General features: G+C 66.6%; 52 protein-coding genes, 4 tRNA genes and 1 pseudogene (1 of these 57 running past the window's edge). 28 read left to right on the plus strand and 29 right to left on the minus strand.

The window, feature by feature from the left end; all coding sequences use genetic code 11:
• Positions 1-135, minus strand: a pseudogene (locus tag V6D40_RS09085) (nucleoside deaminase); the annotation flags it as partial.
• Positions 104-592 (minus strand): tRNA adenosine deaminase-associated protein, encoded by a 489-nt coding sequence (locus V6D40_RS09090; RefSeq protein WP_334290045.1) that lies wholly within the window; start codon positions 590-592, stop codon positions 104-106. The pseudogene V6D40_RS09085 and the gene V6D40_RS09090, both read right to left, overlap by 32 nt.
• Positions 593-622: 30 nt before the next feature.
• Here V6D40_RS09090 and V6D40_RS09095 point away from each other — a divergent pair, with 30 nt between their 5' ends.
• Positions 623-1,639 (plus strand): prephenate dehydrogenase, encoded by a 1,017-nt coding sequence (locus V6D40_RS09095; protein WP_334290046.1) that lies wholly within the window; start codon positions 623-625, stop codon positions 1,637-1,639.
• Here V6D40_RS09095 and V6D40_RS09100 read toward each other — a convergent pair.
• From V6D40_RS09100 to V6D40_RS09110, 3 genes are all read right to left on the minus strand, one after another.
• Positions 1,636-4,077, minus strand: a complete 2,442-nt coding sequence (locus tag V6D40_RS09100) for a hypothetical protein (RefSeq protein ID WP_334290047.1) — start codon at positions 4,075-4,077, stop codon at positions 1,636-1,638. The genes V6D40_RS09095 and V6D40_RS09100 overlap by 4 nt on opposite strands.
• 114 nt (positions 4,078-4,191) lie before the next feature.
• Entirely contained in the window at positions 4,192-5,553 is a 1,362-nt protein-coding gene (gene mgtE, locus V6D40_RS09105; protein ID WP_334290048.1) for a magnesium transporter, read from the minus strand.
• Positions 5,554-5,611: 58 nt separating this feature from the next.
• Positions 5,612-5,687, minus strand: a tRNA-Arg gene (locus V6D40_RS09110).
• Between the two features lie 199 nt (positions 5,688-5,886).
• Here V6D40_RS09110 and V6D40_RS09115 point away from each other — a divergent pair.
• On the plus strand, positions 5,887-8,187 hold the full coding sequence (locus V6D40_RS09115) for a hypothetical protein (protein ID WP_334290049.1): 2,301 nt from the start codon (positions 5,887-5,889) through the stop codon (positions 8,185-8,187).
• Between the two features lie 48 nt (positions 8,188-8,235).
• Here V6D40_RS09115 and V6D40_RS09120 read toward each other — a convergent pair.
• Positions 8,236-8,308 (minus strand) — tRNA-Arg (locus V6D40_RS09120).
• A 1-nt stretch (position 8,309) separates the two neighbouring features.
• Positions 8,310-8,400, minus strand: a tRNA-Ser gene (locus V6D40_RS09125).
• Between the two features lie 73 nt (positions 8,401-8,473).
• On the opposite strand from V6D40_RS09125, the gene V6D40_RS09130 reads away from it, so the two are divergent.
• On the plus strand, positions 8,474-8,989 hold the full coding sequence (locus V6D40_RS09130; RefSeq protein WP_334290050.1) for a hypothetical protein: 516 nt from the start codon (positions 8,474-8,476) through the stop codon (positions 8,987-8,989).
• A gap of 15 nt (positions 8,990-9,004) precedes the next feature.
• On the opposite strand, the gene V6D40_RS09135 is transcribed toward V6D40_RS09130, so the two are convergent.
• Positions 9,005-9,092, minus strand: a tRNA-Ser gene (locus V6D40_RS09135).
• 38 nt (positions 9,093-9,130) lie between these two features.
• Between V6D40_RS09135 and V6D40_RS09140 the strand changes: the two genes are divergently transcribed.
• Positions 9,131-10,102 (plus strand): NAD(P)H-quinone oxidoreductase, encoded by a 972-nt coding sequence (locus V6D40_RS09140; RefSeq protein WP_334290051.1) that lies wholly within the window; start codon positions 9,131-9,133, stop codon positions 10,100-10,102.
• On the opposite strand, the gene V6D40_RS09145 is transcribed toward V6D40_RS09140, so the two are convergent.
• Complete coding sequence (locus tag V6D40_RS09145; RefSeq protein ID WP_334290052.1) at positions 10,099-11,319, minus strand: aminotransferase class V-fold PLP-dependent enzyme; 1,221 nt, start codon at positions 11,317-11,319, stop codon at positions 10,099-10,101. The genes V6D40_RS09140 and V6D40_RS09145 overlap by 4 nt on opposite strands.
• 185 nt (positions 11,320-11,504) lie before the next feature.
• Here V6D40_RS09145 and wzm point away from each other — a divergent pair, with 185 nt between their 5' ends.
• Genes wzm through glfT1 form a run of 3 tightly spaced genes read left to right on the plus strand, consistent with a single transcriptional unit; the run spans position 11,505 to position 14,095 of the window.
• A complete protein-coding gene (gene wzm, locus V6D40_RS09150; RefSeq protein ID WP_334290112.1) occupies positions 11,505-12,353 on the plus strand; it encodes a galactan export ABC transporter permease subunit Wzm/RfbD in 849 nt (282 codons plus the stop codon).
• Between the two features lie 9 nt (positions 12,354-12,362).
• Positions 12,363-13,163 carry a galactan export ABC transporter ATP-binding subunit Wzt/RfbE gene (gene wzt / locus V6D40_RS09155; protein ID WP_334290053.1) on the plus strand — a complete coding sequence of 267 codons (801 nt, stop codon included), beginning with the start codon at positions 12,363-12,365 and terminating at the stop codon, positions 13,161-13,163.
• A gap of 26 nt (positions 13,164-13,189) precedes the next feature.
• On the plus strand, positions 13,190-14,095 hold the full coding sequence (glfT1, locus tag V6D40_RS09160; protein WP_334290054.1) for a galactofuranosyltransferase GlfT1: 906 nt from the start codon (positions 13,190-13,192) through the stop codon (positions 14,093-14,095).
• On the opposite strand, the gene V6D40_RS09165 is transcribed toward glfT1, so the two are convergent.
• From V6D40_RS09165 to V6D40_RS09175, 3 genes are read right to left on the minus strand one after another with little or no spacing between them, the layout of a single operon-like run.
• Positions 14,037-14,525 carry a GtrA family protein gene (locus V6D40_RS09165; RefSeq protein ID WP_334290055.1) on the minus strand — a complete coding sequence of 163 codons (489 nt, stop codon included), beginning with the start codon at positions 14,523-14,525 and terminating at the stop codon, positions 14,037-14,039. The two genes, glfT1 and V6D40_RS09165, sit on opposite strands and share 59 nt — an antisense overlap.
• 11 nt (positions 14,526-14,536) lie before the next feature.
• Positions 14,537-15,403 carry a hypothetical protein gene (locus V6D40_RS09170; RefSeq protein ID WP_334290056.1) on the minus strand — a complete coding sequence of 289 codons (867 nt, stop codon included), beginning with the start codon at positions 15,401-15,403 and terminating at the stop codon, positions 14,537-14,539.
• Positions 15,404-15,417: 14 nt separating this feature from the next.
• Positions 15,418-15,840, minus strand: a complete 423-nt coding sequence (locus tag V6D40_RS09175; RefSeq protein ID WP_334290057.1) for a hypothetical protein — start codon at positions 15,838-15,840, stop codon at positions 15,418-15,420.
• Positions 15,841-15,871: 31 nt separating this feature from the next.
• Here V6D40_RS09175 and V6D40_RS09180 point away from each other — a divergent pair, with 31 nt between their 5' ends.
• The 3 genes from V6D40_RS09180 to V6D40_RS09190 all read left to right on the plus strand — a co-directional run bounded on the left by V6D40_RS09180 (position 15,872) and on the right by V6D40_RS09190 (position 18,306).
• On the plus strand, positions 15,872-16,042 hold the full coding sequence (locus tag V6D40_RS09180; RefSeq protein WP_334290114.1) for a hypothetical protein: 171 nt from the start codon (positions 15,872-15,874) through the stop codon (positions 16,040-16,042).
• 74 nt (positions 16,043-16,116) lie between these two features.
• Positions 16,117-17,532, plus strand: a complete 1,416-nt coding sequence (locus tag V6D40_RS09185) for an FAD-binding oxidoreductase (RefSeq protein ID WP_334290058.1) — start codon at positions 16,117-16,119, stop codon at positions 17,530-17,532.
• Positions 17,533-17,541: 9 nt separating this feature from the next.
• Positions 17,542-18,306, plus strand: coding sequence for a decaprenylphospho-beta-D-erythro-pentofuranosid-2-ulose 2-reductase (locus tag V6D40_RS09190; protein ID WP_334290059.1), 765 nt, complete (start codon positions 17,542-17,544; stop codon positions 18,304-18,306).
• Between the two features lie 127 nt (positions 18,307-18,433).
• Here the strand turns inward: V6D40_RS09190 and V6D40_RS09195 are convergent, their stop codons facing one another.
• Both V6D40_RS09195 and V6D40_RS09200 read right to left on the minus strand, forming a co-directional pair.
• Positions 18,434-19,810 carry an FtsX-like permease family protein gene (locus V6D40_RS09195; protein WP_334290060.1) on the minus strand — a complete coding sequence of 459 codons (1,377 nt, stop codon included), beginning with the start codon at positions 19,808-19,810 and terminating at the stop codon, positions 18,434-18,436.
• A complete protein-coding gene (locus V6D40_RS09200) occupies positions 19,807-20,472 on the minus strand; it encodes an ABC transporter ATP-binding protein (RefSeq protein ID WP_334290061.1) in 666 nt (221 codons plus the stop codon). The genes V6D40_RS09195 and V6D40_RS09200 overlap by 4 nt, the downstream gene beginning before the upstream one ends.
• A gap of 92 nt (positions 20,473-20,564) precedes the next feature.
• Between V6D40_RS09200 and V6D40_RS09205 the strand changes: the two genes are divergently transcribed.
• The 8 genes from V6D40_RS09205 to V6D40_RS09240 all read left to right on the plus strand — a co-directional run bounded on the left by V6D40_RS09205 (position 20,565) and on the right by V6D40_RS09240 (position 31,163).
• Entirely contained in the window at positions 20,565-21,242 is a 678-nt protein-coding gene (locus V6D40_RS09205; RefSeq protein ID WP_334290062.1) for a sensor histidine kinase, read from the plus strand.
• On the plus strand, positions 21,239-21,883 hold the full coding sequence (locus V6D40_RS09210; protein WP_070843762.1) for a response regulator transcription factor: 645 nt from the start codon (positions 21,239-21,241) through the stop codon (positions 21,881-21,883). Before V6D40_RS09205 ends, V6D40_RS09210 begins: the two co-directional genes overlap by 4 nt.
• Before the next feature lie 85 nt (positions 21,884-21,968).
• Positions 21,969-22,145 (plus strand): hypothetical protein, encoded by a 177-nt coding sequence (locus V6D40_RS09215; protein WP_334290063.1) that lies wholly within the window; start codon positions 21,969-21,971, stop codon positions 22,143-22,145.
• Between the two features lie 69 nt (positions 22,146-22,214).
• Positions 22,215-24,131 carry a galactan 5-O-arabinofuranosyltransferase gene (locus V6D40_RS09220; RefSeq protein WP_334290064.1) on the plus strand — a complete coding sequence of 639 codons (1,917 nt, stop codon included), beginning with the start codon at positions 22,215-22,217 and terminating at the stop codon, positions 24,129-24,131.
• Positions 24,132-24,266: 135 nt separating this feature from the next.
• Positions 24,267-27,533, plus strand: coding sequence for an arabinosyltransferase domain-containing protein (locus V6D40_RS09225; RefSeq protein ID WP_442891912.1), 3,267 nt, complete (start codon positions 24,267-24,269; stop codon positions 27,531-27,533).
• A 6-nt stretch (positions 27,534-27,539) separates the two neighbouring features.
• Positions 27,540-28,418 (plus strand): cutinase family protein, encoded by an 879-nt coding sequence (locus V6D40_RS09230; RefSeq protein WP_334290066.1) that lies wholly within the window; start codon positions 27,540-27,542, stop codon positions 28,416-28,418.
• 31 nt (positions 28,419-28,449) lie between these two features.
• The gene (locus tag V6D40_RS09235) at positions 28,450-30,357 is read left to right on the plus strand and encodes a M13 family metallopeptidase (RefSeq protein ID WP_334290067.1); all 1,908 of its coding nucleotides are present in this window, start codon (positions 28,450-28,452) and stop codon (positions 30,355-30,357) included.
• A complete protein-coding gene (locus tag V6D40_RS09240; RefSeq protein ID WP_334290068.1) occupies positions 30,321-31,163 on the plus strand; it encodes an alpha/beta hydrolase in 843 nt (280 codons plus the stop codon). The genes V6D40_RS09235 and V6D40_RS09240 overlap by 37 nt, the downstream gene beginning before the upstream one ends.
• Here V6D40_RS09240 and V6D40_RS09245 read toward each other — a convergent pair.
• The 3 genes from V6D40_RS09245 to V6D40_RS09255 are packed head-to-tail and all read right to left on the minus strand — an operon-like array spanning position 31,120 to position 32,885.
• On the minus strand, positions 31,120-31,848 hold the full coding sequence (locus V6D40_RS09245; RefSeq protein WP_334290069.1) for a hypothetical protein: 729 nt from the start codon (positions 31,846-31,848) through the stop codon (positions 31,120-31,122). The genes V6D40_RS09240 and V6D40_RS09245 overlap by 44 nt on opposite strands.
• The gene (locus tag V6D40_RS09250; protein ID WP_334290070.1) at positions 31,845-32,597 is read right to left on the minus strand and encodes a VOC family protein; all 753 of its coding nucleotides are present in this window, start codon (positions 32,595-32,597) and stop codon (positions 31,845-31,847) included. The genes V6D40_RS09245 and V6D40_RS09250 overlap by 4 nt, the downstream gene beginning before the upstream one ends.
• A complete protein-coding gene (locus tag V6D40_RS09255) occupies positions 32,598-32,885 on the minus strand; it encodes an RNA-binding S4 domain-containing protein (protein ID WP_334290071.1) in 288 nt (95 codons plus the stop codon). It abuts the gene before it with no gap.
• Between the two features lie 76 nt (positions 32,886-32,961).
• Here V6D40_RS09255 and V6D40_RS09260 point away from each other — a divergent pair, with 76 nt between their 5' ends.
• On the plus strand, positions 32,962-34,065 hold the full coding sequence (locus V6D40_RS09260) for a CapA family protein (RefSeq protein ID WP_334290072.1): 1,104 nt from the start codon (positions 32,962-32,964) through the stop codon (positions 34,063-34,065).
• Here the strand turns inward: V6D40_RS09260 and V6D40_RS09265 are convergent.
• From V6D40_RS09265 to V6D40_RS09275, 3 genes are read right to left on the minus strand one after another with little or no spacing between them, the layout of a single operon-like run.
• The gene (locus tag V6D40_RS09265; protein WP_334290073.1) at positions 34,062-34,724 is read right to left on the minus strand and encodes a LysE family translocator; all 663 of its coding nucleotides are present in this window, start codon (positions 34,722-34,724) and stop codon (positions 34,062-34,064) included. The two genes, V6D40_RS09260 and V6D40_RS09265, sit on opposite strands and share 4 nt — an antisense overlap.
• Positions 34,725-34,734: 10 nt before the next feature.
• On the minus strand, positions 34,735-35,442 hold the full coding sequence (locus tag V6D40_RS09270; protein ID WP_334290074.1) for an SDR family oxidoreductase: 708 nt from the start codon (positions 35,440-35,442) through the stop codon (positions 34,735-34,737).
• Positions 35,443-35,453: 11 nt separating this feature from the next.
• Positions 35,454-36,107 (minus strand): alpha-ketoglutarate-dependent dioxygenase AlkB, encoded by a 654-nt coding sequence (locus V6D40_RS09275; protein ID WP_334290075.1) that lies wholly within the window; start codon positions 36,105-36,107, stop codon positions 35,454-35,456.
• A gap of 66 nt (positions 36,108-36,173) precedes the next feature.
• On the opposite strand from V6D40_RS09275, the gene V6D40_RS09280 reads away from it, so the two are divergent.
• The gene (locus V6D40_RS09280; RefSeq protein WP_334290076.1) at positions 36,174-36,872 is read left to right on the plus strand and encodes a hypothetical protein; all 699 of its coding nucleotides are present in this window, start codon (positions 36,174-36,176) and stop codon (positions 36,870-36,872) included.
• Here the strand turns inward: V6D40_RS09280 and thpR are convergent.
• Positions 36,869-37,435 carry an RNA 2',3'-cyclic phosphodiesterase gene (thpR, locus tag V6D40_RS09285; RefSeq protein ID WP_334290077.1) on the minus strand — a complete coding sequence of 189 codons (567 nt, stop codon included), beginning with the start codon at positions 37,433-37,435 and terminating at the stop codon, positions 36,869-36,871. The two genes, V6D40_RS09280 and thpR, sit on opposite strands and share 4 nt — an antisense overlap.
• A 25-nt stretch (positions 37,436-37,460) precedes the next feature.
• Between thpR and V6D40_RS09290 the strand changes: the two genes are divergently transcribed.
• The 3 genes from V6D40_RS09290 to V6D40_RS09300 are packed head-to-tail and all read left to right on the plus strand — an operon-like array spanning position 37,461 to position 42,195.
• Positions 37,461-39,719 (plus strand): ATP-dependent helicase C-terminal domain-containing protein, encoded by a 2,259-nt coding sequence (locus V6D40_RS09290; protein WP_334290078.1) that lies wholly within the window; start codon positions 37,461-37,463, stop codon positions 39,717-39,719.
• A gap of 6 nt (positions 39,720-39,725) precedes the next feature.
• Positions 39,726-41,171, plus strand: coding sequence for an amino acid permease (locus V6D40_RS09295; protein ID WP_334290079.1), 1,446 nt, complete (start codon positions 39,726-39,728; stop codon positions 41,169-41,171).
• A gap of 4 nt (positions 41,172-41,175) precedes the next feature.
• The gene (locus tag V6D40_RS09300) at positions 41,176-42,195 is read left to right on the plus strand and encodes an AbrB family transcriptional regulator (RefSeq protein WP_334290080.1); all 1,020 of its coding nucleotides are present in this window, start codon (positions 41,176-41,178) and stop codon (positions 42,193-42,195) included.
• On the opposite strand, the gene V6D40_RS09305 is transcribed toward V6D40_RS09300, so the two are convergent.
• Positions 42,192-43,865 carry a DUF885 domain-containing protein gene (locus V6D40_RS09305; protein WP_334290081.1) on the minus strand — a complete coding sequence of 558 codons (1,674 nt, stop codon included), beginning with the start codon at positions 43,863-43,865 and terminating at the stop codon, positions 42,192-42,194. The two genes, V6D40_RS09300 and V6D40_RS09305, sit on opposite strands and share 4 nt — an antisense overlap.
• A 119-nt stretch (positions 43,866-43,984) precedes the next feature.
• Between V6D40_RS09305 and V6D40_RS09310 the strand changes: the two genes are divergently transcribed.
• On the plus strand, positions 43,985-45,055 hold the full coding sequence (locus V6D40_RS09310) for an ROK family transcriptional regulator (protein WP_334290082.1): 1,071 nt from the start codon (positions 43,985-43,987) through the stop codon (positions 45,053-45,055).
• On the opposite strand, the gene V6D40_RS09315 is transcribed toward V6D40_RS09310, so the two are convergent.
• A complete protein-coding gene (locus tag V6D40_RS09315; RefSeq protein ID WP_334290083.1) occupies positions 45,011-45,535 on the minus strand; it encodes a gamma carbonic anhydrase family protein in 525 nt (174 codons plus the stop codon). The two genes, V6D40_RS09310 and V6D40_RS09315, sit on opposite strands and share 45 nt — an antisense overlap.
• Positions 45,536-45,658: 123 nt before the next feature.
• Between V6D40_RS09315 and V6D40_RS09320 the strand changes: the two genes are divergently transcribed.
• The gene (locus V6D40_RS09320; protein WP_334290084.1) at positions 45,659-46,972 is read left to right on the plus strand and encodes a dicarboxylate/amino acid:cation symporter; all 1,314 of its coding nucleotides are present in this window, start codon (positions 45,659-45,661) and stop codon (positions 46,970-46,972) included.
• Here the strand turns inward: V6D40_RS09320 and V6D40_RS09325 are convergent.
• Genes V6D40_RS09325 through amn form a run of 4 tightly spaced genes read right to left on the minus strand, consistent with a single transcriptional unit; the run spans position 46,962 to position 51,292 of the window.
• Positions 46,962-47,882, minus strand: coding sequence for a hypothetical protein (locus V6D40_RS09325; RefSeq protein ID WP_334290085.1), 921 nt, complete (start codon positions 47,880-47,882; stop codon positions 46,962-46,964). The two genes, V6D40_RS09320 and V6D40_RS09325, sit on opposite strands and share 11 nt — an antisense overlap.
• A complete protein-coding gene (locus tag V6D40_RS09330) occupies positions 47,791-48,966 on the minus strand; it encodes a glycosyltransferase 87 family protein (RefSeq protein WP_334290086.1) in 1,176 nt (391 codons plus the stop codon). Before V6D40_RS09330 ends, V6D40_RS09325 begins: the two co-directional genes overlap by 92 nt.
• A 2-nt stretch (positions 48,967-48,968) precedes the next feature.
• Positions 48,969-49,919 (minus strand): Sir2 family NAD-dependent protein deacetylase, encoded by a 951-nt coding sequence (locus tag V6D40_RS09335; RefSeq protein ID WP_334290087.1) that lies wholly within the window; start codon positions 49,917-49,919, stop codon positions 48,969-48,971.
• Positions 49,919-51,292, minus strand: a complete 1,374-nt coding sequence (gene amn, locus V6D40_RS09340; RefSeq protein ID WP_334290088.1) for an AMP nucleosidase — start codon at positions 51,290-51,292, stop codon at positions 49,919-49,921. Before amn ends, V6D40_RS09335 begins: the two co-directional genes overlap by 1 nt.
• Here amn and V6D40_RS09345 point away from each other — a divergent pair.
• Positions 51,291-52,064, plus strand: a complete 774-nt coding sequence (locus V6D40_RS09345; RefSeq protein ID WP_334290089.1) for a hypothetical protein — start codon at positions 51,291-51,293, stop codon at positions 52,062-52,064. The genes amn and V6D40_RS09345 overlap by 2 nt on opposite strands.
• Here V6D40_RS09345 and V6D40_RS09350 read toward each other — a convergent pair.
• A complete protein-coding gene (locus tag V6D40_RS09350; RefSeq protein WP_334290090.1) occupies positions 52,061-52,660 on the minus strand; it encodes a TetR/AcrR family transcriptional regulator in 600 nt (199 codons plus the stop codon). The genes V6D40_RS09345 and V6D40_RS09350 overlap by 4 nt on opposite strands.
• 33 nt (positions 52,661-52,693) lie before the next feature.
• On the opposite strand from V6D40_RS09350, the gene V6D40_RS09355 reads away from it, so the two are divergent.
• On the plus strand, positions 52,694-54,025 hold the full coding sequence (locus tag V6D40_RS09355; RefSeq protein ID WP_334290091.1) for a M20/M25/M40 family metallo-hydrolase: 1,332 nt from the start codon (positions 52,694-52,696) through the stop codon (positions 54,023-54,025).
• Positions 54,026-54,059: 34 nt separating this feature from the next.
• Positions 54,060-54,671: a hypothetical protein gene (locus V6D40_RS09360; RefSeq protein WP_334290092.1), complete on the plus strand. Its 612-nt coding sequence runs from the start codon at positions 54,060-54,062 to the stop codon at positions 54,669-54,671.
• 4 nt (positions 54,672-54,675) lie between these two features.
• Here the strand turns inward: V6D40_RS09360 and V6D40_RS09365 are convergent, their stop codons facing one another.
• Positions 54,676-55,397 carry the 3' portion of an alpha-amylase family glycosyl hydrolase gene (locus V6D40_RS09365; protein WP_334290093.1) on the minus strand. It continues 466 nt past the right edge of the window, so 722 of the gene's 1,188 nt are visible here — the last part of the coding sequence; its start codon lies beyond the right edge, outside the window; it ends in the stop codon at positions 54,676-54,678.

Raw genomic sequence — 55,397 nt, forward strand, 5'->3', positions numbered from 1 at the left:
CTCCCCCAGCACCTCCCCACCCGGACCGAAGACGACCGCGCCCACCGGCACATCCCCCGGCGGAGTCCTTTGCGCAACCGCAATCGCGCGGCGCATGCGCGCTTCAGCGTCGCGTAACGGCTTCGATGAACTCATCCAAAAACCCGAGGTCCTCCGCGATCGTCTCGGCCAGCTCGTGCGGGCCGGGATCGCTGTCGAGCAGGATGCTCAAGCGCTCCTCCGACAAGCCCAAGTCGCCGAAGATAGCGAAGTCGCCGTCGGCCCACGCGTCCACGTCGTCCAGCTCGTCGGGGTCGATGTCGGGGACGTCAACGCCCGCCTCGTCGAGGATGTCCGCGGCGAAGTCGTCGTCGACGGCCATGGTGGCGTCGGAAAGCAAAAGCCTCACCTTGCTGGGGCCCGGACGAACCACCACCAGATAGTCCTCCTCGACGTTGAGCAGCGCGAACGCCGCACCTTCGCTGCGCAGCTGGCGCACCGCGCGGACGGAGGTGCCAAGGTCGGTGAAATCGTCGCGGAAGGTGCGCACCACCCAACCGGCGTCGGTGCGCGCGACGGTGACCGCGTACCCGTCCTCGAAATCGTGGCTCATGGGGCCCAAGCGTAGTTAAACTCGGGCAGCATGAGGCAAAGTGGTGTTTTACGTCCAGTCTGCGTTGTCGGCAACGGCCTGATCGGCGGGTCGCTGATGCGGGACTTGGCGGCGGAGGGCGCCGAAGTGTTCGGGCACACGCAGTCCAACGCCGGTGCGAGGCAGGCGCTTGCCGACGGCTTCGATATGTCCACCAACCTCCCCGAAGTACTTTCGCGCGCCGAGGAGCTCGGGGCGTTAATCGTGGTCGCCGTCCCGTTCGACGCTGTCGGAGGCGTCCTGGACGCGGTGGCGCAGTACGCGCCGAGCTGCGGCGTGACCGACGTAGTGTCGGTGAAGGGGCCGGTGTACGAGCTGGTGCGCGAGCGCGGGATGGAGGCGCGCTACGTCGGCGGCCACCCGATGGCCGGCACCGAGTCCTCCGGGTGGGCTGCCTCCCACACGGGCCTGTTCACCCGCGCGGCGTGGGTGGTGACGTACGACTATGCGCTTGAGGTAGATCGCGTGCCCGAGATGTGGGCGGAGATGTTCGGTCAGGTGTGCCGCATGGCGGCGCTGGTTGGCGCGGAGGCGGTGCCGGTGTCGGCCGCGAAGCACGACGAAGCGGTCGCGCGCGTGTCCCACCTGCCGCACGTGCTGGCCGAGGCGCTGTCGGTTGTCGGCGACCGCGGCCACACGCTGGCGCAATCGCTCGCCGCCGGGTCGTTCAAGGGTGCGACGCGCGTAGCTGGCACGCAGCCGTCGCTGGTGCGCAACATGTGCGAGACCAACGCCGCGTCGCTGGTGCCGGTGCTCGACGAGTACATCGAGATCCTGCAGCGCGCCCGCGGCGAGCTCGCCTCAGGCGAGCCGTCGATGGAGTGGCTTGCGGAGTCCGGCTTCCGCGCTCACGAGCGCATGGCCGCCCGCTCCGGCGCGCGCCGCGAGTCGGTGTCGCCGGTGGCAATTTCGTCGCGCCCCGTCATGCGCCTGCACCCCGGCGCCCCGGGGTGGGTTAGGCAGCTGCAGCAGATCGAGTCGCTGGGCGGCCGCGTCGAGGTGTTTTAAGCTTCCCGACGCCGCCCCATCGCCACATACGCCCCACCAATAATCAGCGCCAAAATACCGAGCGAGATCACCGTCTGCATCGGGGTGCCGGTATCGGCGAGATCGTCGTCGCGGTCGTCGGAGCTCGAGTTCGAGGTCGAGCGGACCACGGTGCTGCCCTTCGCGTTCGTCACCGTGGTGCGCGAGCCCCCGGAGCCGGCGACGCTGGTCGTGCGGCCGGTGGAGACCTTGCCGTTGAGCGTGGTCGCGCGCGCACCGGTGGTCTCGGTCGTGGTGGTGCTGGTGGTCTTGGTGCCGCCCTTGGCCATGCCCGCGCCGAGCGCCGCCGGACCAGCCAGCGCAGCAACCAGCGGCTGCACTTCTTCGATCACGTCGAGGATCTGCTGCGGCGTGGACTTGGTCGAGGTGGTCGACGTCGACGCCTTCGGCAGCACGATCTCCGCACCGTCCGACTCGCGCGAGATCGATTTCTGCGCGGTGCGGTAGCCGTTCGGCGCGGTGCGCACGCCGAGGGTCACCTCCTTGCCGTTGCCCACGTTGCCCGGGATGAAGACGTACACCAGACCGTTCTCGTCTGTCTCGCCGCGGACCTCGACGTCAAGGCCGTGCACGCTGTAGACCTGCGCGTACTGCACCGGGTCGCCACCGTCGGTCTTGACGGTGATGCCGATCGTCGCGTCAGCGTACTTGGGCTTTTCGTTGCCGGACGCTGGCGCGCTATCGATGGTGATGTCCAGAGATTCCTGGTCTGCCCCAATCTCCCAGGTGCCGCCGCGGTTGCCCTCGATCTCCACGTAGAACTTGCCCTCGGTTACAGGCACGTCCAGCGTCGCGTCGCCGAACCGGTTCGTGGTGGAGGTTCTACCGGTGTAGTCGTCGCTAACAACCTTCAGCTTCACGTTGGGTTCGACGCGGCCAGCGTCGTCCTTCACGGTCACCTCTAGTTTGCGGGTCTCCGGCTTTTTCCCGTCGCCGGTGCCGGCGGTGCCGCCCGCGTTTGCATCAGCTCCGGTGTCGCCGTCTCCACCGTCGGCGAGGAGCGTGACGTACATGCGCTTGTCGGTAGGGGCGAGCTCGTGGGTTTCGCCCTCGACCAGCACGTCGACGGCGCCGGTGCCGGCGGGCACGTCAACGACCACCTGACCGTTGCGGTCGGTGTCGGTGGAGACGCCGAGGTCGGCGATGTTCACGGCGGCGCCCTTGACGGCGCGGCCCTTGTCGTCGGCGACGGTGATCGGCACGCGGCGGGCCTCGGCGGAGAAGACAGTAGCTTCGCTGCGCACCTCCTCGGCCGGAGCAGCCGGTGCGGCAGCAGCCGGGGACGGGGTCGGTTCGCCGCGCTCGGCGACAACGGTCGGGACGGACACGTCGCCGACGGCGCGGGCGACGTCGTTGGCCGCGTCGCCCACGCGGGCGAGGTCGCGCGCAATTTCGGCCGCGTCCGGGCGGGAAGACGCGGCTGGGACGGCGTGCTCGCCCGGCAGCGGGGCGGGCTTGTTGAACTGGGTCACCGGCTTGTAACCCGCGCCGAGAGGCAGGTACGCAAGCTCGCGGAAGTTGTCCACGACCTCGTTGGTGCCGGTAGCGACAACCTCGGTGCCCTTCAGCTCGATGGTGCGGGCTTGGTCATCGGCGAAAACAAAGGTGTCGTTCGGCTTGGTGTAGGCGTAGTTGAGGTTGGAGGGTGCGTCAACAAGCAGGCCCTGGCGAACAGCAACCTGATCGATGGCAACCCGGCCGTTGGTGGTGTCCAGCGTCCACTTGTGCACGCCGCCGCGCTTGTCGCGGGAGATGGCGTACAGCTCGTGCTGCTTTTCCGGGTCAGTGCTGGACGCCCATGCGCTGGGGAAACCGATCTCGCCCGTGCCCGCCGGCAGGGTGAGCTTCTGCGACTTCACAGCCAGGGAGGACGCGTCCTTGATCTTGTCCGCGAATAGGGGGTTCGTCAGGTCGTCCTTGGCCAGGCTGAGCGTGCGGAACTCCGAGCCCGAGAACAGCACCAGCACGCCGGACGGAGTGATTGCGGCGGAAGCGACATCCTTAGTGTTGATGCCGCGCAGGTCCAACGCGCCGAGGTCCGCGAGCTGGTCCATATCCGGCTTGATACGCAACAGGTGGCCTGCCGGCTTGCCGCCCTCACCCGTGGAGATGGCGTAGATACGGTCCGCGCCCGGATAGTACGCCACGGCGGTGTAGGTCCAGCCGCCGGAGGAGTAGCGGGCGTCGGCGGAACCGCTGCCCGGCTTCACCGTCTTCACCACCGAACCCGCAACGCGGTCGAGATTGTTGTTGATCACCGAGTTCGCGCCGTTGATGGTTCGCGCGATGTCCAGCGGGTTGATCTCCTGCGCCTCGACCGGGGTCAACGCAAACGCGCCGGCAACTGCGGCAGCCAGGGAAACGCCAGCGACGCGGCGGGTGTTCTTCGGGTTTTTCATGGGTACCTCTCGAGTGATTTTGGGCGCACGCGTCCGCACACCCAGAAAGCCACATCTGAATGTACTTGCGTTATAGGCCTATCTCAATACGTGGAAGGAAAACGTGAAAACCGCTTAGAGCCCGAGGATCGAGGTGGCGATCATGAAGTAAATGATGAGCCCCGTCGCGTCGCAGAACGTGGAGATGAACGGGTTGGAGAACACCGCCGGATCTGCGCCGACGGTTTTGGCGATGATCGGCATCGCACCACCCACGGTCGCCGACATCGTGCAGATGGAAAGCAGCGTCAAGCCAATCACCGCCCCGAGATCCATGCCGTACACCAGCGAGGCCAGCGCGAAACCGAGGCCGCCGAGCACCGCACCCAGCATCAGGCCGACGCGGACCTCGCGCCACATCACCCGCACGATGTCGGACTTTTTCACGTCGCCGAGCGCCAGCGCGCGCGCCACCGTCGTCGCCGCCTGGTTGCCGGTATTCCCGCCGGTGCCGGTGAGCAGCGGGATGAATAGCGACAGGACGACGGCCTGCTCCATCTTCTCCTCGAAGACGTCGAGAACCTGCACGGTGAGGATCGCGGAGACGGCCAGCACCAGCAGCCACACGATGCGCGAACGCACCAGTTTGGTCAGCGGCGTGGACAGGTACGGCTGCTTCAGCGCCTCCGAGCCGCCCTGGCGGGCGCTGTCCTCGGTGTCCTCGCTTTCCACGATGCCCTGGGCCTCGTCGAAGGTGAAGATGCCGACGAGCCGGTTGCCCGAATCCACCACCGGCAGCGCGAGCAGCGCCAGCGGGAGGAACCAGCGCGCGGTCTCCTCCGCGTCGGCGGTCGCTTCCGCCGACGGTGACTCCTCCAGCATGTCGGCAACGGGAGTGTCGGCGTCCGCAAGGAACAGCCGGCGCATCTTCACAATGCCGAGCAGCTGCCGGTCGCGGTCGATCACCGGGAGGGTGTAGAGCGTCTCCAAGTCCTCTTCCTGCTCGCGCAGCATCTCGCGGACCTCGCGCGCCGTCATCTCGAGGTAGATCTCGGGGATCTCAGGTGACATCACGCGGCCCACAGTCCCCTTCTCGTAGCCGAGAACCGCGTCGGTGTTTTCCTTGTCCTTTTCGCTCAGGTCCCTCAGAAGGCGCTCGGCGACGGGTCCGGGCAGCTCGTCGAGAAGCATGACTCGGTCCTCCGCCCCCATGCCCTCAAAGAACGCTCCGACACTGTCGCTGCCCAGCGCGTTGACCATTTCCGCCTGGTGGCGTGGGTCGAGCGCGTCGAACACAACGCCTGCGCGTTCCGGCGGCAGCAGGCGGAACAGCACCGCGGCGCGCTTGACCGGCGAACGCTCAATCAGCCGGATGATATCGCTCAGCTTCGCGTCCTGGAGCAGCCCGGAGATCTGTTCCGCGTCATCGCCGCGCATCCGCGTCTCAACGACCTTTTCAAGTTCACGCAGAGCGTCGCGTTGCTGCATCGATGCCATACCGACCCCATTCATCCGCACAAAAAGCCGGCCAGGGTGGTCCTGACCGGCTAGAGTTTGGTGCGCCCGGAGGGATTCGAACCCCCAACCTTCTGATCCGTAGTCAGATGCTCTATCCGTTGAGCTACGGGCGCTTGCAACGTGGGATTACATTACACGGCGGCACGTATTGCTCCAAAACCGCAGGGCATGATGCTTTTCGAGGCCCCCTTCCCCCCGGGGGCACCCACTAACTGAGAACGTCCTAAGTTTTACGCAGGTGGCGTTACGTTTCTGGGCAGCTTTGGGATACTACCAATGATTTTCCCACCTCCCTGCCAAAAAGGAGCCCTCATGGCAACACCAATCAAGCACCGCCGCGTCGTCGCGGCCGGCGTCCTCTCCTTGTCCTTGATCGCGCCGTCTGTTGCCATCCCTCAGGCCGCCGAGCTCGTCTTGCCTGCCGCCGCCGCCCAGAATGCTGACGTTTTCAACGGCCGCTACACCACTGCAAACTTCTGGAACGAGAAGGAAGCAGTCGTAGAGGGTCTCACGCTTGAGCCGGGGACGAAGGTCGAGCCGACGACGAACACCATCTTCAATTGGAATTTCCGCAACGACGGCGGCCAGCTGGTACTCATCCGCCCGCAGTCGCAGGCCGCGTTTAAAACCGGCGATGTTGATATTCGCGTGAAGGTTACTCCCGCCAACGGCAACGCCTACCGCACCACGTTGAAGGTGACTGTTGTCGATGAGGGCCGGACGCCGCCTGCGGCGGTTGAGGAGGCCGTCGACAAGCAAAGCTTCGACGAGCGCTACCCCACCGCCAACTTCTGGAATGCGAACGAAGCGGCCGTTGAGGGGCTGACCCTTCAGCCGGGCACCACCGTCAAGCCGGCGGCGAACACCATCTTCAACTGGAACTTCCGCAACGACGGCGGCCAGCTGGTGCTGATCCGCCCGCAGTCGCAAGCCGCATTCCGCGCCGGCGAGGTTGACATCCCGGTGCGTGTGGCGGAAGGGAATGGCTCGACATACAACACCACGCTCAAAGTGAACGTCATCGACGCGCGAACTCCGAAGGAGTGGGAGCAGCAGCTGGCGAAGACTTACACCATGGACTTCGAGAAGTCTGCTGAGCCGAAGGCGATTGAGGACATCACGTTGCCGGAGGGCGTGACCCTGTCTAAGGGAACCGTTGCACCACCACCTCCGGGCTGGGGGGTATCCGTTGAGGGCGGCAAGGTGACCGTCAAGCCTGCGTCGACCTTTACCGAAGGCTTCATCGAGTTGCCCGTGACTGTGAACGACGGCACCGATGAGTTCGGCGCGAAACTCCGAATTAACGCGAAGAACCCGCAGACCTCCACCTCCGACATCACTAGCGGTGTTGGTAAGACGATCGGGTCCATCGTCGGCGGCCTGCTCGGCATCCCGAACTTGGGCAACCTCTTGGGTGGCGGCTCGGGCGGCTCCGGCGGCGGCAGTGGCCGACTCGTGAACGTGGTGATCACGAACAATGCCAACAACAACGGCAGCCCGAACATCATCATCACGAACAACGCCAACCCGGTGATTACCGGCAACGCGAATGACAATGGCTCGAACAATGGGTCCCACAACAGCGCCGTCATCACCAACAACGCCAACCCGGTGATCACCGGCAACGCGAATGACAATGCCTCGAACAATGGGTCCAACAACAGCGCCGTCATCACCAACAACGCCAACCCGGTCATAACGGGCAACGCCAACCCGAACGTCGAGATCAAGGACAACGCCAACCCGGTCATAACGGGCAACGCCAACCCGAACGTCGAGATCAAGGACAACGCCAACCCGTCCGTCGTCATCACCAACAACGCCAACCCGGTGATCACCGGCAACGCGAACCCGAACGTGGAGATCAAGGACAACGGGTCCAACAACGCCTCCAACAACACGGCGAATGTCTCAGACAACGCGAACCCAACCGTCGTGATCACCGGCAACGCCAACCCAGTGATTACCGGTAACGCCAACCCGAACGTGGAGATCAAGGACAACGGGTCCAACAACGCGTCGAATAACACCGCGGAGATCAAGGACAACGCCAACCCGGTTGTGACCGGTAATGCGAACCCGACCGTTGGCGGCGGCCTCGGCAGCGCGCTGGGCGGCTCGTCGAAGCGCGACAAGGGCAACGGCAACGGTGACGGCAACGGCGCAGCTGGCGGCGGCAATGCTGGTAGCTCCAACCGCGGCGGCTCCAGCATCGGCGCTGACGTCGAGGCCACCGGCGGCCTCACCGACCCGCGCTGCGTCGCATCGCTGGCCGGTCTCGGCCTCCCGCTGCTGCTCGCCATCCCGGTCGCCCTGGCTCAGGGCCTGAACACGCCGGGTCTCGACCAGCTCTCGGCCCAGGTCGCCGGCGCGCTCAACGACACCGCGCGCAACTTCGGCGTTGAGGCGGCGCAGGTCACCGCGGTCGCCGGCGGTGTGGTCGGCGCGACCTTGGCCGTGGTTGGTGCCCTCGCGCTCGCGACCTGCATCCCCGACGTGCAAAACGTTGGCATCACCGTAGGCGGCCCGAAGACGGTAACAGAAACGTCCCCCACACCCGCCCCGGCGGCCACTGTGGTGACCAACCCGACGGAGCCGACCGCCGCGGCGTAAACCACTGCAGAGCTAAGAAAACCCCGCGTGAGCGGGGTTTTCCTTCTGTGCGCCCGGAGGGATTCGAACCCCCAACCTTCTGATCCGTAGTCAGATGCTCTATCCGTTGAGCTACGGGCGCGTGGCGGAGACGACAGGATTTGAACCTGCGGCCCTCGTCAAGAAGGCAACTCCTTAGCAGGGAGCCCCATTCGGCCACTCTGGCACGTCTCCAGACCTCGTCACAGCTTAGTCCACGCCACACCACGGGCAAAATACGCACTGATTTTTCCGTAACATCAACGGTATGAAACTCAACACTTGGCTCAACTCCGGCTTCTGCGCCCGCGGCGACCACGCCGATACCTCCAACTGGATCGTCTGGTTCCCCGCGAACCTCGACGCTTTGACCGCTGGTCCGCTCGCAGGCGACAGCAACTCGGTTCCCTTCTACCTCACCCCGAAGACCTCGGTACTTGCGGTCGACACCCCGGGCGAGATCGTCCTTCTCGGCGTCCCGCTCGGCGACCTCGAGGGTTCCTGGCGCTTCAGCGACCGCTCGGGCGCCGGCTCCGACGTCAACTCCGTCGAGTCGTTGGAAGAGGTCGCGGGTCTCATGGGCAACGAATTCGGCCACCGCACCGACGGCACCGCTGTGGTGCAGCTGCGCGGCACGTTCCCGATCGAGAAGGTCCAAGTGGTTGCCGGCCAGAACCGCGCGGCCACGAAGCGCGCGATCGGCCTGCTGAACGGCGTGGAATCGGACTTCGACGGCGAGCGCCAGTTCCACACCATGCCGGAGCTCTTCCCCGACGAGGCGTAACCCCCAAAAAAGAAATGGCGGAGACGGCGGGATTTGAACCCGCGGAGGTGTGACCCTCGCCGGTTTTCAAGACCGGTGCATTCGGCCGCTCTGCCACGTCTCCAACTCCGGTAATGCTACACGCAGGTATTCTGGGCGGGCATGAAGGCCATCCAGATCACGGACCCGAATAACCCCCGCTCGCTTGAGCTGCAAGAAGTGGCTGCACCGGAGCTCGATGAAGGCTCGGTGCTCGTCAAAGTCACGGCCGCCGGGGTCAACCGCGCCGATCTTGTGCAGGCCGCCGGCAAGTACCCCGCGCCGGAGGGCGAGTCGAACATCATCGGGCTGGAGTGCTCGGGCGTGATCGTGGATCCGGGCACCACGGACCGCAAAGAAGGCGAGGAGGTCGGCTGCCTGCTCGCAGGCGGCGGCTACGCCGAGTACGTCGCCGTGCCTGAAGGTCAGCTCATGCCGCGTCCGGAGAACCTCACGATGGTTGAGCTCGCTGGCGTGGTCGAAGTCGCCTGCACGGTGTGGTCGAACTTAGGCATGGTCGCGGGCATCCGCGAGGGCTCCAAGGTGCTGATTCACGGCGGCTCGGGCGGCATCGGCTCGTTCGCGATCCAGCTGTGCAAGGCGCTGGGCTGCGAGGTGGCCGTCACGGCGGGCTCGGAGGAGAAACTCGCGTACTGCCGCGAGCTCGGCGCCGACATCGCGATCAACTACAAGGAGCAGGACTTCGCCGACGAGCTCAAAGGGTGGGCTGACGTGATTTTGGACGTCGTCGGCGGGCCGTACCTCGAACCGAACATCAAGGCGCTGGCTGTGGACGGCCAGCTGGTGGTCATCGCGCTGCAGGGCGGGCACAAGGGTGAGATTTCGCTGGGCCGGATGATGCCGCGCAGGCAATCGCTGCACCCTACCACCCTGCGCGCGCGGCCGCGGGCAATGAAGGCGGCAATCGTGCGCTCGACCATCGAAAACGTCTGGCCGCTCATCGAATCCGGGGAGATTGTGCCCAACGTGAGCAGGACTTTTCCGCTTGTCGACGCCGCCTTAGCCCACGACCACCTCGACTCCGGAGAAAGCACCGGCAAGATCGTGCTGGAAGTCGGGGCCGGCGGGAACTAGGCGAGGCTCGCGACGGTCCTCGTCAGCTGCACGACGTCAGCCTGGGTGTTAAACGGGCTGAGGCTGACGGTGACTGCGCCGCCCATGTCGTCGACGCCCATGTCGGTGAGCAGCTGCGTCAGCGGCGTCTCGCTGGCCACGAGCCCGTTGGCTACGAGGCGCTGGTACACCGTCGCCGAGGGCACCCCGTTCACGCCGAACGTCAGGCGCGGGATGCGGTCGGGGCGGGCGTGCTCCGCGGCCTCGCCGGACACACCCACGATGTGCACGCCGGGCAGGGTGCCGAGGAAGGTGTAGAGGTCTTCGCGCAGGTGCTCCATGTAGTCGGCGGCCTCTGCCATCGACGCCACCAGGCGGTTGCGGCGCGACACCTTCCCCTCGGCTACCGCTGCCGGGACGGCCAGCGAGGCGTAGTGCTCGACCGTCGCGGAGACCCCGCCGGCCAACCCGGGCGCGACCGGCAGATCGAGCATCTGGCGGTCGAGGCGGCGCAGCATCGCCTCGTCTCGGAACACCAGGGCGGAGATGTGCGGCCCGCCCAGCTCAGCCACGTCGAGGGCGACAATGTCGGCCCCGAACTCGTCGAAGGTGAGGGGGCGGTAGGGGGCGTAGACGGTGGCGTCGACAAGCAGCCATGCCCTCGAGCGCTCCCGGAGCTTCTCCCCCACCGACGCGACCGCAACCACCGTCCCGAGCTCGGCGTGCGCCGCGGGCACCGACACCAAGCGGGTGGAACCGTCGACAAGATCGGCGAACTGCCACGCGGGAAGCTCGCCCGTCGCCAGGTCTGCCGCAGCCCAGCGCACCTCAGCGCCGGTGCCTTGAAGGATGCTGGTCAACTGCGGGCGGTCGAGGTTGTTCAGCACGATCGTGGAGTTGTGGCGCAGCACCGGGCGCATCGCGTTGGCCAGCGCCATGTAGAGCGACGAAATGTTTGGCCCCAGCACCACGCGCTCCGGCGTCGCGCCCACCAGGTCCGCCACCGCCGCCTTTGCGTCCGCGATCAACGTTGCGCCCTCAGGTGCGCCCGGCGCGTGGCGGGTGTGGGTGCCGCGCGCCGGCTCGGGCGGAGCGACCGTCGGGGCCGCGCGGAAGCTGCGCGCCACCGCCGAGGCCACGCGCTCCGGTACCTGCGGCGCGTCGTGCGCGTTCAGGTACGTCCACCCGCCCGAAAGGGATGTGTAGAGCCCGCGCACACTCGCCACGTCATACGCCATGCTGCCCACACCTCACTCGCGGTTTCATTAGTCCATAATTATGCACGCTGCGTTCACACGCTGCATCCTCGCAGCGTGGCGGCAGCGGGGCCGACCCACCACGCAGGTGCGCGGGAAACGCACCCGCGGGCGCTAGGGTGTTGAGGGTGCAGGACATTCAACAATTGCGCTCCGACGTGGCCAGGATGACCAGTGAGCCGCCGTCGGCGACGCCTGCGTCCAAGTCCAAGACCATGGCCATGTCGTGGCGCGACCTGGCCTACGGGTGGCGCCAGAACGAGCTGTGGCTGCAGCTCGGGTGGCAGGACATCAAGCAGCGCTACCGCCGCTCCACGCTGGGGCCTTTGTGGATTACCATCGCCACCGGCGTGATGTCGCTCGCGCTCGGCCTGTTGTACTCCATGCTGTTCCAGATCGACGTGGCGGCGTTTTTGCCGCACGTCACCGTCGGCTTCATCGTGTGGGGTTTTATCTCTGGCTGCATTAAAGACGGCGCGAACGTCTTCATTGAAAACGAGGGCCTGATCAAGCAGCTGCCGTCGGCGTTGTCGGTGCACGTGTACCGCTTGGTGTGGCGCCAGCTGCTGTTTTTCGCGCACAACATGATCATCTGGCTCTTGCTGATCATGATTTTCCGCATCCCGCTCGGGTGGAACGTGCTGTGGGCGATCCCGGGCCTGATCTTGCTGGTGATCAACGGGGTGTGGGTGACCATGCTGTTCGGCATCATCGCCACGCGCTTCCGCGACGTCGCGCCGCTGCTGGAGGCGTTGGTGCAGCTGCTTTTCTACGTCACCCCGATCGTGTGGACGACCGACACGCTGAAGGAGCAGGGCGGCGAGGTTGCCCGGCGCGCCCTGCTCGCGGAGATTAACCCGCTGTACCACTACCTCGAGATCGTGCGCGCGCCGCTGATTGGCAAGACGGTGGACCCGTACCACTGGTGGATTGTCATCGGCTGCACGGTGGTGGGGCTGTTGGTGTCCTTGTTCGCCATGCGCCAGATGCGCTTCCGCGTGCCGTACTGGGTATAGGAGTTTCACATGGTTTCAATCGACACCTACAACGCCTGCGTGGACTTCCCCATCTTCGACGCCAAATCGCGGTCACTGAAGAAGGCGATGATCTCGTCCGCCGGCGGGCGCATCGGTAAAAACGACGCCAACACCGTGGTGGTGGAGGCGTTGCGGGACATCAACCTCCACCTGCGCGAGGGCGACCGCGTGGGCCTAGTGGGCCACAACGGTGCGGGCAAGTCGACGCTTTTGCGCCTTCTGTCGGGCATCTACGAACCCACCCGCGGCTCCGCTGAGGTGCGCGGGCGAGTTGCGCCGGTGTTCGACCTCGGCGTGGGCATGGACCCGGAGATCTCGGGCTACGAGAACATCATCATCCGCGGCCTCTTCCTCGGCCAGACGCGTAAGCAGATGAAGGCGAAGATGGACGAGATCGCGGAGTTCTCCGAGCTCGGCGACTACCTGGACATGCCGCTTCGCACGTACTCCACCGGCATGCGAGTGCGCTTGGCGCTCGGCGTGGTCACCTCGATCGAGCCGGAGATCCTGCTGCTCGACGAGGGCATCGGCGCCGTCGACGCCGCGTTCATGTCCAAGGCCCGCGTGCGTCTAGCCGAGATGGTGGAGCGCTCCGGCATCCTCGTCTTTGCCAGCCACTCGAACGACTTCCTCGCCCAGCTGTGCACGACAGCGTTGTGGGTGGACAAGGGCGAAATCCGCAAAGCCGGCTTGGTCAACGAGGTGGTTGAGGCCTACGAAGGCCCGGAGGCCGGCGAGTACGTCACCGAACTGGTCGAGCGCTTCCACGGCCCAGGGTTCGCCCGGTAGCAACTGAGCAAGGCACAATACACACCATGACCGCCACGCTAAGCAGCACTGGAACGACCGCCGCCGTCATTGTCACCCACAAGCGGGTGGAGTTGCTCGCCGGCAGCTTGGAGCAGGTGGTGAACCAGACGCACCCGGTGGACTGGGTGATTGTGGTGGACAACGGGGCGGAGCCGGAGGTTGAGCAGCTGCTCGCCGACATGGCCGGCGAGCGCGGCGTGTACTTGGCAAGCAAGACCAACCTCGGCGGCGCGGGCGGGTTCGCGTACGGGTTCCTGCACGCGCTCGCGCTAGGAGCCGACGCGATCTGGTGCGCCGACGACGACGGGCGCCCGGCGGACCACGCAACGCTGGCAGAGCTCTACCGCGTGGCGGAAGCAAGGCGCCTGCACGAGGTGAGCCCCGTGGTGGCCAACATCAGTGACCCGGCAAAACTCGCGTTCCCGCTGCGCCAGGGCACGGTGTGGCACCGCCGGGTGGACGAGCTGGAGGGCGACTTTTTGCCCCGCTACGCCAGCCTGTTCAACGGCGCGTTGATCTCCGCGGAGGCGATGGAGCGCATCGGCGTGCCCGACTACCGCCTGTTCATCCGCGGCGACGAGGTGGAGTACCACCGCCGCTTAGCGCAGTCGGGGCTGGACTACGGAACGGCGCTGACCGCCTTTTACCTTCACCCGGACGGCTCAGGCGAGTTCCACCCGATTATGGGCGGCCGCGCGCACGCGCAGTGGCCGGACAACGACGCGAAGCGCTACTTCACGTACAGAAACCGCGGCTACATCATCAACCAGCAGGGCATGCGGAAGATGAAGCTGCAAGAAGTGGTGCGCTTCGGGTGGTTCTTCCTCGTTGAGAAGAAGGACCCGCGCGGGTTTATTCAGTGGCTGCGGCTGCTGCGGATGGGGGCGCGGGAGGATTTCCGCCGGCCGTAGGCTCAGACTGCGAAATGATCTTCGTCTCCTCGCGGAAGATCACGTGGCGCTGCAGGACGAAGTTGGTCACCGTCGCCACACCCTGGGCGATGACGAAGGCGAACAGGTCGGTGAAGAACTTGCCAAGGCCGAGCGCGCGAAGCGGCGGCGCCGCCCAGCGGTAGAGCAGCAGCTGCACCGCGAACGTAGATGCGTACAGCAGCGTCACCGCGCCGGCCTTGCGGGCGTTGACCTCGGCTTGGAAGGCGAAGCGCGAGTTGAGCAGGTACGCCGCGAGCGTGCCCACGCACCAGCCGATTGCCTTCGACATCTCGCGCGACAGTGGCGTGAGCTGGGTGAGCGAGTAGGTCACGCCGAAGTCGAGCACGGCGCAGCCGATGCCGATGATCACGAACGGCACCAGCTGTTTCTTCAGGGCGGTTGAACTCACGGCCGGAGAGTCTACCCGCGCAAAAGGTCGCGGTAGACATCCAGGCGCGCCGGAAGCGGCAGGTCGGCGCAAAGCGCGTCGAGCTGGCTTATCGACACCGCGCACAACCCCCGGATCTCCCGCACATTCATCTCGCCCCACCCCAGCGAGCGCATGATCGATTCGGTCAGATCCGCGGTAACCTCCTCGTCCACGCAGCAGGCCGACGCCAAGACGACGGACCAGAAGGCGTCGCGGGCGCGCGGGTCTTCCTCGAGCGGCAGGCTTTGGAGGATGGGGCTGGGGTGGTTCGACGGGGCGTCGGCAAGCAATGCCCTCTCTACCCCGAGTGCCTGGATGAGCGGAACAAAGTCGTGGGAGGCGGCGCGGCGCAGCACGTCGCGGGCGTCGGCCCGCACAAGCTCTTCGAGGCCTTCGGCGCGCTCGACGCCGAGCAGCCGCGCGTTGACCTCGCGGATGTTGAAGGCGGCGCCGCCGAAGCTGCCGGAGCCCGCAACGCAAATCGACGGCGGGGTGGATTCGTCGCGCCTGTACACGTCGGCCAGCTGCATGCCGAAGGTCCACAGGCCCCACGTGAACCGGGTGGATTCGCCGGGGCGGGTCAGCACCTCGCCCAGCTCAAGCGCGGCGTCAGCCTCCGCGCGCACCCGGTCGGAGCGGTCGTCGATGCCGAAGACGGTGGCCACGACGCTTCTGCACTCGTCCACAGTCGTGCGCTCGTGGATGCCGACCCAGCGGTACACAGTGTCGTCCGCAAGCAGCACGCACCGCACCATCAGCGTGTCGCCGACGGAGCTCTCCCCGGCGAGCCGCGCCCGCGCATCGGACAGCGATATGACGGGCGCCAGGTAGTCCGATGTGTAGATCGTGCTCGACATGGCGCCCAAGATACCTATTTCCGCAGGCGCTTCGCTGCCAGGTACGCCGCCCCAAGGGATGCACCAAGGAGGGCTTCAGGCTTGTCGACGCCCCGTTTCCCCATCCCAGCCGCCACCGCGTCAACCGCCTTGGACGCAGTCCAGCACGCGGCCGCCGCACCCGCGGCAAGCCCCGCCAGCACGCCCCACGACAGCCCGACGGAGTCCTCTTCCCCCTGCTCCTCGTCCACCACCGCGGTGAGATCGTTCGTTTTGTCCTCCTCGAACGCGTTGAACGCGGCGATGGTGGCAACGTTGCCCAACACCAGCGGCACGCGCGCGGCGGGCAGCGCCGCGAACGCGGCGATGAACCCGGCCTGGATGCACTGGCCGGCAAACGTGTTGTCGAGCGCGTTGTAGTCGATGCGCTCCTCGTGCGCGGTGTCCTGGATGGTCATGCCCGCCGATCGTACCGGTACGGTTTGACGCATGGAGCAACCGCTAAACCACTTCATGCAGCAGTTGATGGCCCAGGAACTGCCGGTGCTGGACTCGGCCAGCCGGGCGCGCGTGATGAAGGTGCTGAAGGAATACGACGGCCCCGTCATCACGAGCCAGGACGAGCTTCCCGCGGAGATCCGCGAGATCCTCGAACTGTAGGACTACAACTTTAGGATGAAAGTCACACCATTTGCTCACGGTTTTGGGCGGACCGCTGGGTAACGTGGGGAGCCATGACACTGCACACCGATTTGAAGTCCCTGCATGGCTGGGGCAGAACGGCGCCTTCGACTGCGCATGTCCTTTCCACCCCTGACGTTGACGTGATCAAGGCGGCCGTCGCGCAGGTGGCGGACGAGAACTCGTCCCTTCCGGAGTACGCGCGCCGCGGTGTGATCGCCCGCGGCCTGGGCCGCTCCTACGGTGACCCGGCCCAGAACGGCGGCGGCTTGGTCGTGGACATGAACCCGCTGAACCAGATCCACTCCATCGACCCGGACACCGGCATCGTGGACGTGGACGCGGGCGTGAACCTGGACCAGCTGATGAAGGCGGCCCTGCCGTACGGCCTGTGGGTTCCGGTGCTCCCCGGCACCCGCCAGGTGACCATCGGCGGCGCCATCGGCCCGGACATCCACGGCAAGAACCACCACTCCGCGGGCTCTTTCGGTGACCACGTGCTGTCCATGGAGCTTCTGGTTGCGGACGGCCGCGTGCTCCACCTCGAGCCGGAGGGCTCCGCAGACGACCCGGACGGCACCCTGTTCTGGGCCACCGTCGGCGGCATGGGGCTTACCGGCATCATTCTGCGCGCGCGCATCCAGATGACGAAGACGGAGACGGCCTACTTCATCGCGGACACCGAGCGCACCACGACCCTCGACGAGACGATCGCGCTGCACTCCGACGGCTCCGAGGTCAACTACACCTACTCGTCTGCCTGGTTCGACGCGATCTCCGCGCCGCCGAAGACCGGCCGCTCAACCATCTCCCGCGGCTCCTTGGCCACGCTCGCGCAGCTTGAGGAGTACGCGCCGAAGCTGGCAAAGGACCCGCTGCGCTTCAAGGCCCCGCAGCTGATGACAGTGCCGGACATCTTCCCGTCCTGGACCATGAACAAGCTGACGCTTTCCGCCATCGGCGAGGCGTACTACCTGATGGGCGCGCCGGCGAAGAACCAGGTGAAGAACCTCACGCAGTTCTACCAGCCCCTGGATCTGATCGGCGAGTGGAACCGCGGCTACGGCGACGCCGGCTTCCTGCAGTACCAGTTCGTGGTGCCGACTGACGCTGTCGAGCCGTTCAAGGACATCATCTACCAGATCCAGTCCTCGGGCCACTACACGGCGCTCAACGTGTTCAAGCTGTTCGGCGAGGGCAACCGCGCACCGCTGTCCTACCCAATGAAGGGTTGGAACGTCTGCGTCGACTTCCCGATCCGCGACGGCCTCAACGAGTTCCTCGACCGCCTGGACGACCAGGTGATGGAGTTCGGCGGCCGCCTCTACTTGGCCAAGGAGTCCCGCACCTCCGCCGAGAAGTTCCACGCCATGTACCCGGGGATGGCAGGCTGGCTGGAAACCCGCCGCGCGATCGACCCGACCGGCGTGTTCGCCTCCGACATGTCCCGCCGTTTGGAACTGAACTAAGGAGAACCAATGCTTAACGCAGTAGGCCAAGCCCAGAACATCCTGCTGATCGGCGGCACGTCCGAGATCGGCCTCGCCATTGTCAGCGAACTTGTCTCCCGCGGCGGTGCCCCGACCGTCACCCTCGCCGCGCGCGAGGAGTCCCCGCGTATCGACGCCGCCGTTGCCACCCTCCAGCGCGCCGGCGCATCCGAGATCCGCCTCGTGGACTTCGACGCCCTTGATTTCGAGTCCCACCCTGCGGTGATCAACGCCGCCTTCGACGCCGGTGACGTCGACGTCGCGGTTGTCGCCTTCGGCACCCTGGGCGACCAGGAGGAGCTGTGGCAGGACCAGGCGAAGGCCGTGGATTCCGCGCAGGTGAACTACACGGCGTTCGTCTCCGTCGGCGTGCTGTTGGGCCAGGCCATGAAGCGCCAAGGTCACGGCACCATCATCGCCATGAGCTCGGTCGCCGGCACCAAAGTCCGCCGCTCCAACTTCGTCTACGGCTCGGCGAAGGCCGGTATGGACGGCTTCTACCTGCAGCTTGGTGAGGCGCTTCGCAAGGACGGCGTGAAGGTCACCGTGGTCCGCCCGGGCCAGGTGCGCACTAAGATGACGGCCGGCTTGAAGGAAGCGCCGCTGACCGTGAACAAGGAAGATGTGGCGCAGGCAGCTGTCGACGCCGCGCTGAGCGGCGAGCGCTTCGTGTTCGTGCACAAGCTGTTCTGGCCCATCTCGACCGCGCTGCAGCTCATCCCGGCGCCGATCATGCGCCGCCTGAGCTTCTAACCGCGGATGTGTTCACGCCCCAGTGAACACATCCCTGCCGCGGCCTGTGGTGTATTCACTTTCCTCAGGCCGTTTTCATTACCGATCGAATTTGTTCACATTCCCGATCCACGCCAGCGAACTTTTCCTAGTCGTTCGCCCGGCCCATCCCGCGCAGCACTTTCTCGCGCAACCGGCCGGTCCCCAGCACCGCCAGGACGCAACCGACCAGCGCCACCACAACGAGCGCGCCGAACAGCACCAACTTGTCCATCACATTGACGTGGACCAAGACCATGACGGTGCCCATCAGGCTGCCCATCCCGAACCCGAGCAGCGCCACCACCAGCATGGGCACCCCAACCTCGCGGGCAGCCACCTTGGTGTGGAAGGACGCGGGCGCACCGATGAAGTAGAACGACTTGGTCAGCTGCTTCTGCTCCACCACGCTCAGCGCCTGGGTGAGCAAAGTGGACGACACCATCAGCACCGCCGCGAAGACCACGGTGATAGCCACACCGGAGGGGATATCACCCGCGATCATCTTCAGGGCAGGGGCTTCGTCAATTTCAGGTACCGCTGAGAACCAACCGCCAACACCGCCGATAAACGCCACGAAGTAGAGCGCGGTCACGCGCTTCCATGTGGTTTTGGCACCCCGGCCCACCCGGCGCGTGGCTACGTAGTTGGCAGCCCCGGGCACCCGGTAGCTCAGCCGCGCGAGCAGCTGGATGATGCCGACGGCGATCAGCGCGTTGACGGTGAGAATGCCGCCGGCGACGACCAGCATCGCGGCGTATGCCGCCGCGTCGGCGCCCGGCGCGATGTTCATCGAGCCCAGGGCGCGGTACAGCACCACCGCGCCAACCACTGACAACACCAGCGTGATCCAGCTCTGCCCCTTTGGCGGGATCTTTTTGGTCACGCCGAGTGGGGTCACGGCGACTCGTCGCAAAGCAAGCCACACGGAACAGGCGGCCAAGACCAACACCACGATCCACGCGGCGGGGATGACCCACCAAGTGAACATCTCCCAGGTGCCGACACGCTTTTCCTGGAACGTCAGCAAACTCCACGCGGGGCACGTGAGCACGTACAGCGCCGAGCCGAGCACCAGTCCGGCAAGGGCCTGGCGCAGCGATTCCAGGATCATCATCCCGCGCACCTCGCCAGCCGTCGCGCCGATGAGGCGAAGCGCCGCCAGGTGCTCCTCGCGCCCGCCGAGGTTCGCCCGCGCGGCCTGGGTGAGCAGCCCCAACAGGCTCGGCACGAGCAGCACACTGGCGAACAAGGCAAGGAACACGTACTCCAGTGAGATCGGATCGACCTCCACGAGCGCTTCATGCGGGTGCATGTTGCGCGCCACGAACATCCAGGTGCCGCCCATGAGTGTGCACAGCATCCACGTCGCCACCGTCACCGCGACCAGCGACAGCGCACGAACCCAGCGCTCGCCGATCTGCCGTTGCGAGCGCCCTTCGCTTGTCTGCGACACCGCCGACCGCATCAACGTCACCGCACTCATCGCGCCACCTCCGAGTGGATCAGGCCGTCGCGAATTTCAACGCGGCGGCTGCACCAGTCGGCGATCTTCGGGTCGTGCGTGACCACCACGAGTGTCACACCGAACTTCTGACACACCGCCACGATCTGCTGCATGACTTCGTGGCCGGTGGCCTGGTCTAACGCCGCGGTTGGCTCGTCGGCGAACACGACGGACGGCGGCCCGGCCAAGGCACGCGCGATGGCCACGCGCTGCCCCTGACCGCCGGAGAGCTGCCCCGGATACCGGTCCACATAGGCACCCAGGCCCAGCCTGGTGAGCATGTCCACAGCATCATTGTGCGCCTGCGACCGCGCCACCCCGCGCATGATCTGTGGCAGGGCAACGTTTTCGGTGGCGGTCAGCTCGGGCAACAGTTGGCCGTCCTGGAAGATGAAGCCGAAGTGCTCGAGGCGCAGGCGCGAGCGTTCGGCGTCGCTCATTGCGGCCACATCGTGGCCGTCGAACAGCACCTCGCCCTGGTCGGGCACGAGCACGCCGGACATGCAGTGCAGCAGGGTCGATTTGCCGGAGCCCGAAGGTCCCATGATGGCCACGGATTCGCCGTCGCCCACCGTCAGGCTGATGCCTTCGAGGACCCGCTGCTGGGGGAATGACTTTGTGATGTCTCTGAGTTCAAGCATGGTTTCTATTTCACAGGTGGTCGTCGTGAAGCACTATGGCCCTGACTCCCGAATATGGGTAGTGCTAGCTCTACCCCGCTACGCTCGCGGGCATGCGGCAACGAAGGAACCACGAGCAGCGGGCTTCCGCCAAGATCCACCAGCTCACTGCCTCTCGGCGCAAGATTGCGGAGGCGTACGAGGTGGAGCGCCTGCGTATCGAGCGCGACCTGCACGACGGCGCGCAGCAGTACTTCGTGGCCGCGGCGATGAAACTCGGCGAGGCCAGACTCGACGTTGATTCGCCGCTTCTCGACGACGCCGCCCGCGACCTCCGCAACGGCCTCGATGCGCTCAGGAGAACCGTGCGCGGCATCCACCCGCGGGAGTTGTCGGACCACGGGCTCATCGCCGCGATCGAGACAGCCGCCGCGCAGTACGGCCCGCACGTCACGGTCCGTGCACCACACGAACTGCCGCGTATCGACGACTCCGTCACCGCAGCCGCCTACTTCTTCACCGCCGAAGCGCTCACCAACGCCGCGAAGCACGCACCACAGGCACCCGTCAGCGTGCTCGTGACCTGCGACCACACCCTGAACATCTCGGTGACCGACCAAGGCGGCGGCAACGCGCGCATCACCCCCGGTGGCGGGCTCGACGGCATGCAGGAGCGGATCGCGGCGTTCGGCGGGTCGATGGAAATGACCTCGCCCGACGGCGGGCCGACCACCGTCACCGCCCGTATTCCGTTGCTGTTGTTCCGAGGAGAAAGTGGGATTGCGCCATGAGGATTGTTATCGCGGACGACTCCGCACTGCTGCGGGAAGGCGTCGCTGGTCTACTCACCCGGCGCGGCCACGAGGTTGTGGCGCAGGTGGATAGTGCGGATCGGGTGCAGGGGGTCGTCGATACGCATGCGCCCGACCTGGTGATCACGGACGTGCGCATGCCGCCCAACATGCGCGACGACGGCCTGCAAGCCGCGCTGGAGCTGCGCCAGCGCGGCCCGGTCAACGTGCTGGTGCTGTCGCAGTACGTCGCGCCCGCCTATGCGCGGGAACTGTTCTCCGGCGGCGACGGCGGCACCGGCTACCTGCTGAAAGATCGTGTCGCGGAGGTGAAAGACTTCATCCAGGCGTGCGAAACCGTGGCGTCCGGCGGGGTGGTCATCGACCCGGACGTGGCCAGCGCGCTCATGGCCGCGAGCTCGCGCTGGCTGACCACGCTCACGCCGCGCGAGATGGAGGTGCTCGAACACATGGCGGAGGGGCTGTCCAACGCTCAGATCTCCGAGCAGCTCTACCTCTCCGGCGCGGCGGTGGCGAAGCACGTCTCCAGTATCTTCTCCAAACTGGGACTTACCCCCGACGAGGACAACCGGCGCGTGCGCGCAATCCTGATGTACCTGGCAGAACGTGGAGTTGGGTAGCGTACGCGGCGGTGGTGGCCATTTTCTTGCCGGCGGCGGCAATCATGGCGTACCGCGCGGCGCGCGGCTCGTGGGCGCCTCCAAGATGACTGCGGACTTGAAGGAAGCGCCGCTGACCGTGAACAAGGAAGATGTGGCGCAGGCAGCTGTCGACGCCGCGCTTAGCGGCGAGCGCTTCGTGTTCGTGCACAAGCTGTTCTGGCCCATCTCGACCGCGCTGCAGCTCATCCCGGCGCCGATCATGCGCCGCCTGAGCTTCTAACCTTCTCAAGCCCGGCACGCCCCCGTTTCCAGCAAGGGGGCGCGCTGGGCATGTGCGAAACTAATGGGCATGACAACCGCAGTTTCCCGCGAAATGCGGGTCATCGAGTATGCCCCGGACAAGCTGTCCGCCAAGCAAACGGTGATCCGCGCGGTCAGCTATCTCGTGCTCGGCGGCGTTCTGGCGCTTGCGTCGTGGTTCGTGCTCCACTCGCTGTCGCTGCCGGCGTTCAACACCTCGATGATGACGAAGTCGCTGGCCGCGGTGTCGTCGTTGGTAGTGATCGCGCTGGCGGTGTGGTGCTGCCTGCTGTGGGTCCGCGAGCACCAGAACCTCCTGGTTGAGAGTGTCGTGTCGTTGGCGCCGGCGGCAATTGTGGTGACGTCGACAGGCATCCCGCTCACTGCCACCCGCCTGTGGCTGGACGGTATCCAGGTCGACCAGGGCTTCCGCTCGCAGTTCCTCACGCGCATGGCGCAGGCGCCGTCGTACGCGGACATGAACTACGTCGACCTGCCCACGTTCTACCCCCTCGGCTGGTTTTGGCTCGGCGGCCGCATGGCGGGCGTGCTGGATATGCCGGGCTGGGAGGTCTACCAGCCGTGGGCGCTGACGTCGCTGGCGGCGGTGGCGGCCATGCTCACCCCGATCTGGCGGCGGATCACTGGATCCCTGCCGGTGGCGGCGGCCATCTCGATGGTCACCGTCGCGGTCGTGCTCACAGAGGTGCCGGAGGAGCCGTACGCCGCGATCGTCGCCATGCTGTTCCCGGCGGCCGCGATCGCGGCGCAGCGCGCGCTCTACGGCTCTTGGTTCGCCACCTGGGCGCTTGCAGGCTACCTCGGCATTTCAGCCACGTTCTACACCCTGTTCACCGCGATCATGGCGCTGACGGTGGTGGTGATGGCGATCGTGGCTTACTTCTGGACGGGCCACTCGCTGCTGCCGATCAAGCGCCTCATGATCGTCGGCTTCACCTCGATCGCGATCGCGTTGACCGCGTGGGGCCCGTACCTGGTCAAACTGCTCAGCGGCAAATACGACGCGCACTCCACCGCGAACCACTTCCTGCCGGTTGAGGGAACGTACTTCCCCATGCCGTTCTTCAGCATCTCGATCATCGGTGCGCTGTCTTTGATCGGTTTAGTGTTCATCATCCTGCGCATCAGCGACATGGAAGTTGCGGCGCTGAGCCTCGCGCTTCTGATGTGCTACATCTGGGCGATGGGCTCGATGGCGGCCACGCTTTTGGGCACGTCGCTGCTCGGCTTCCGCGTCGAAGTGCTGGTCATCCTCATCTTCGCCACAACCGGTGTCCTCGGCATCGCGGAAGCGCAGCTGACCGGCATCGACTTGCTCTACCCGGGGCGTTTCTCCGAGCGCAGCCACCGCGGCATCCTCACCGCGTTCATCGTCCTCGTCGGCGCCGGGTCCCTGTACTACGTGCAGCAGATCCCCGCGGAGAACCAGAAGTACATCGACCAGGCGTACGCCGACACCGACGGTTACGGCGAGCGCGCCGACCGCTTCCCGCCTGACGCGGCGAGGTACTACGGCGACATCGTCGAGTACTTGAGCGACCACGGCCGCAAGCCGAACGAGGCCGTGGTCTACACCGACGAGATTAACTTCATGGCCTACAACCCCTACTACGGGTTCAACGCGTTCACCAGCCACTACGCCAACCCGCTCGGCGAGTTCGACAGGCGCAACGAGGAGCTGGTGCACTGGGCGCGTCTGTCTGAGAGCGACCCGGAGGAGCTCACCTCCGCAATCGACGCGTCGCAGTGGCGCGCCCCGGAGGCCTTCATCTTCCGCGGCGACCTGGAGAACAAGACGCCGCTGAAGACCCACGTCGCGCACGACATCTACCCGAGCCAGCCGAACGTGCGCTACGAGGGCTTGTTCTTCAACCCAGAAGCCTTCGGCGCCAACGAGTGGGACATGGAGCAGTTCGGCCCGTTCGTCGTCGTCGTCCGCAAGTGACCGTAAAGCGCGCAGGACGTAAGAAAGTAGAGTGCTGTAATCGTGACAATCGTCGAACCTCGTTCTACCCCCGCACCCCGCACGTCGCATGGTCGCGCGCCCGGCTCCCTGGTGGGCACCGCCATTGTCTCCGGCATGCTGTCCTTCCTGCTGCTGGTGCTGGTGCCGCTGCTGCCGGTCAACCAGGTGCAGTCTTCGCTCGACTGGCCGCAGAACAACTCGATCCAGGCGGTCAACGCGCCGCTGATCTCGCTCGCGCCGCAGGAAGTTGAGATCACGGTCCCGGTCGCCGCGGTTGACCACCTGCGCCCCGGCGAGTCTGTCATCCTCGGCACTCTGCCGGAATCCTCCCAAGAGGCGTTCGACCGCGGCCTGTTCATCACCGCCCCCGGCGGCGGGCTCGTGGTCTCCTCGCTCAACGAGGTCGTCTTCGAGCTCACCCCTGCCGAGGTGCAGGCGCTTCCCGATGACGCCAAGCTCGAGTTGCACCAGACGCACGAGGCGATGACGGTGCGCATCCCCGGCACCTCCCACAAGGAAGAGGCGGAGGACGACTACCGGGCGCAGTTCACAGGGTTCTACACCGAGCTGGATCCGGCCTCGGAGCAGTTGCTTATCGACGCCGGCCTCGCCGCCCACATCGACATCAACTCCCGCTTCACCTCCACTCCCTCCGCGGTCAAGATGTTCGCCATGATCGCGGGCCTGATCTCCGCGCTCGCGGGGCTTTGGGCGCTGGGGCGGTTGGACAGCCTCAACCGCAGGTCAATCCCGTTCTTCGGCGAGCAGTGGCGCACCTTCCGCCCGCTGGACGCCCTCGTGGTCGCTGTGCTGCTGTTCTGGCACGTCTTCGGCGCGAACACCTCGGACGACGGATTCCTGCTCACCATGGCGCGGGTAGCCAACGACTCGGACTACATGGCCAACTACTACCGCTGGTACGGCGTGCCCGAGGCCCCCTTCGGCTCCCCGTTCTACGACACGTTGGCGCTGTTGGCCAAGGTCAGCACCGCCTCGATGTGGATGCGCCTGCCCACGCTCATCGCCGGGCTGTTGACCTGGTGGATCCTGTCCAGGGAGATTCTGCCGAAGTTGGGGGAGGTCGTCGCTAAGCGGCGCGTGGCGTACTGGACTGCCGCGTTCGTCTTCCTCGCGTTCTGGCTGCCGTACAACAACGGCACCCGCCCAGAGCCGATCATCGCTTGCGGTATCGTCGTCACCTGGGCCCTGTTCGAGCGGGCAATCGCCACCGACCGGCTGCTGCCGGCAGCGGTGGGCACGATCACCGCAGCACTCACGTTGGCTTGCGGCCCGACAGGCTTGAGCGCCGTGGGCGTGTTCTTGGTGTGCCTGCCGGCGGTGTTCCGCACGCTGCGCCGGAAGAAGGCTATCGCCCCAGCCACCGCGTTTATCGCTCCCTTCCTGGGCGCCGGCATGGCGGTCATGGTGCCGGTGTTCAAGGACCAAACGCTCGCCGCGGTGATCGAGGCGACCTCAGTGCGAGCCGAGGTCGGGCCGGCGCTGAACTGGTACGACGAGTGGGTTCGCTACGCCACGCTGTTCGAGCAGACGGTGGACGCATCGATGGAGCGCCGCTTCCCCGTCTTCGTCCTGATCTTCTCGCTGGTGCTGATCCTGGCCGGTTTTGCCAAGCACAAAACCATCCCGGGCACCTCGAGCGGGCCGACCAAGCGCATGGTGATCATCCTCGCGCTGTCGATGTTCTTCCTCATGTTCACACCGACGAAGTGGACCCACCACTTCGGCATCTACGCGGGCCTCGGCGGCGCGGTGGCGGCGCTCGGCGCGGTCGTGCTCTCCCAGTTCGCGCTGCAGTCGAAGCGCAACCGCACCTTCGCTATAGCAGCCGCGCTGTTTTTGATGTCGCTCACCCTCGCCGGCTGGAACGGCTGGTGGTACGTGTCCTCCTTCGGCGTGCCGTGGTGGGACCGCACCGTGCAGTACAAGGCGGTGGAGGCGAACACCATCATGCTGGCGCTCACCCTAGTGGTGCTCTTGATCGGCATCTTCCAGTCGTTGAGCCACAACGCCGGGCGCGCCGAGGCCGCACAACTCGGCGCTGCGGACGAGTTCGACGCCCAAGCGCGGGTGGACGCCGGCCGCTGGTCCGGAGTGATGGGTGCGCCGATTGCCGTCTTGGCGGTACTGATGGTGGCGTTTTCCTGCCTCACCTTTATCAAGGCCTTTGTCTCCCAGGCGCCGGCGTACTCGGTCGGCATGGGCAACGTGCGCACCTTCAAGGGTGACTCGTGCGCGCTCGCCAGCGACGTGATGCTGGAGCAGGACACCAACGATTCCTTCCTCACCCCCGTCGGCGGTGTACCGCTGGGCCGTTCGCTGGACGCCGGCGAGAACACCGGGTTCACCCCGGACGGCGTGCCCGCCTACATCGCGTCCGAGAACGCGAACACCACTGACGTAATCACCTCGGCGCAGACCGACGCGCAAGCCGCAGAGCAGCCCGAGAACGAGACTGCCGACGAGGCGCAGTCCACCTCGCGCGTCAACACCCAGGGCAACCGCCCGTCGAGCATGCGCGGCGTCAACGGCTCCACGGTGCGCCTGCCGTTCAACCTGGACTACCAGCGCATCCCGGTTGCCGGCACGTTCGAGGACGATCCGACGCACAAGGCCACGCTTGAAACCGTGTGGTTCGAGCTGCCCGAGGCGAACCCGGACGCGCCGCTTCTGGTCGCCTCGGTGGCGGGCCGCATTGCCCACCACGACATCAACGGCGTCGAGCAGGAAGGCACCGACTTAGCGCTGGAGTACGGGCAGCTGCTTGCCGACGGCACCGTTACCTCCCTCGGCGAACGCGAGATGCTGGACCCGGGCCCCACCGGCCAGTGGCGCAACGTGAACGTGCCGGTCGCGGACTTGCCGGAGAAGGCGAACGTGGTCCGCCTCGTCGCCGAGGACGCCTCCTTCTCCGAGCGGGACTGGTTGGCTGTCACACCGCTGCGCAACCCCACCCTGAAGCCCATGACCGAGGTCATCGACTCCGACACCCCGGGTCTTCTGGACTGGACGGTCGCTTTCCAGTACCCCTGCCAGCGCACCTTCAACCACTACGCCGGCGTGACCGAGATCCCGCAGTTCCGCATCATGCCGGACGCTCCCGGCAAGCAGCAGCTTTCCGGCTTCCAGGACTTCCTTGGCGGCGGAGCCTTGGCTACAGCCGAAGCTGTCAACTATTCTTACGACGTTCCCGGGTACTTGCGGAATGACTGGCAGCGCGACTGGGGCTCGATCGCCAAGTACGAGCTGCGCACCGATTCCACGGGTGCTGCTCCCGTCGAGGCGGATGTTGACTACACAACGGTCTCAAGGTGGGGCTGGTGGACACCTGGCCCGATGAAGATCCGCAACCCGAATGAGTAGGCCCACATGAAACTTGCCAAGCTTGCCGCCGCTGCCGCAGCTGTTGCCGCCGCTTTGTCCGCAGTCCTCGCCCCGGCCGCGAGCGCGCAGACCATGCCTGCGCCGATCACCTCGTCGGACAACACCGGTCCGCTGCTTAACCAGCAGGGCTGCAAGTCGCGTTACCTTATTGCGGTGCCGGGCGGGGCAAACACGGTTGCCGGTGTGCCGACGTTCTTGCCGCACGGCGGCCAGGTGCTCACCACCGGCCTTCTGGTCCAGGGCGCGACCGCCGGCCAGACGCAGCCGCTGTGGGTGTCATACAACTCGCTGGCGTTTGCCAACCGCCCGTACTACGCGGCGTCGGCAGAGGCGTACGGGGTGACGCGGGGGACCGTCGAAAAGCTTGCAAACGCCTGCCCGAACGCCAAGTTCAGCCTCACCGGCTACTCGCTCGGCGCTGACGTGGCAGCTCGCCTGACGCGCGATATCGCGTACGGAAACGGGCCGGTCGCCGCCGACCGCATCGACGGGGTCGCGCTGATCGCCAACCCGTACCAGGGGCACAACGGGGCGACGTTGTCGCCGGGCACCTCCCCCGATTCCGTCGGCGCGCTCGGTGAGCTCGAAGGCGGCTACGGCCAGCTTGCAGACCGCGTGCTGGAGATCTGCCGCCCCGACGACCTGGTGTGCTCCATGAAGGAGGCGCACCGCCCGCTGGTCGCGCCCGCGCTGCGCACCCACGTCAGCGCCGGCCGCATTCCGCTGGGCGAGTTCCAGGCCATCTTCCGCACCCTCGGCACCGACTCCGTCAGCGTCGTGACCGGCATGGGCGCCCACGGCGGTTACTCCACCTTCGCGCCGCAGCAGGCGGCGGACTGGATTGTCGCCCACGCCAACCGCTAAGCACTACGCGAAGTGGTTAGAGTTGGGACTCATGCATGACCTCTTCGCACTAGTCAACGGCGCCTGGGTGGAAAACCACGTCATCCCCGCTGATCGCGGGATCGACGGCTCGTTTTACGCCCTGCGCGACAAATCCGAGGCGGACGTCCACGAGCTGCTGAAGGAATCCGACAGCCGGGGCGGCGCGCTCTACCGCTCCTTCATGGACACCGAGGCGGTCAACGCCGCGGGCACCGCCCCACTCGAGGCCGACTTGGCCAAGATCGCGGCCGCGGACATTGAGGAGTTCGCCCGCAACTTGGGCGAGCTGGAGCGCGCCGGCGTCGGCGCGCCGCTGACCTACTGGGTGGAGAAAGATTCCCAGGGTGAAACGGCCGTCGCCTACCTCTACCAGTCGGGCCTGGGGTTGCCGGACGAGGCGTACTACCGCGAGGAGCAGCACGCCGAGACGCTTGCGGCCTACGAAAAGCACGTCGCCCGCATGCTCACCTTCATCGACGCGAAGTACCTGATGGGGCTCGACCCGGCGGTTGCCGCGCGCCGCATCGTCGCCCACGAGACGCAGCTGGCCGCCAGCCACTGGGACGTGGTGCGCGCCCGCGACGCGGTTGCCACCTACAACCCGGTGCAGCTGGATGAGCTGCCGGAGATCATCCAGGTGATGCTTGGGGCATCAGGCTTGTCGACGGGGCGCCTCATCAACCAAATGCCCTCCTACACCGACGCGCTCGCCGAGATGCTGCGCCCGGAGACGCTCGCGGACTGGCAGCTGTGGGCAGTGTGGAAGGTCCTGCGCTCGCGCGCCGGCCTGCTCACCGAGGAGATCTCGCGCGCGAACTTCGAGTTCTACGGCACCCGCCTCTCCGGCGCCACGGAGCAGCGCGACCGCTGGAAGCGCGGCGTGGGCTTGGCGGAATCGTTGGTGGGCGAGGAGATTGGCCGGGAGTATGTGGGCAAGCACTTCCCCGCGCCGCACAAGAGCGCGATGCTCGAGCTGGTTGCCTACTTGGTGCGGGCGTACCGCGAGCGCATCACCAAACTGCCCTGGATGAGCGACGGCACGAAGGACCGGGCGCTGGAGAAGCTCGCGCAGTTCAGCGCGAAGATCGGCTACCCGGACCGCTGGCGCAGCTTCGAGGGGCTCGAATTTTTTGAAAACGGCGCCGATCTTCTGGACAACGTGCGCGCCGGCTCCGCGTTCGAGCACGACTACCAGGTGGCGAAGATCGGCAAACCCGCCGACCGCGACGAGTGGGTCTCCACCCCGCAGACCGTCAACGCGTTCTACAACCCGGTGGTCAACGACATCACCTTCCCCGCCGCTATCCTGCAGCCGCCGTTCTTCGATCCCGAGGCCGACGCCGCGGAGAATTTCGGCGCAATCGGCGCGGTGATCGGCCACGAGATCGGCCACGGTTTCGACGACCAGGGCTCGCGCTACGACGGTTTGGGCAACCTGAACTCCTGGTGGACCGACGCCGACCGCGCCGCGTTCGAGGAGCTGACCGCGAAGCTGGTCGGCCAGTTCCAGGACCTGGTGCCGAGCGTGCTCGCGGGCGAGGAAGGTGTCAGCGGCGTCAACGGCGAGTTCACTTTGGGCGAGAACATCGGCGATCTTGGCGGCCTCGGCATCGCGGTCGAAGCGTACAAGCTCTACCTCGCCGATAACGGCCTGGAAGACTGCGAGGCGAAGCCGTTCGGCGACTTGGACGGCACGTTCACCGGGTTCCAGCGCCTCTTCTTGGCCTGGGCGCGGGTGTGGCGCTCCAAGGCGCGCCCCGAGATGGCGGCACAGCTGCTCGCGATCGACCCGCACTCCCCCAACGAGTTCCGCTGCAACGTGATCGCTTCCAACGTCGACGAGTTCTACGAGGCCTTCGACGTGGAAGAGGGCTCCGCGATGTGGATCGATCCGCAGGACCGGGTGAAGATTTGGTAGCGGGCGAGGTTTCGCCGCAGCCGCTGCGCCAGGGCGGCCCCGACGAGCAGTACCCGGAAAACGAGCAGCTCGGTGAGCACTTCCAGGTGGGAGGAGTGGAGCGCTCGCTTCCCGACGCTCTCCAGCTCGACCAGCTGGTCAGCTACATCGAGTCCACCTACGACTCGTCTGCCCCGAACTACCTGGCGCTGTTGCCCGACCGCATCACGCACGCCTCGATGCTGATGCTGGGTTCGGCCGTCGACCACACAATGCCTGGTGTCGCCTACGCCGGCGCTGTGGACGTGCAGACGAGCGAATGGGGCCAGGTGTTCGTCCCGTCTGAGCCCACCGGCGCGTGGGCCGTGACGCTCTACGCTGGGCCGGACACTGCCCGCGACTACGCGTGGCGCCCGGACGTGGCTGCCACCGCGGAACTTTCCGGTGTGACGATCATCGACGTCGACAACCCACTTGACGCAGCTGCTGTGGAGGCGGCGTTGGCGCACGCCGCCGATGAGTCAGGTAGCGCAGCAGCTGTGTGGGCGTTCGGCGAGACCGCCCCGCTTGTGCCGGAAGGCGCGGGCGCGTACGCGCTGACGTTTCCCACCGGCGTGCCAGCGCACGCTCGCCAAGGCGCGGTGCTGGTACAGGTGGCGACACGCGATGAGGTGGCAACACCGCCGGAGATCAGCGGTGTTGCGGAGTACCACTCCACCCACTACATCGCCACGCCCGCCGAGTCGCGCCGCAGGGTGCGGGACGTCGCCGAGTTCCTGCGCGCTACGAGCGCTCCTTCTTCTTCGGCGAATCGTCGACTTCCTTGATGCCGTTGCGCACGTCAACCGTGTTTTGGTAGGCGTTGCCGTAGGTCAGCGCCGAGGCCACCCAGGTGTCGCCGCCAGTTTTGCCCCACGACACGCTGCCGGTGCCGCTGGTGCGGTCGTCGGTCCAGCCCATTTTGGAGCCCTCCGCGTCCTCGATCCGTGCGGTGCCGAAGCCCTGAATGAACCCGTCCGCGGCCACGCTGTCTTGGTGCTCCATGCCGCTGAACAGGGGTTTGGCTACCGGGTCCCAAAGAATCTCGGAGATAAACGTCGCGATGTCCCGAGCGGACGTCTGCGTCTTGCCCCACCCCCCGGCGCGCGCGGTTGAGGTGAGGTCGAAATCGGAAGCAATTTCGTCGATCGCCTCGGGGTACGCGCGGTCCAGCTTGCCGGCGATCGCGTCGTTCGACGACGCGATCATCTTCTCTACCTGGTCCTTCTCCTCGCTCGTACCGTGGTAGAGCACGTAGTAGCCCAGGTAAAGCTTGGCCAGCGACAGCGCCGGGCGCGGCTCCTCCCCGTCCGCGGACATGGAGATCCGCCCGTCGGGGTGGACGACGGCAAGCGCGGTGCGCTCCCGCAGGTAGGAGGGGTCCACGTGGACGGCCTGCGCGGGCGCTGCCCCGCTGGTGATCACAAGCGCCGCGGCCGTGGCGGCTGATAGTGCGGCGGTGAGTCGCTTCATTTCAGGTCCAGGTTCAGGATGGAATCGGCCTCGCTGATCTCCTCGAACTGCGGGACCTCCACCTCGCACAGGTGGCAACCAGCGCCGACCGCGTCTTCGATGAACAGCGCAACGCCGAATGGGCTATCCACCGGCTCGGTGACGTAGGTCGCCCCGAACTGCTGGGTCAGCTGCAGCGCGCGAGCCATGTCTTCCACGCCGAAGAAAATCTGCCAGAACGCCACGTCGGGCTCAGCGCCAATCTCCATGCCGAGAAACGGTGCGCCGTCCTTGAAGGCCACGTAGTAGTTGCCCTCGTTGCGCACTTCCCAGTCGAACAGTTCGCCGTAAAAGTCCACCGCGGTAGTGTCTGGCCCGACGTACTCGTACCAGACCGGCACACCGGGCTCGCCGGCGGCGACGAAGTTGTCCTCGCCCGCCGGCTGCATGAGGCCGAACACCGCGCCGTGCGGGTCGGCGCACACCGTCAGCCGACCGAGCGAGACGTCTTGGCTGCTCAGCACCTGGCCGCCCAGCTTCTCTACGCGGTTGGCGTCACCGCTCAGGAAGTACGGGATCCACTCCTGCAGCTGTTCCTCGGCAGCGACGATGCCGGCAACCGGCAGGCCGTCCTTGCGCGCTAGGCGGTACTCGTCGCGGCTGACCTCCCAGCCGAGCACCTTGGAATAGAAGTACGCCGCCTTTTGCGGCTCGGTGGTGATCAGGTCTTGCCAGTACGGCATGCCGGGCACGGCTTCGAACGCGGGCATTTACATGTTCCTCCACTTTTCCGGGTCGAAATCGTCGTCGGCGGTCGCCTCGTCGAAGTAGTCGCCGCCGTCGGTGTCGGTGACGACGGTTGCTTGGGTGTCGCCGATGGCGACCAGCGCTGCGTCGTGAAGCAAAAAGCCCCTCGACGTGACTACCTCGCCGTTGACCGACACCTCACCGGCCTCGATGAGTTCTTTGGCGTGCCCGCCGGATTCAACGAGGTTTGCCAGTTTGAGGAACTGGCCGAGTTTGATGGAATCGCCGCTGATCGGCACCTCGAGATGCATGCCGGTTAGTCTAAATCAGATAGGTTGCGGCGCCAGTTGAAGACCGGTTGAATCCTTACGTATGCACTAGCTTGCCGTGCCGGCGCTGCTCACGGGGCTTTGCGCCGCGGCGCTTGGCCTCACCGGGTGCGCTCCCGACCCCGCGCCGGAGCCGGCCGCCACCCTCACCACCACAGCGGAACCCGCCGCCGAGCCGGTGCACTTCACCATCCGCACCGTGGGCGACATCTTGATTCACAGCGACGTCTACAACACTGCCAACCGCTACGCCGGCGGCGAGGGCTACGACTTCGGGCCAATGTTCGACGAGGTGCGCGACTACCTGCAGAACGCCGACATCACCACCGGGAACCTGGAGGTCCCGGTCGCCGGCGCCGAGTTCGGGCTCTCCGGCTACCCCGCGTTCAACGCCCCGCCGCAGATCGTGGACGCGCTGCAGGACGCGGGCGTCGACATCGTGAACAACGCCACCAACCACACACTGGATCGCGGTGGGGACGGTGTGGTGGCGTCGGTAAGCAACCTGCGTGAGCGCGGCATGCTGTACGCCGGCGGGTACGACTCGTGGGAGGACAAGGCCACCCCGCGCGTCATCGACGTCAACGGGGTGAAGGTCGGCTTTCTCGGCTACTCCTATGGCACGAACGGGATCCCGGTGCCGGAGGGCCGCGAGTACTCGGTCGCGCTCATCGACGACGCGATGCCGGACGAGATCACGGCGCTCGACGACGACGTGGATATGACGGTGGTGATGATCCACATGGGCGAGGAGTACGAGCCGCTCCCCGTGCAGTTCCAGCGCGACACAGCCCAGACGGCGGTCGACGCGGGTGCTGATCTGGTGCTCGGCGGACACCCGCACGTGGTGCAGCCCTTTGAACTTGTCGCAGGCGGCACGCCGGTGTGGTGGTCGCACGGCAACTTCCTGCACGGGCAGTGGGACGAGCGCACGAAGGTGGGTGGCATCGGCGAGTTCGCGTTCACCCGAAGTGCTGACGGCGCTGTCACCCTCGACCGCATCCGGTTTATGCCCACCTACACCGTCGGCCCGCCGATCTCGTATGAGCACAAGGTGCTGCCGCTTGTCCGCGCCCACGAGTACATCGACGTCGCCGCCACCTTCGCCGAGCTGCGCGAACGCTTAGGGCCAGACGTGGAGATCGTGGAATACCTGGATTAGGTAAGGCCGCTGTAGACCATCCACACACCGATCGCCACGAAGATGACACCGGTGACCATGTCGATGGCGTAGCCGTATCGCTGGATCGGCGCGGCGAGCGCACGAACCGCGACGGCAAAGCCGGTGAACCACGCGAGCCCGGTGACAATGAGCGTGACCGCAATCGCCACCATCCACTGCCAGCCCATGTCGGGCCGGACGAACTGGGCGAAGATCGCGCCGAAGAACAGCAGCGCCTTCGGGTTGGAGAGGTTCGTCGCCACCCCGAGGCCGAACGCGCGGGCCGGTGTGAGGGTGCGCGCCGGCGGGGCGGGCGGGGTGTCTCCGGCACCCCCGGTGCTGCCTGCGGTGGTACGCACTGCTTCCCGGCGCGCCGCCAACCCGCCGCGCAGCGCCCCGATGCCCATGTAGGTGAGGTACGCCCCGCCAACGACCTGCAGCACGGCGAGCACCTGCGGCGCGGATTGCACGAGGGCGGACAAGCCCAAAAGCGAGGCGGTGATCCACACGGTGTTGCCCAGCGAGATGCCGAGCGCGCACGCGATGCCGGCTGCGCGGTCGCGCGCACCGATACGGATGATCTGGAACAAGTCCGGGCCCGGGCTCATGATCGCGGCGAACCACACGCCGAGCAGGGCGGCGAACGCAGATGCTGTCATGGACGTACCGCTACCTTTCCGCCTGGTCGGCCGGCATGATGCTCAGCGTGTCGATGTTGACGTGCGCCGGCAGCGACGCCACCCAGCGGATCGCCTCCGCCACGTCCTCGGCGCTTAAGTTCAGCTTGCCCTCGTAGACCTTGGCGGCGCGCTCGGCATCCCCGGCGAAACGGTTGAGCGAGAAGTCCGTCTTCACGCGCCCCGGGTCGATCTCGCAAACCCGGATGTCGGGCGCCTCCTCGCGGCGGAAGGCGCGCGTGAGCCCGCGCAGACCGTGCTTCGCCGCGTTGTAGCCGCTGCCGCCGGGGTACGCGTCGGTGCCTGCGATCGAACCGATGTTGATCACCAGTCCCTTCGCCGCCTTCAGCTGCGGGTAGAGCGTCTGCGTCACGCGCATCGTGCCGGCCACGTTCGTCTCGTACATCCACTCCCAGTCGGCCGCGTCGGCGTCTTTCAGGTGGTCGAGCTGCTTCGCCCCACCCGCGTTGTTGACCAGCAGGTCCACGCGCGGAAGGGCTTTCAGCTTATCGACGCTCCCCTGATCCACCACATCCAACGCCCACGCCTGACCACCGATCTCGTCGGCGATCATCTCGCAGCGCTCGATTCTGCGCGCCGCCACGATGACGTGCCAACCGTCCGCCGCCAACGCCCGGCACGCGGCCTCGCCAATGCCGGCGGAGCCGCCCGTGACCACGGCCACTTTCTTCTCGTTCACGGTTTCAGAGGTTACCGGAGCACCTGGCGCATCGTGATGTTGATCCGCCCATCTTTCAGGCCGGTGCCCTCCGGCCCGGTGCCGGGCCTCGCCCCCTTCACGCCGTGGCGCGCCCGGCGCGCGGGCCCGCCGAACACGAGCGCATCGCCGGACATCAACAGCAGGTCGACTGGCCCGTCGGGGCCCTCGATGCGAAACACCGTCTCCTCCCCGATGGAGAGGCTGACCACGGCGTTATCGCTTTCCTCCTCCGCGTCGACGTGCAACCCCATGCCGTCGCCAGGCGGGTAGAAGTTCACCAGCGCGGTCTCCACCTTCAGTGTGAGGCCTATTTGCTTATCGACGCCCCGCGCCACATCCATCACCGCACTCGCCAGCGCCTGGAAGTTCTCCGGCACCGGCGGGACCGCGTAGCCGCCAACCTCCTGCACGAGCCGGTACGGCTGGGTTTGCCAGTACCAGCCGAGCGAGAGCATCCACGCCTTCATCTGCCCGCTCGCGAGCACGGGCTTGCGCATCGCCACCGGCGTGCCCGCGACCTGCCTCGCTATCCCACGGGCCTGCGTAACCAGCGCCGCCTGCTGCTCCAGCGGCAGGAAGTTCGGCAGGTGCACTACCCCAGGGATGGGGTTGGCGGGGTCGCGCGGGAGGGCGTCGAAAAGCATGGCTTTAAGCCTATTCCCGCAGCTTTCCACTAGCCTGGCGGGTCACGTCGGACCAAGGAGAAGCTAATGCACCGAAACCGAACCATCGCGGCAGCCTTCGCGGCTGCATCCTTGGTGCTCGCGGGTTGCGCGGGCACCGAAACGTCTGCGACGGCGGCGCCGGAAACGGTGACGGAAACAACGTCGGCGACGCAGACCCAGGTTGAGACCACCACGGCGACGACGACCGACACGGTCACCGAGAGCCCGGCCGCCGATGCCGCAGCCGGCGGGACCCCTGCCGACGGCGGTGACGCGTACCGCGCCTTTTCCGCGGTGCTGGACCACCCGAACCAGTTCCCGTTCCCGCCGCAGTTCCAGCAGGAGACCAACGGCACGTACGAGTACGCGGTCGTGGACATCACCGGCGACGGCGCGGACGAAGTGCTGCTCAAGGCCAACACCGTGAATATCCCATCGCCGGTGAAGGTGCTGTACTGGGACGGCTCGGCCGTGCAAGCGACCGAGGACGTGCTTCTTGATGGCCCCGGCGGCGAAGAGGGCGTGCGCTACATGGTGTTCGTTGACCCCTACACCACGGGTCTTAACCAGTACGAGGCGACGTCGACAACGCTGACGCACCAGGCGTTCGTGCTTGACGGCGGCCGTTTGGTGCCCACGACGCAGCCGCAGGAGACGGTGGCCGGCAACTCCTTGGAGCAGGAGAATCTGGCGGCCTGGCAATCGATCGCGGACCGCCAGGCGCTGGCCAACATGCGGGGCTAGCTGGCCTGCCGGCGCGCCGGTCCGCGCAGGTAGAACGTGTCGACGACCTCGTACTTCGGGCCTCCGGAGCGGCCCTGGCCAAGGTGGGATTCCATGAGGTGGACTTCATCGACGGTCCAGCGCGGTCCGGAGTAGATGGACAGGGCGTGGGCGTGGTCGTCGAGAAGCCAAAAGTCCCTGGTGCGGGTGCCGGTGCGTGCGACGGTGAGGTGCGCGCGCTGGCGGCCGCGCACGTCGGGCTCAATGAGCGAATCAGCCATCAGCTCCTTCAAGCCCGCCTTGTCGCCGCCGACGCCGATCCACAGGGTGCGGCGGTCGAAACAACCGGCGCCGCGCAGTTGCAGCTCCAATGAAGGAGCCCAGGCCGTGGCCTGGGCTAGAACGTCGGTGACATACGCTGCGTCGTTCGGCTGCGAACCGTAGAACGCGAGCGTGATGTGCCAGTTATCCGGGTCGGTCCACCGCGACTCGGTGCCGAAGCCGTCCCGGATCGGCCGCAGCGCGGTGACCAGGTGCTCGCGAACCTCGACGGGTGGGACGATTGCAGCGAACAGGCGTCTCATGCCCCTAAAGGTACCTTGGATCGCAATGTTTGACTTGGAACGAATCGGGCGTGGTTTGCCCGTCGCCCGCGTGATCGACCAGCTGCCGCCACGCGGCCCGGTGGTGGTTGAGGCCCCGCCCGGCACGGGTAAGACCACGCTCGTGCCGCCGGCGGTGGCGAACGCGCACGGCAAAACGCTGGTGACGGCGCCACGCAGGGTGGCGGTGCGCTCCGCGCACAAGCGCTTGGCGTCGATGAGCGAGCCCGGGCTTGCCGGTTACGCCATCCGCGGGGAGCGCACCCGCGGCTCGCTGGTCGAGTTTGTCACCCCCGGCGTGCTGCTCAACCGGTTGCTGGCAGACCCCGGGCTGGACGGGGTGAACGCGGTGGTTATCGACGAGGTCCACGAGCGCCAGCTCGACACCGACTTAGTGCTCGCCATGTGCATGGAAGTGGCGATCCTCCGGGACGATTTCTACCTCGCGGCGATGTCGGCGACGTTGGACGCCTCGGCGGTGGCGGCGCACATGGGTGCGTCCGTGGTGTCCACCACCGCGGAGGCGCACCCGGTTGCGGTGAGCTACGCGCCGCACCCGGGCCGGCTGGAGTGCACCCGCGAGTTCTACCGCCACGTGGCCGAGCTTGCCGCCGCACCGGGCGCGCACGGCGGGCGCACCTTGGTCTTCGTACCCGGCGTACGCGAGGTGGAGCTGGTGTGCCAGGCGACGCCCGGCGCGGTACCGCTGCACGGCAGGCTGACCAGCGCCGAGCAGGACGAAGCGCTTGACGGCGACGCGCCGGTGGTCGTGGCCACCGCCGTCGCCGAATCCTCGCTGACGGTGCCGGGAGTGCGCCGCGTGGTGGACGCGGGCCTGTCTCGTGAGCCGCGCCGCGACGCGCGCGGGATGACCGGCCTGATTACGGTCTCCGCGTCGAAGGCGAGCGCCGATCAGCGCGCGGGCCGCGCGGGGCGCCTCGGACCGGGTGACGTGGTGCGGGCGTATTCCCAATCCGATTACCAACACTTCCGCGCCGACATCGCCCCGGAGATCACAACCAGCGACCTGACCGGCGCGGCGCTGACTATCAACGCGTGGGGCTCTCCCGACCTGCCGCTGCTCACCCCGCCGCCGGCCGCGGCGTACGCGGAGGCCGAGGACACGCTCGCCGCCCTCGGCGCGCTGGATAGAAACGACAGCGGCTACGCAATCACTCCGCTCGGTGCCCGCCTGGCCGCGATGCCCGTCGACCCGCGCTTGGGCGCTGCGCTGGTGCACCTGGGCTCTGGCGCGGCACCCACCGTGGCCGCAATTGCAGAAGGCGTAGGCGGCGATCTCGCCCGCGCGCAGGCGCCGAAACGGCAGGTCGAGCGTCTTGCGCGGCTCGCGGATCCGGGTCCAGCGGTGGCCGCGGGCGAGGTGGTTTCGGCCGCGTTCCCGCAGTGGGTGGCGAACCGCACCGGCGACGAGTACCTGTTGGCCAGCGGCACGCGCGCGAAGCTCGACCCGGCGCTTGCTACCCAGGTGGGCGCGCCCGAGTGGTTCGCGGCAGCTGAGGTGCAGCGCACGGCGAAAGGCGCGGTGATCCGCGCGGGTGCGGCCACCGTACTGCCCGCCGAGCGCGTGGAGGAGACCTACCGCGCAAGCGTTACCGGCGACAAACTTCAAGGTCGCAAAGTCAAAGCCGTTGGCGCCATCGAGCTGAGCTCCACGCCGGTGCGCCTTTCCCCGGACCAGGCCATGGCGGCGCTCGAGGGGTTCGCGTTTGAGGGCTTCGTGCTTGACGACGCCGCCTTGCATCTCAAGCAGCGGCTCGATTTTGTGCACGGTGCCGTCGGCAAGCCGTGGCCCGATGTCGCCGAAGGCGACTACTCCCCCGAGCTGCTGCAACTTGCTGAGGGGGTGCCGCTGTCCAAGCTGGATATGCGCGCGGCGCTCATGCGGAACTTGCCTTGGCCGGAGGCGGCCGACTTTGACATGCTGGCGCCGGAGCGCCTGAAGGTGCCGAGCGGGTCGCGCCCGGTCATTGACTACTCCACCGGGCGGCCCGTGGTGCGGGTGAAGCTGCAAGAATGCTTCGGCCTTGCCGCCTCGCCTGAAATCGCCGGGGTGAAGGTGCTCTTCCACCTGCTGTCACCAGCCGGCAGGGAACTGGCCGTGACGGACGACTTGGCAAGTTTCTGGGACGGTCCGTACCACGACGTGCGCAAGGAAATGCGCGGCCGCTACCCGAAACACCCGTGGCCAGAAGACCCGTGGAGCGCAAAGGCGACTTCGAGGACCAAACGCCAGCTGTTAGATTAATCAGCCATGACAACTGCACAGGGCAGGCACACAGTGACCGTATGGGCGCTAGTGTCTCTGATTATCGGCTCGACGGTGGGCTCCGGCATCTTCGCGCTGCCGCAAAACATCGGCTCCGTCGCCGGGCCCGGCGCGATGCTCACCGGTTGGCTCATTGCCGGCGTGGGCATGCTCTCCATCGCGTTCGTTTTCCAGATCCTGGCGCAGCGCAAACCGCACCTCGACTCGGGCGTGTACTCCTACGTCCGCGCGGGACTCGGCGACTTCATCGGGTTCACCTCCGGTCTCGGCTACTGGATGGGTTCGGTGATGGCGCAGGTTGGCTACGCCACGCTGTTCTTCTCGACGCTCGGCTATTACTTCCCCGTCTTCCGCAACCGCTGGGTGCTCGCCGTCGCGGTCTCGGTGCTGACGTGGCTGATCTTCTTCGCGCTGACGCGCGGCGTGAAGCAAGCCGCGGTGATGAACGTGGTGGTCACGGTGGCCAAGGCAGTGCCGATTGTCTGCTTCATCGTGCTGGTGGCGTTCCTCGGGTTCTCCTGGGACACCTTTACCGCGGACTTCTGGGGCCGCGAATCCGAGTTCACCTTCTCTGAGCAGCTGCAGGGCATCATGCTCTACACCGTGTGGGTGTTCATCGGCATCGAGGGCGCCTCGGTGTACTCTAAGCAGGCCAGCAAGCGCACCGACGTCGGCCGCGCCACCATCATCGGCTTCCTCTCGGTGCTCGCCCTGCTCGTCGCCGTGTCCACCTTGAGCTACGGCGTGCTCACCCAGGAGGAGCTCGCGGCGCTACCGGACAACTCTATGGCGGCGGTGCTCGAGGCCGTGGTCGGCCCGTGGGGCGGTGTGTTCATCTCGATCGGGCTGTGCCTGTCGGTGCTGGGCGCGTACGTGTCTTGGCAGATGCTGTGCGCCGAGCCGATTGTGTTGATGGCGCGCGACGGCCTGCTGCCCGCCCGCGTGGGCCGGGTCAACGCGGCAGGCGCGCCGTTTACCGCGCAGCTGATCTCCACGGTGGTCATTCAGTTCTTTGTCATCGTGTTCTTCGCCAACGAGACCTCGTACAACGCGATGGTGCAGCTGGCGACGATCATGTACCTGCTGCCGTACATCTTCTCCTCGCTGTATCTCGTGCTGCTCGCCCTGCGTCCGGAAAAGGACCCGACGAAGGGTGAGGTCCGCCCCGACCCGCGCACCAACTCCCGCCAGCTGGTCGTCGCCGCGATCGCCTTCGTCTACTCACTGTGGCTGATCTACGCTGCGGACCCCGTCTACGTGCTCTTCGGCGCACTCGCCGTGCTGCCGGGCATGGTGCCCTACATCCTGACCAAGCGCTCCAAGGGCGAGCGGCTGTTCAACACCTTCGAGTGGGTTGTGGTCGCGCTTGTCTTCCTCGGCTCGATCCTTGCGGTCGCTGGCTTGGCTAACGGGTCGCTGGTGCTGGAATAACGACGTGAACCGCTGGCTCGTTGTCGCTCCCCTGTCCGTGGCGCTGGGGTGGTTGCTCAGCGCGGCGCACGTGCCGGCGGCGTGGATCCTCGGCGCCATCATCGTCTCGGGATCGGTGGCGCTCGTGTCGGGGCGCGAACTGCGCCTGCCGAAGCGCCTGTTCAGCCTCGCGCGCGGCACCATCGGCGTGCTGGCGGCGGTGCCGCTGATCGGTATCCCCGGACGCGAGCTGGCGACGTTTCTCATCCCCGGACTTGCAGCCGCCGCGTTCACGATCGGGCTCGCCTTCGTCGGTGGCCTCGTGCTGGCCAACCACGGGGTTTCCCGTGAAACCGGCGTGCTGTCGCTGCTAGCCGGCGGCGCGTCGGTGATGCCGGCCATCGCCGAAGAGGTCGGCGCAGATGTGCGCTACGTGGCCTTGTCGCAGTACCTGCGCCTGCTCACGGTGTCGATTACGCTGCCGCTGGTCGCCTCACTCATGGCGCCCGGCAGCGCGGAGGCCTCGCCTGCGGCTGCTGCAGAAGCGGTGGCCTCGCCGTGGATGTGGTTGCTGGTGCCCGCGCTCGTTGTCACCGGCATCCCGCTCGGTAAAGTCCTGCACCTACCCAACGCGTCTGTGTTCGGCCCGATGCTGCTGACAGTGCTGGTGGGTACGCTCGCGGACTTCTCCATTACCCCGCCGATGCCGCTGACGGTGGCGTCGCTCATCGCGATCGGCTGGCTCGCCGGCGGAGGGCTCGACATTGACGCGTTGAAGCGCTTCAGCCGGATGCTTCCGGCAACAATGCTCTACATCGTCGGGCTCATGGCCGCGTGCGCGGGCGTGGGCTGGGTGATGTCGAAGTGGCTGGGCATTTCCCTCTACGAGGGCTACCTGGCCACCACGCCCGGCGCGCTGGAAACGGTCCTGGCGCTGTCCGCGGAGGGGGGCGCCGGCCCAGCCGTGATCGCGCTACAGTTGATTCGCTTGATCTGCGTGCTGGTGTTCGCCGCGTACCTGCCGCGGATTCTGAGAGCGCTTTAGCGGCCGTGGTTGAGCACTTCGGCGGCCAGCATGTCCATCGGCATTGAGCCGAGGCGCAGCGCCTTGTCGTGGAAGCGCTTCAGCGACATGCCCTGGGCGAGCGCCTTGTCTCGCAGGGTGAGCCAGTCGCGGTAGCCGATCGCGTACGACGGCGCCTGGCCCGGCCAGCCCATGTAGCGGTCCAGCTCGAAGGTGAGGTTCGCCTCCATCATCGCGGAGTTGTCGCGCAGAAACGCCTTCGCGTACTGCGCGTCCCACACGCCTGCGCCGTCCGGAACGGTCTTGCGCAAGTGCACGCCGATATCCACCATCACGCGGGCGAGCCGCAGGCGGCGGGAGTCGAGCAGGCCCATGCGGTAGCCCGGGTCGTCGAAGTAACCGTGCTCGCCCATGAGGTGCTCGGCGTAAAGGGCCCAACCCTCGCCGTGGCCGGAGTTCCAGCACATGGAGCGGCGCCACAGGTTGAGATCGTGGCGCTGGGTGAGTGCAGTGCCGATCTGGAGGTGGTGGCCGGGAATGCCCTCGTGGAAGACGGTGGTCAGCTCCTGCCACGTGTGGAACACCTCTTGGCCTTCGGGCACGGACCACCACATCGTGCCTGGGCGCAGCATGTCGTCCGACGGAGCGGTGTAGAAGATGCCGCCGGAGCCGGCGCGGTCCACCGCGCACTCGACCTTGTGCAGGTCTTCCGGCACGGTGAGGTCCTTGCCGTCGATCTCCGCGAGCACCTGCTCGTTGACGCTGTTCATCCACTCCATCAGCGCGTCGGTGCCGCGCAGCTGATAGCGGGGGTCCTCGTTGAGCTTGCGGTAGGCGCCGAGCACGCTCGTGTCGGAGCCGTAGAGCTTGTGGGCGAGCTCGACCTGCTCGCTCACAGTCGCGGCCAGTTCCTCCTTGGCCCACGAGTAGGCCTCGTCGAGGTCGATGCTGCGGCCGAGGAAGAATTCGGAGAAGACCTCGTAGCGGTCGCGGCCTACCCCGTCGTCGTGGGTGGCCTGCGGGGAAAGCTCGGTGGAGAGCCAGTCGGCAAACTCGGCGAACGCCTCCTTGGCCTCCTCGACCACCTTCGATTCCGCGGGCAGGCCGAGGTGTTCGAGCTGCGAGTCGTCGTCGGCGAGGGCCTCGCACTGGTTGACCACGTTGTCTATTTGGCGGTGGGAGGCGACGTCGCCGGTAGCGGCAGCCTCCGCGAGCGACTCGGCGTAACCGCGCAGCGCGCCGCGCACGTGCGACATGCGCGAGGCGATGTTGTCGAGGTCTTCTTTTGTCACCTTCGGCATCAGCTCGAAGGAGTCGCGGATGGTCTGCACCGGCGAATCGATGTTGTTCAGCCGGCGAAGGAACTCGCCGCGGTGGTGCAGCTCGAGTTCCATCGTCACCCGGTCGCGCAGGATGGTGGCGGTGAGGCGGTCAACGTCATCGAAGTCGTCCTCGTCGTCGGAGGCGTCCGTGCAGTCGTTGAGCGCCTCGACGTCTTGGATGACGTCGCGCATGCGGTCAGCGACCGTTTCCCAGAACTCCGGGCTGAAGTTCTGCAGTTCTCCGTCGTAGCCCTCCAGCCCGATCTCGGTTGCCACCGTCGGCATCAGTGCGGCCATGTCGTAGACGAAGTTTTCGCACGTAGCGTCGAGAAGCGAAGGCTCGCGCAAGGGCGAGGAAGTTGACGTCATGGCATGGCAGTCTATCCCAGCCCCCGAAATGACGGGCAGCTGAACTGCACGGTCTGCCAGGATGAACAGGCTGGGCCCGGAAATGGACAAAGCGGTCTAGAATGTGGAAGAGTAATTTTATGCCTTTCCTGCGCCCGCAAACTCCCCCGGCGAAGTGCCTCCACCTCGTACGACTCGGCGAGTTGACCACGCGCAGCGAACTGATCGAGGCAACTGAGCTGTCCCAGCCCACCATCACCCGGGCCGTCGGCGCGCTGACCCAGGCGGGCTACGTCACCGAGCGGCTCGACTTAGCCAAATCCGCCGGCCGCGGCCGCCCCGTTGTCCCCTTGGAGCTTGCGGAGACGCCGGCCGTGCACGCAGGCATTTCAATCGGCACCGACTCCACGTACATTGCGCTGTTCGACATCAAGGGGCGCACGCTGCGCAGCTCGGACGTGGATCTGCCGGTGGCGACGCTGAACCAGGACGACTTCATCCAGCACGTGATGGCGGGGCTGCACCGGCTTACCGCAGGGTTGGACCGCCCGCTCGCCACCGTGGGGGTCACCGCCTCGGGCACAGTGACTGACGACGGCTGCGTTACCGCCCCCAACCTCGGCTGGAACAAGGTGCCCTTCGGCGAGCAGATGCGCGAACAGTTCTCCGTGCCCGTGCAGGTGACCTCGGTGAGCGCTGCCATTGTCGGCTCCGAGATGCAGTCGAGCCGCAACCTGAAGATGCCGAACGTGCTCGCCCTGTTCGCCGACGACTCCATCGCCTGCGCCATCGGCACCGACACCGGCGTGGAGCCGATCGACGTCGACCGCGACGACCTCACCACGCGCGGGTTGCTCCAGCAGATCGGCATCGACGAGATCCGCACGCTGAACGACGCGGTGACAGACTCCGCGCACCGCGACACCACGCGCCCGGCGCTGGATAGGCGCGCGAGGGGGCTTGGACAGCTCGTCGGCAAGCTGTGCCTCGAGCACTCGCCCGCAACCGTGGTCATTGCCGGCAGCGCGTTCCACGACGACCCGCTGTCGCACGTCCCGTTCGCGCAATCGGTGCGCGAGAGCGCCGCCAAGGACGCGTCCAAGCTGGACCTGCGCATGCTGCCCGGCCACCGCGAGATGGTGCGCGACATCGCGCGCGCTGCGGCGCTAGACCTCGTGCTCTGCGATCCCCTCGCGGTGGCGGCGCGCTAGGTCGACATACGCCGCGGCGTGGTCCACACGGTCAGCGCGCGTGGATTCCTCGAGCTCGCGCTTGACTGCGGCCGGCACGCCTGCGGCAAGTGAAAACGCCGGAATCTCCTGGCCCTCGCGCACCACGGAACCTGCGGCGATGACGCTGCACTGGCCGATCACCGACCGGCTCAGCACGGTAGCGGACATGCCGACCAGCGTGCCGCTGCCGACCTCGCAGGAGTGCAGCATGGCCATGTGGCCGACCGTGACGTCTTCGCCCAACACCGTTTCCCCGCCGGTGTCGACGTGGACCACGGTGCCGTCCTGGATGTTGGAGCGCGCGCCGACGACGATGCGCCCGACGTCGCCACGGAGCACAGCGCCCGGCCAGATGTTGACGTCCTCGCCCAGCACGACATCGCCGATCACCGTCGCCCCCGGGGCGACGTAGGCGCTGGGGTGGATCTGCGGAGTCTTGCCTTCGAAGCTGTAAATCATGGTGCGATTCTAAGCGTTTTAAGACAGCTCGGTACACCGTAAGTTGCGACATAGGTGCCGCGTTGGTGTAGGTTAATCGCGAATATTGATTGTTTCTAGACCGAATTGTCTATAGGAGAACTCATGCGACTTCCCAAATGGGCCACGAGCTTCGGCGCCCAGGTGATCGCGGGCCTTATCATCGGCCTCATCCTCGGCTTCGTCGCCGCCGGCATGCCCGAAGACAACGCGCTGGCCGCCACACTCGGCTGGGTGGGCAGCACCTACGTCAAGCTGTTGAAGCTTCTGATCCCGCCGCTGGTCTTCACCGCGGTAGTCACCTCGATCGCGAACCTGCGCCAGGTGGCCAACGCCGCCCGCCTCGCGGTGCAGACGCTGGTGTGGTTCGCCATCACCGCGTTCTTCTCCGTGGTGATCGGCATTGTGGTGGGCCTGGTGGTCAAGCCGGGCGTCAACTCCACCGTCGACGCCGCCAACGCCGCGGACCCTTCCAGCACCGGATCCTGGATGGGCTTCATCAACTCGGTGGTCCCGGCCAACATCCTGGGCCTCGGAGCGAAGGTGAACGACGCCGGCGCCGTCACCTTGAACTTCAACGTGCTGCAGATCCTGGTGATCTCCCTGCTCCTCGGCATCGCCGCTGTGCGGGTGGGCAAGGCCGCAGAGCCGTTCATCAACGTCTCCGAGTCCCTGCTCAAAGTCATCCAGGAAGTGCTGTGGTGGGTCATCCGCCTCGCACCGATCGGCACCGCCGCGCTCATCGGTAACGCGGTGGTGTCCTACGGCTGGGAAGCGCTCGGATCGCTGGGCAAGTTCGTGTTCGCTATCTACCTGGGCCTCGCGCTGGTGATCTTCGGCCTGTACCCGGTCGTGCTGGCGCTCAACGGCCTCTCCGTCAGCGGCTTCTTCAAGCGCGTGTGGCCTGTGACCACGCTGGGCTTTGTCACCCGCTCTTCCATGGGTGTGATGCCGGTGACGCAGCGCACAACCGAGGAATCCCTCGGCGTGCCGCGCGAGTACGCCTCGTTTGCCATCCCGCTGGGCGCGACCACGAAGATGGACGGCTGCGCCTCCATCTACCCGGCAATCGCCGCGATCTTCGTCGCCCAGTTCTACGGCGTGCCGCTGAGCTTCAGCGACTACGTGCTCATCGCGATTGTGGCGGTGCTGGGCTCCGCCGCCACGGCCGGCACCACCGGCGCGACGGTGATGCTCACCCTCACCCTCTCCACGCTCGGCCTGCCGCTCGCCGGTGTCGGCCTGCTGCTGGCCGTCGACCCGATCATCGACATGGGCCGCACCGCGGTCAACGTCACCGGCCAAGCGCTGGTCGCCGCTGTGGTGGCGAAGCGCGAGGGCATCCTGAACCAGGACGTCTGGGACGCCGCCGAGGACGGCGTCGACCGCGCACCGCGCGAGGAGCGCGTTAACGCATAAACTGCTGCGCGACACCCGCCAGCACGCTGATCAGCGTGATCACCGCGCTGATAATGCTGATGATGGTCTTCACGTCGGCAGAGGAACCGGAAACGCCGGTGCCAACGGTGTTGCCCAAGTTGGGCTTGGCTGGGGCGCGGAACGGCTGCTCACCCGTCGGGGTTTCGCCGGAACGGGCCGGGCGGTAGAGGTTCAGTTCCTGTTTGCCTGCCGGGAGGGAAGCCCCGCTTGCAGCGGCGGAGGCGGAAATACCGGCGGTGTATTCGTAAAAACTGCCGTTCGCGTAAACGCTGACGTGCCCGAAGCCGAAGGACCTATTCGCTGGGTTGAGCAGGTTGTGCAGGTGGCCGTTGCTTAGATTCCACTCGCCGCCAGCAGATTGGAGGGCGCGGAGCTCGCCGTGCCCCCAGGCCTGCAAAATTGCGCCCTCCAGATTTCTCCCCAACGCAAGCGCTTCACCGCTAGCGCTCTTGCCGTTAATGGCGGCAGGAACCGCGCGGTCGTGGGTGAGGGAGCCGAGCGGCTGCTCAGCTGCGCGCTGCACCGCAATGCGCGTCAGATCTGGGTCGATCTGGAACGCGTTTACGTACGCATCCTTGGTGGTCAAACCATTCTTACGGGCGATGTCTTGCAGGCGGGTGCCTGTCTCTTCGGAGCCGTAGGGCACATACGCGGGGTTGATATCCCACATTTCTGCGCGGAGTCTACGAAGAGCAGGAAGACCGACGGTCTCGGCATCGCTGAAGTCGAAGCGGGCGTTGACGGCAACGGCGTTCGAGAGCGACGTGCCGAGCTCAACCCCGGTCACAGGCGCCGGCTCAGCGTTGGCGGCTTGCAGGGGGACGAGGGTGAGGGCGGTTGCGGTCGCCACGGTCGCGGCGAGAAGACGTGTGCGCCTGGGAAATGACATGTGGGAAGCGTACCTCGCGCCACACGTACCAGCCCATGAAACCGATCGGGACGACCGTGAAGAGCAGGTTGGGCACCACGAACAGCTCGTGCGAAACGTTGTCGGCGGCGTACGGCAACATGAATACAATCAGCATGAGCGGGCCCCACCAGCGGTAGATCACGCAGCCAAACAGCACGATCCACACCCAGTGGTGGTGCCAGGAGAACGGGCTGACCAGGCAGGACGCCATGCCGATGAGGGAAACGGCGAGGGGGAGCTCGGAGCGCGATAAAGCGAAATGCGCCCCTGCGGCAGCCAGCAGCGTCACCAGCACCGTCAGCAACAACCACAGCGGCGTGGACTCGATGCCCAGCTCTCGGGAGAGCACCTGGCGCATCGCCTGGGCACCCGGGTTGTCGGCGTACCCGACGCGGTCGGAGTTGAACATGGACTCGGTCCAGAACCGGCTTGCGTCTGTAACGGAGTTGAACCCCGTGGCAACGGTGCACAAAAACGTCAGGCCCGCGATGAACACCGCGCCCCAGCGGCGCTGCAGCGCAAGCAGCAGAATGAAGTACGCGGGGGTGAGCTTCATGCCCGCGGCAAGCCCGACGCCGATGCCTGGCAGGCGGTAACGCGGCAGAAAGTCCAGGCAAACCAAAAGCATGAGGAAGATGTTGATCTGGCCGAAGTAGAGCGTTGCGTGCACCGGCTCCGTCGCGAGCACGAAAAACGCTGTGAGCAGTACCGCGGGCACGAGGGAGCGGGTACCCCACCAGCAGATCAGGGACAGGGCGGTTATCGACGCCACCGTCCACGCCACACCCAGCTCGTGCGTCGCCTCGCCGAACCAGGAGAAGACCACACCGGCAAACGGCGGGTAGGTAAACGGTAGGCCGGGCAGCAGGTCACCGCTGTACAGCGGCTGGCCGTGCGCCACCTTTTGCCCGCCAAGCAGGTAGACCTGCAGGTCGGAAGGCACATCGCCGTGCGAAAGGATGGCCCACACGCTGTGCAGGTTGTCCGCGTTCTCGGCATAGCGCCACCAACTGAACCCGATCGCCGCGATCAGAATCAGCGCGCTTGCAACCGGGGCCGCCACGGTTACAGCCCCAGCCCGTCGAGAACGTCGTCGAGGGCGGCGCCGACGTCGGCGCGCCACAAGGTGTCCACTTTCGCGTCGGCGCGCCCCGGGCCGCCGTTGATCACCGCAATCGGCTTGCCCTGGCGGCGGGCGTCGAGGACGAACTTGTAGCCGCTCATGACCGCGAGCGACGTCCCGACCGCGATGACGGAGGTGGACTCGTCCAGCCACCCGTCCGCCAGCACCCGGCGTGCCTTCGGCACGTTCTCGCCGAAGTACACCACGTTCGGCTTGAGGCGCTCGGATCCGCACACCGGGCAGCCGATCATGCGGAAGCGCTCCACGTCGGCGTCGTCGAGCTCCACGTCACCGTCGGGGTTGACCGTCAGCCCGCGCTTGTTCACGTTGCCGAAGAAGGTGGGGTTGGCGTGGTGGAAGGCGGCGTCGATAAGCGAGCGCTCGTGCAGCGCGCCGCAATCGAGGCAGACCACCTGCTCCATGTCGCCGTGTAGCGCGATGACGTTCTTCGCGCCCGCCTCGGTGTGCAGGCCGTCGACGTTTTGGGTGACGATGCCGCGGATCAGCCCGGCGCGCTCCAGCTCGACCAGCGCGAAGTGGGCGCGGTTGGGCTCCGCCGCGCGCATGAACTGGATGCCCACGAACGCGCGCGCCCAGTAGCGGCGCACCTGGTTCGGCGAGTGGGCGAACTCCTGGAACGTCATCGGGCGGCCCTTGGTCAGGCGGCCGTTCTTGCTGCGGTAGTCCGGGATGCCTGAGGCGGTGGAGACGCCCGCGCCGGTGATCACCAGGGCCTTCGGGTTGCGCAGCTGCTCCACAACGCGCGCGAGCGCCTCCTCCGGCGGTGTCGGCTCCGCGGTCTCGTGCACCACCCGCTCGATCGAGCGCACGGCGCTCTTGTGCGCCATGGCAATCGCTGGGTCGGCGAATTCGGTGACGTCGAAGCGCTGCATCAGCGGAACGGTACCTCGCCGATCGTGCGGCGCAGCTTGCGGGTGCGCAGCCGGTCGGGGTTCTTGGCTAACCGCTCCATCGCGCGCACAGCGCACATCACGTGCGCTTCCTTTGAGTTGGAGTAGAACGCCTGGGCGCCTGCCGGCAGCTTGGGCACTGCGTGGATAGGCAGGTCGGAGACGGCCAGAAGCGTGCCGTAGGGCACGCGGTAGCGGTACCCGTTGGCGGCGACGGTGCACGACTCCATGTCCACGGCCGCGGCGGTGGAGCCGCGCAGCCAGTCCCACAGATCGCGCGGGGATTTCCATTCCCAGTTCCTGTCGCCGGTGCTTAAGACGGTGCCGGTGCGCATCAGCGAGCTGTCCTCACCGTAGACCTTGGCCACGGCCTTTTCTAGCGTGCGCTGGATCTCCGGCACGGCCGGGATCGGCTGGTCGGCGCGGATGTGGTCGTCGAGCACGTGGTCGTGGCGCTCGTAGGCGTTACCCAAGATGAGGTCGCCGATGCGCATGCGCGCGTCCATGCCGGCGCAGTGGCCGATCATGATCCACGCCTCCGGGCGCACCACCGCAAGGCAGTCGGTGATCGTCTTCGCGTTGGAGGGGCCCACCCCGATGTTGATCATGGTGATGCCGTCACCGTCCGGGGTGACCAAGTCGTAGCGCGGCATCTGGAACTTCGAGCCGAGCTCGAGATCCTCCAGCGCCACGGTGTCGGAGACGGTCTCTCCGCTGGGCAGCACCAGGCGGGTGTAGCGCGACTCTTCGCGTGACAGCTCGCGCACGCCGAAGCGCACAAACTCGGTCACGTGCATGGCGTAGTTGGTGAACAGGATGTACTTCTGCAACGACTCCGGGCTGATACCGGTGTAGTGCTGCAAGCGCGCAAGTGCGAGATCGAAGCGCTGCGGGCCGAAGTGGAACAGCGGCTTCTCGTCGCCGTGGAAGGCGTCCCAGTGGCCGTCCACGATCGCGTCGTCCACCTCGTCCAAGGACGGTCGCGGGATAAACGAGCTGTTGGCTGCGCGCACCTCGCTTAAGTCGCCGACGCCGGGGATGTACTCGGGCGGGATGCGCACGTCCGAGTAACCCACCTCCACGTCGCACTCGTAGTTGGAGGTCAGCGCGTCGAGCTGCGCGCGCAGGTAGCCGGCCATCAGGTCGGGGCGCGACAGCACCGCGGAGTACACGCCCGCCTCGTCGACGTAGCCGAAGGGCTCCGATCGGTTGATCGGGTGCCACGCCTTCACGGTCACGGAAAGTTTCGGGTAACGCACGGCCGCGTACTGCTCGTACTCGCCCGATTCGATTGTGCGGCGGGCGAGGTTTAAGGACGCGTCGTAAAGCGCGATAAGCTCCTCCACTGTGTCCATGAAACCAACACTACTGATTCCGGCGCTTGCGGTCTGGGGCCTCTGCGCGTGTGCGGCGGACCAGCCGGAGCCGGAGCCGCTCGAGGTGGTGCGGGAGGCGGAGGCAACCCCGGGAGTGGACGCGGCCGCGCTGGAGGCGGCCATCGCGCGCATTGAGCAGGACACTGACACGCGCATGGGGCTTTCGCTTTACGACGGATCCGTGCACACCACGCTCGGCTCCGTCGCCTCGCTGCCCGCGTGGTCGACGGTGAAGATCCCCATCGCGTTCGCTTCGGAGCAGCACTGCGAGTACGACGAGGACTACCTCGAGCAGCTGATCACGTGGTCTATTGAGATCTCCGACAACGACGCGACCAACGAACTGTGGGCTTGTCTCAACGCGGCCGGCGGCGCGGAAGAGCTCGTGCGCGACGAGATCGGCTCGCGGGTGGACGTGGCGTGGGGCCGCACCGCCTGGCCGTTCGCCTCGCAGGCCGAGTACGCGTACGGCTTGTCGCAGCGCAGCGACGTGGAGACGAACCCGGTTATCAACCACATGCGCCACATCGACGAGGAGCAAAGCTGGGGTCTCGGCGCACTCGGCATGCCGTTCAAGGGCGGCTGGGGCGACGTGGAGGCCGACGGCTCGTGGCAGTCGCGGCAGATGGCCTTCGGCGAGATCAACGGCGTGACCTACGGCATTGCCGCCGGCGCGTTGAGCGAGGAGGGCTCGTTTCAGGCCACGACGGACGCGCTCGACGAGCTGGCCGAGGTGTTGGCGAGCTTCTAGGCCAGCAGGGTGCGGCGGACCTCTTCCAGCCGTTTGCCCACTTCCTCCGGGGCGAGCTCCTCTTGGAACGCCAGGTTGAACACGCCCTGCATCCCAGCCGTGAGGAAGCGCGAAGTGGAGGCTGCGTTGCGCTCGTTGGCCTCGCTGGTTTCGGTACCGTGCTCCTCGAAGCGGGTGAAGAGGTCGGCGGCGATCGGCTCCTCCATGATGTTGATGACGAAGCGGTTGAGCAGCCCGCGAACCGGCGAGTTCATCAGGTTACTCACCGTTTCCCGCCGCTCGCCGAGAGCGCGGAAGAGCGCGGCCACGTGCTCGCCGAGCTCCTCGTCGGCGGTGATGCCGCCGTGCTCGGTCACCGCAGCCGCGAATGCCTCGTACGGGTCTTTGAACACGGCCTTGCCAGCGGCGTAGATCACCGCGTCGCGGTCGGCGAAGTGCTCGTAGAACACCTGCCGGCTGACGTTCGCTTCCTGGACGATAGCGGTGACCGAGATGTCGCTGGCCCCCTGCTTCTCCAGCATCCTGACCGTGGCATCGACAAGCGCGTGGTGCGTGCGGACCGCTCGGGGGTCATCGCTCAAACCGCGGCGTGCCATCTCCGGCTCCTTTCAAAGCATAAGCTCGTTCGCATGACAGCCCCTGACTTTAGCGACGCCGCGATCAAACTACTGAAAGACCTGATCAAAAATGCCTGTGTAAACGACTTGAGTTCTGACTCGGGCCAGGAGGTGCGAAACGCCGACACGCTGGAGGCGTTCTTCGCTTCCGCGCCGGACGTGAAGGTGCAGCGCTTCGAGCCGCACCCGGGGCGCACCTCTATCGCGTTCACACTGGAGGGCACCGACCCCGGCGCCGAGCCGCTGACCCTGCTCGGCCACACCGACGTGGTCCCCGTCGACGGGGCGAAGTGGACCCGCGACCCCTTCGGCGCGGAGGAGGTTGACGGCAAGATCTACGGCCGCGGCGCGACCGACATGCTCTACATCACCGCTGCGATGGCGGCGGCGGTGCGCGACGTGGCGCGAAGCGGCGCCCGCCCCCGCGGCACCCTCACCTTTGTCGGCTGCGCTGACGAGGAGGCCCGCGGCGGCTTGGGCGCGGGCTGGCTGGCGGAGCACGCACCAGACGCGTTCTCGTGGAAGAACTGTCTGTCCGAGGAGGGCGGCTCACACCTGCCGGTGGCCGACGGCAGCGACGCGCTTGTGGTGGTTGTCGGCGAGAAGGGCGCTGCGCAGCGGCGGTTGACGGTGCACGGCGACGCCGGCCACGGCTCCACCCCGTACGAGCGCGACCTCGCCGTGGCGAAGATCGCCGAGGTGGCCCGCCGCATCGCCGCCATCGAGCCCCAAGTGACCGACGACGAGCTGTGGCGCGGCTACGTCCGCGCGTTCCGCTTCGACCCCGAGACGGAGCAGGCGCTTATTGGCGGCGCCGGGTACGACTCCCTCGGCCCACTCGCCCGCTACTCCCACGCGATGAGCCACCTGACCATCTCCCCCACCGTGCTGCGCGCCGGCGGCGCCATCAACGTGCTGCCGTCCACCGCCTGGCTGGAGATGGACTGCCGCCCGCTGCCCGGCCAGACGCAAGAGGAAATTGACGCATTGCTTACCGACGCCCTCGGCGACATGGCCGACGACGTCGAAATCACCCACCTCATCACCGAAGACGGCACCGTCTCCCCCACCTCGGGGCCGCTGTACGACGCCATCGTGGACACCTTCGGCGAGTTCTTCCCCGGCGTGCCGGTCGTGCCGACGATTGCCGCTGGCGGCTCCGACCTGCGTTTCGGCCGTCGCAAGGGCGGGGTGGGGTACGGCTTCGCCCTGCACCAGCGCCACCAGACGCTCGGCAGCGTGCTGGACAACCTGCACAGCCACGACGAGTACGTGGAGGTCGAAGACGTGCGGCTGACCGCGCAGGCGTACCGCTCGCTGATCCGCCGTTTTGTGGGCGCGTAGTCACTTTCGTCACATCCGTGACATACTGGGTGGCATGACGATCCGCTCACGCTCCCTGACCACTGCCGCCACCGCGGCGATCGCCGGCACTTTGGTGCTCGCGCCCGCCGCGCAGGCCGACTTGATCGATGACGCTCTGGCGAAGCTTCCTGCCGGCCAGATCCCCTGCAGCCAGGCCTCCAAGTACTGGACGAACGAGGCAGACTACAACTCCAAGGTCCGCCAAGCACAGACCGTGGCCCGCTTCGACAGCCGCGGCCCGCAGATCCTCGAGGCCCTCGGCCGCGTGGACGAGGCCGCCAACCGCTGCGGGCTGAAGGGCGGCGGCAACGCGCCGGCGCGCCAGAACCCGCCCGCTCAACCGGCCCAGCAGGCTCAGCAGGCTCAGCGCCAGAACCAGCAGGCCGCGCAGCAGGCGCCGGCCCAGCAGGACCGGCAGGCTCAGCAGGCGCAGCAGGCGCCGGCCCCGGCCCAGCAGGCGCCGGCCGGCCAGCGCATCCAGCTGGCGCCGGCGGGTGTGCCGTCGTTCGAGGTGCCGGTGGGCGGTGTCGGCACCGTCGTGCTGCCGGACGTGCTCACGCTGCTGCGCCAAGCCCTGGCCGAGATCCTCAACTTCTTCAACGTGAAGGTGCCGGGCATCAACTAGAGCTCTACCCCAGCCATTCGTACTCGACCCCGTCTCCGGAGTGCACGCGCACCCCGGGGGCGGGGTCGAGCCACGCGTCGAGCGTGAGCGAGTGTTCGCCCTCGTCGCCGCTTGCAAACGCCCGCAACGAGATCGTCTCGTTGGTCTTATGGGTGACCTCGATATCCGCGTTGGTCAGCCAGGCGTTGCGGCGCCGCATGCTGATCAGTTTCTGGTGCTCCGCGAAGATCCAGCGGCCGAGGTCGGAGAGCTCCTGAGGATCCGCGGGCAGCGCGGGGCGCACGCTGTCGTCGGCGCTAAATCCCTCGGTGCGAAGCCCCTCGAAACCCTGCTCGTCGCCGTAGTAGATCGACGGCATTCCGGGCACGGTCATCAGGATCGCCAGCGCGAGGATCTCCTTGTGCTGGCCCACCTTGGAGGCGATGCGGTCAACGTCGTGGTTGCCGATAAACGTGTTGGCGGTGACGCGGGAAGAAATTTCGCGATGGCGGCCGAGGGTGTGGTCGAGTTCGAAAAAGTTGGCGTCGTTAAGCGAGCTCCAAATGCCCTTCCACAGCTCGTACTGCGTCACCGAATCCAGCGTTCCTGCTTCCGCGATGGCCGCGTAATCGCCGTGGATCACCTCGCCGAGGAAGAACGCGTCCGGGTGGTCTTCGCGCACGCGGCCCAGCACGTCGCGCCAGAATTCCGCCGGCACAGAGTAAGCGACGTCGAGGCGCCAACCCA

The organism is Corynebacterium sp. Marseille-Q4381 (assembly GCF_036881695.1).
GTDB lineage: Bacteria > Actinomycetota > Actinomycetes > Mycobacteriales > Mycobacteriaceae > Corynebacterium.

Excerpts from the sequence above, each read along its gene's own strand:
- V6D40_RS09360 (WP_334290092.1), top strand. The coding sequence starts at position 54,060 with ATGACGATCCGCTCACGCTCCCTGACCACTGCCGCCACCGCGGCGATC.
- V6D40_RS09250 (WP_334290070.1), bottom strand. The coding sequence starts at position 32,597 with ATGCCCGCGTTCGAAGCCGTGCCCGGCATGCCGTACTGGCAAGACCTG.
- mgtE (WP_334290048.1), bottom strand. The coding sequence starts at position 5,553 with ATGGCATCGATGCAGCAACGCGACGCTCTGCGTGAACTTGAAAAGGTC.
- V6D40_RS09230 (WP_334290066.1), top strand. The coding sequence starts at position 27,540 with ATGAAACTTGCCAAGCTTGCCGCCGCTGCCGCAGCTGTTGCCGCCGCT.
- V6D40_RS09335 (WP_334290087.1), bottom strand. The coding sequence starts at position 49,919 with ATGCAGCGCTTCGACGTCACCGAATTCGCCGACCCAGCGATTGCCATG.
- V6D40_RS09100 (WP_334290047.1), bottom strand. The coding sequence starts at position 4,077 with ATGAAAAACCCGAAGAACACCCGCCGCGTCGCTGGCGTTTCCCTGGCT.
- glfT1 (WP_334290054.1), top strand. The coding sequence starts at position 13,190 with ATGACCGCCACGCTAAGCAGCACTGGAACGACCGCCGCCGTCATTGTC.
- V6D40_RS09320 (WP_334290084.1), top strand. The coding sequence starts at position 45,659 with ATGCGACTTCCCAAATGGGCCACGAGCTTCGGCGCCCAGGTGATCGCG.
- V6D40_RS09225 (WP_442891912.1), top strand. The coding sequence starts at position 24,267 with ATGCTGTCCTTCCTGCTGCTGGTGCTGGTGCCGCTGCTGCCGGTCAAC.
- V6D40_RS09355 (WP_334290091.1), top strand. The coding sequence starts at position 52,694 with ATGACAGCCCCTGACTTTAGCGACGCCGCGATCAAACTACTGAAAGAC.
- V6D40_RS09180 (WP_334290114.1), top strand. The coding sequence starts at position 15,872 with ATGGAGCAACCGCTAAACCACTTCATGCAGCAGTTGATGGCCCAGGAA.
- V6D40_RS09305 (WP_334290081.1), bottom strand. The coding sequence starts at position 43,865 with ATGACGTCAACTTCCTCGCCCTTGCGCGAGCCTTCGCTTCTCGACGCT.
- V6D40_RS09235 (WP_334290067.1), top strand. The coding sequence starts at position 28,450 with ATGCATGACCTCTTCGCACTAGTCAACGGCGCCTGGGTGGAAAACCAC.
- V6D40_RS09295 (WP_334290079.1), top strand. The coding sequence starts at position 39,726 with ATGACAACTGCACAGGGCAGGCACACAGTGACCGTATGGGCGCTAGTG.
- V6D40_RS09095 (WP_334290046.1), top strand. The coding sequence starts at position 623 with ATGAGGCAAAGTGGTGTTTTACGTCCAGTCTGCGTTGTCGGCAACGGC.
- V6D40_RS09130 (WP_334290050.1), top strand. The coding sequence starts at position 8,474 with ATGAAACTCAACACTTGGCTCAACTCCGGCTTCTGCGCCCGCGGCGAC.
- V6D40_RS09325 (WP_334290085.1), bottom strand. The coding sequence starts at position 47,882 with ATGTCATTTCCCAGGCGCACACGTCTTCTCGCCGCGACCGTGGCGACC.
- wzm (WP_334290112.1), top strand. The coding sequence starts at position 11,505 with ATGACCAGTGAGCCGCCGTCGGCGACGCCTGCGTCCAAGTCCAAGACC.
- V6D40_RS09200 (WP_334290061.1), bottom strand. The coding sequence starts at position 20,472 with ATGCTTGAACTCAGAGACATCACAAAGTCATTCCCCCAGCAGCGGGTC.
- V6D40_RS09115 (WP_334290049.1), top strand. The coding sequence starts at position 5,887 with ATGGCAACACCAATCAAGCACCGCCGCGTCGTCGCGGCCGGCGTCCTC.
- V6D40_RS09215 (WP_334290063.1), top strand. The coding sequence starts at position 21,969 with ATGACTGCGGACTTGAAGGAAGCGCCGCTGACCGTGAACAAGGAAGAT.
- V6D40_RS09190 (WP_334290059.1), top strand. The coding sequence starts at position 17,542 with ATGCTTAACGCAGTAGGCCAAGCCCAGAACATCCTGCTGATCGGCGGC.
- V6D40_RS09195 (WP_334290060.1), bottom strand. The coding sequence starts at position 19,810 with ATGAGTGCGGTGACGTTGATGCGGTCGGCGGTGTCGCAGACAAGCGAA.
- amn (WP_334290088.1), bottom strand. The coding sequence starts at position 51,292 with ATGGACACAGTGGAGGAGCTTATCGCGCTTTACGACGCGTCCTTAAAC.
- V6D40_RS09205 (WP_334290062.1), top strand. The coding sequence starts at position 20,565 with ATGCGGCAACGAAGGAACCACGAGCAGCGGGCTTCCGCCAAGATCCAC.
- V6D40_RS09255 (WP_334290071.1), bottom strand. The coding sequence starts at position 32,885 with ATGCATCTCGAGGTGCCGATCAGCGGCGATTCCATCAAACTCGGCCAG.
- V6D40_RS09265 (WP_334290073.1), bottom strand. The coding sequence starts at position 34,724 with ATGACAGCATCTGCGTTCGCCGCCCTGCTCGGCGTGTGGTTCGCCGCG.
- V6D40_RS09350 (WP_334290090.1), bottom strand. The coding sequence starts at position 52,660 with ATGGCACGCCGCGGTTTGAGCGATGACCCCCGAGCGGTCCGCACGCAC.
- V6D40_RS09210 (WP_070843762.1), top strand. The coding sequence starts at position 21,239 with ATGAGGATTGTTATCGCGGACGACTCCGCACTGCTGCGGGAAGGCGTC.
- V6D40_RS09145 (WP_334290052.1), bottom strand. The coding sequence starts at position 11,319 with ATGGCGTATGACGTGGCGAGTGTGCGCGGGCTCTACACATCCCTTTCG.
- V6D40_RS09170 (WP_334290056.1), bottom strand. The coding sequence starts at position 15,403 with ATGTCGAGCACGATCTACACATCGGACTACCTGGCGCCCGTCATATCG.
- V6D40_RS09290 (WP_334290078.1), top strand. The coding sequence starts at position 37,461 with ATGTTTGACTTGGAACGAATCGGGCGTGGTTTGCCCGTCGCCCGCGTG.
- V6D40_RS09280 (WP_334290076.1), top strand. The coding sequence starts at position 36,174 with ATGCACCGAAACCGAACCATCGCGGCAGCCTTCGCGGCTGCATCCTTG.
- V6D40_RS09345 (WP_334290089.1), top strand. The coding sequence starts at position 51,291 with ATGAAACCAACACTACTGATTCCGGCGCTTGCGGTCTGGGGCCTCTGC.
- V6D40_RS09220 (WP_334290064.1), top strand. The coding sequence starts at position 22,215 with ATGACAACCGCAGTTTCCCGCGAAATGCGGGTCATCGAGTATGCCCCG.
- V6D40_RS09140 (WP_334290051.1), top strand. The coding sequence starts at position 9,131 with ATGAAGGCCATCCAGATCACGGACCCGAATAACCCCCGCTCGCTTGAG.
- thpR (WP_334290077.1), bottom strand. The coding sequence starts at position 37,435 with ATGAGACGCCTGTTCGCTGCAATCGTCCCACCCGTCGAGGTTCGCGAG.
- wzt (WP_334290053.1), top strand. The coding sequence starts at position 12,363 with ATGGTTTCAATCGACACCTACAACGCCTGCGTGGACTTCCCCATCTTC.
- V6D40_RS09315 (WP_334290083.1), bottom strand. The coding sequence starts at position 45,535 with ATGATTTACAGCTTCGAAGGCAAGACTCCGCAGATCCACCCCAGCGCC.
- V6D40_RS09310 (WP_334290082.1), top strand. The coding sequence starts at position 43,985 with ATGCCTTTCCTGCGCCCGCAAACTCCCCCGGCGAAGTGCCTCCACCTC.
- V6D40_RS09185 (WP_334290058.1), top strand. The coding sequence starts at position 16,117 with ATGACACTGCACACCGATTTGAAGTCCCTGCATGGCTGGGGCAGAACG.
- V6D40_RS09090 (WP_334290045.1), bottom strand. The coding sequence starts at position 592 with ATGAGCCACGATTTCGAGGACGGGTACGCGGTCACCGTCGCGCGCACC.
- V6D40_RS09175 (WP_334290057.1), bottom strand. The coding sequence starts at position 15,840 with ATGACCATCCAGGACACCGCGCACGAGGAGCGCATCGACTACAACGCG.
- V6D40_RS09245 (WP_334290069.1), bottom strand. The coding sequence starts at position 31,848 with ATGAAGCGACTCACCGCCGCACTATCAGCCGCCACGGCCGCGGCGCTT.
- V6D40_RS09275 (WP_334290075.1), bottom strand. The coding sequence starts at position 36,107 with ATGCTTTTCGACGCCCTCCCGCGCGACCCCGCCAACCCCATCCCTGGG.